Consider the following 57,671-nt stretch of genomic DNA (forward strand, 5'->3'; position numbering starts at 1 on the left):
CAGCAGTAAAACAAGCCAGAGAAGTGAGTCCGTTTTTAGCACGCCTAGCAACCATTACCCAAAACTTAGGTGAATTAAAACCCCGTGCGCCAGAACAATTAGATAAAGCTTTAGATGCTTTTGCACGGCGCTTACCTAGGGGTGCGTTAGCCGTTGTAATCAGTGATTGGGTGGGCTGGGCTAATCCAACTAGCCTAAAGCGTTTAGCCCAGCGTGGGTCACTATTGCTAGTGCATTTAACTGACCCTTTAGACCAAAATCTGCCCGCTAATGCTGGTCCTGTGGTTTTGCAAGGAAAAATACAGCCAGTCACTTCTGCTTTGCAAGAAGCTTGGCAGGCCGCTTTTTTACAGCGGGTTGCTAATCTTAAAAAGGCAGTAGGCCAGCAGGCTGGTTATTTACAATTAAGCACAACCAACCAAGATAATTGGTTGAAGCCCCTGCTACCAACGTCTAGTTACGCGGATACAACAGGAATTAATCTTTAAAAAGAGTAGAATAGCGCGCTTAACTTTAGGGATAGTAATAGAAACCACCTATGAATCTTGAAGAACTTAAACAATTAGTTAAACCTTTAATGCCGCCTTCAGCCGCTGATGCTTGGCCACCTGCACCTTGGGTTTGGTGGTTGGTCGGTGGTTTGGCAGCACTAGTGCTACTGGTGGTTTTTATTCGCTGGTACCGTCGCACCCATGTTAGGCGTTATGCTTATGCTGAATTAGAAGCGATTCAAGCTAGATACCAGCAAAGCCAAGATGCAGCGCGTTATTTATACGAAGTAAACCTCTTGCTTAGGCGAATAGCGGTACGTAATTTTAGTCGCGCTAAGGTTGCCGCTTTAACGGGTGAAGACTGGTTAGAATTTTTAGATTGGAGCCGTGGTCGTAAACGAGGCGATGATCCAGGCTTTATGGAAGGTAGCGGTAAAATTCTTGCTTGGGGTGCTTACAAAGCACAGCCAGAAAGCTTTGAAGTTGAACGCCTGCAAAAACTGGTTCGTGCATGGATACGCCGACAAACCTAAGCCTTGTCTGGCCTTGGGCAGTGGTTTTATTACCTCTGCCTTGGCTGGTTGCTAGGCTGCTAAAAAAACTGCCCAGCGTTTTTTTTAGTTCTAATTCAACGGCTGCTAAAGGTGCGCTTAAATTACCTCACCTAGCTAGCCCGCTTTTACCTGCAACAGCACCTTCAACTTCAATTAAACCCAGTTTTCTCGCCCAGCTAGGTTGGCGGGGTGGGTTATGGTGTTTATTGGTTTTAGCTTTAATGCGCCCTGAATGGCAGCAGGCAGAAATAGAAGTTACTTATAAAAGTCGACAACTGCTTTTGTTAGTGGATATTTCTGGCAGCATGAAAGAGTTAATGCAGGGTAGAACCCGCTTAGATCAGGTTAAAGAAGTAGTAAGAGGTTTTATTCAACAGCGTCCTAGAGATCATATTGGTTTGGTTGTGTTTGGTGGTGAAGCCTACCTTTATGTGCCTAGAACACTCGACCATAATTTACTTACTCAACAGTTACAAAGCTTACAGCCGGGTATGGCCGGTTCAGGCACGGCCATAGGTGATGCTTTAGGGGTAGGCGTACAAAACTTACGCTCAGCTTTAGGTCAGCCAGCCATGTTGCTCTTAACCGATGGTGCAAATAATGCAGGGCAACTTAAGCCTGAAGAAGCCTTAGCTATGGCAACTGCTGCGGCTATTCCTACGCATCTAGTGGTGGTTGACCAAGAACTAGAACCCCAGCTTTCTAATGCTATTAAGCAAACGGGTGGTGAAGTATTTAGTGCTTATTCGCAAGAAGAACTGGCTAGGGTTTATGAAAAAATTCATCAGCTAGAACCACAAACACAAGTGCGTTATCTGCGCCCATCCCTTTCTTTAGCCTTTATTCCTCTGCTACTAGCACTTATGTTAGCCGCTAGCCAAATCCAGCCTTTGCAGAATGTTATAGCTAAAGCCAAATCTTTAAGCCTTAGGTCAAGCAATGAGTGATTTTCTAGCTAGACCTTGGTTGCTTTTGGCAGCACCCGTTATTTATTGGGTATTAAAAGAAGTTTTGCGTGCTAAGCAAGAGGCAAGCTGGGAATATATTTTACCACCTGAATTAGCAAAACGCTTACTAACCAATGATGAAGCGGCTACTAGTAAGCCTGCCCTGATTAAACGCACTTGGGTGCTAGGCCTGTTAACCCTTTTATTTACCCTAGCTTTAGCGGGTGTAGGTTATGTTTTAAAAGCCGACCAACTCCCTAATGAGCAGCAGGAATTGGTGATTATTCAGTACCTTTCACCGCCAATACGTGGCAACACACTTCCGCAGCAGCAGTTAGAGGCTAGTCAGCGTACTTTAATTCCTTTATTAAATGCCCGTAAACAGGGAAAAACCGCTTTAATTTATTATGCAGGCAGTGCACATTTAGTTAGCCCTATGACAGATGACACTAATACTTTAAGGCAGTTATTAAGCCTCTCTCATCCTTCTGTTATGCCCTTGGGTGGTCATCAACCCCTTGCTGCTTTTCGCTTGGCTGCTAATTTAGGCAAGCTAGCTAAGCAAGACAAACAAGGGCGCTTAGATTGGTTGTGGTTAACGGATCAACTGCCCAATAAAGCAATGAGAGAACAACTAATACAAATTAAGCCACCTAAGGCTAATTTATACTTAGTTTGGTTAGCGGCTAACCCTGTAGAAATAACCAAACAACAAGCAGTTTTTGCTGATTTAGGTATTAAGTTGCTGCACCCTGAACAACTAGCCAGTAATTTTCAACAATTTAATCGTTCAGCCGCAAGCCTAGCTGAAGAAAACCAGCAAGGAATCCGATTTTTTCAGGAATTAAGCCACTGGCCTTTATTAGCTGCCTTATTACTTTTACTTTGGCAGTATTTTGAACAGCCTAGAGTCAAATTGCCTTTTAAAACAAGCCTAGGGTTGCTGGTGTTTTTTGTAGGTTTAACCAGCCATCAACCCTTGCAAGCCGCTGGCTGGCAAAATTTAGACTATCAAGCTTGGCAAGCCCTTAAAGCGGGTGAGGCTGAACAAGCACAAAAGTTAGCTAAACGAACCGACTTAAAAGCTCATGCTGAGTTTTTGCTGGGCAACTATGCCAAGGCAGCAGAGTTATTTACCCTATGGCAGGCAGAGAACCTAACCCAAGATAAAAAACGCCAAGCTGAAGATTTATATAACAGAGGTACGGCTTGGTTGTTAGCAGGGCAGCCAAAATTGGCATTAGATGATTTTAAACAGGCTAAAGACTTGCACCCAGACTGGCCAGAAAGTTGTTTTAATCGTGAACTAGCCAAGGCTCAGTTAGCTAAGCAAGCTACACCAACGGAACAAAGCTTATTAAAAAAATGTGCTTCTGTTAGCCAGGAATCAGCAGCCAGTGAGCCAGAAGAAGCAACGAATGAAGCGCAAGAAAAAGAACAAGACTGGCAGCCAAAAGAAAATTCAAGCTGTATTGATTGCCCGCCCTTGGATGCCACCCAAGAAAAACAGCTTCAACAATTACAAGAAGACCCTTGGCGCTTATTAAAACACCGTTTTAAAAGCGAACTAAGAGAACAGCGCCCATGAGGTTATTTTACTTACTTTCTTGTTGCTGCTTGCTGTTAGCAACCAACCCAGCCCAAGCCGTGTTATTAACGTTAGGGCAATCTAAACTTATAGCTGGCGAGCAGTTAGAAATTTTGGTTGAAGCCCCAAGCAGCCAAGTAAATGCGCCTGTTATAGAGCTACCGGTAAGCTGGCAAACGCATTTTAAACTGGTTGATCAAATGCATCAGGTTGAAGCTAGGCCAAGAGGTGATTACATGCACCGCTGGTCTTTAGTTTTACAGCACCAGCAAGCCGACAGTATTAGTCGGCGTTTGCAACTAGAACCCCTAAAAGTTAATGGCAGAAGCTCTCAACCTTTACGAGTGAGCATTGAAGCAGCCAGAAAAAAAACACTGCCAACCAAGCAGCCTTTAAGTCAGCCTTTGCAAATGCAGCAGCAGATTGATTTTAGTGATGCTTATATTGGTCAAACACTGGTGTATGAATTATTAATTCGTTATCAAGGTTTTCCTATTGAACCACGGCTTAGCCCTCTTGAAGTTAAAGGTGCAACGGCAAGGCAGCTAGGGGAAGGACGAGAGCAGGGGTTTAATCATCGTGGGGTTAAGGTGCAAGAAGCACGTTGGCAGGAGTTGCTTCAGCTGCATGAAACAGAAGTGGTTATTGCACCGCGTTTTTTTTCTAGCCGCTTAGTTTTTACAGGGCAATCAACAGGGCAGCTATATGAAACCCAAACATCAGAGTTAAAGGTTAAGGTGCGCCCCATTCCTACTAGCTGGCCTGCTGAACAGCCTTGGTTGCCCGCTTTGGGCGTAAACCTAGAAGCTGCTTTTTTACCTCACCCTAGGCAGGTTAAACAGGATGAGCCTTTAGAATTAACCATTCATTTAGATGTTGTTGGTCAGCAAGCACGTAACCTGCCACAGTTTAAAGCTTTGACATCTGAAAACTGGCGTATAGAACCCCTAACAGAAGAATTGGCTGATAAAATTGTGGATGGGCTTCTGGTGGGACAGTTAAAACAACGCTTGTTGTTCTACCCTAAAAAGGCAGGTGATTTAAAACTACCCAATTTAACCCTGCATTGGTGGGATGTAAGGCAAGATAAAGCAGCAAAAAGCCAAGTAAACTTAGGTCAGCTAACTGTTTTACCTAGGGGCAATTTAAACCCACCGACTCTTAACAAGGCAGATACAACCTTAACTGAGCCTAGTAATAAAAAAATAGAGACTCAAACAGACAAGGGGTGGTTCGGTTGGTTGTTAATAATTTTGGGTTCTTTAGCGATTATTGTTGCTTGCTTAGGGTGGCTAAAAAAACAGCCTAAAAGTTTAGACTTGCCGCCTTTAAACCCTCAGCTTTAAATTTTTAATAAAAAAAGAGCGACCTCATAAAGCATGAGATCGCTCAACACCTTCCTTAGTTCGACTAACCTAGTTTTTTTACTGCGCTTGCTTGCTAGGTTTGTGGATGAAAACACCATGAAATACTTGCCAACTAACTGCTAATGCACCAACAATAAATACCACATCACCAATCGTTCTTATCCAGCGTAGCAGATGCAAAAAGTCTTGCTGCATAAAGGCTTCACTACGTGCATACCAAAGCCCTTCTGTAGCACTGGCATAGAACTGAATTAAGCCAATCGGTAATAGGCTAGTAAACAGCATGAGCACTAAACCTATATTCAGCCACCAAAAAGCCGTGCTCATTAGCTTCTCATTGAAGTGCAAGTTAGGTCTGATATAGCGCAAAATTAATAGGCAGAAGCCCAATGCTAAGAAGCCATAGACACCAAACAAGGCGGCATGAGCATGCGTTGGTGTGGTGTTTAGCCCCTGAATATAATAAAGCGCTATGGGTGGGTTAATCATAAAGCCGAGTACACCAGCCCCTAACATATTCCAAAAAGCGACAGCGACAAAAAACATAAGCGGCCACTTTAAACGCTGCATCCAGGGTGCAGAATGCTGTAATCGCCAGTTACTCCAAGCTTCATAACCTAAGACAATAAGCGGCACAACTTCTAAAGCGCTAAAAGTAGCACCCACTGCCATTACAGGCGTGGTGGTTCCAGAGAAATAAAGGTGGTGGAAAGTTCCAGGTACACCACCCACTAGAAAGAGCGAAGCAGCAACTAGGCTAGCAGCGGTTGCCGTGGTACGGGTTACTAATCCTAGGTTATAGAAAATAACCGACAAGGAAACCGTGGCAAAGACTTCAAAGAAACCTTCTACCCAAAGGTGAACTACCCACCAGCGCCAATATTCCATAATGGAAAGGTTGGTACGCTCGCCATAAAAGAAACCCGCACCATAGAACAAACCTACTGCAACAACCGAAGCAGTAAAGAGGGCGAGGAGGTTTTTATCACCTTCACCTTTTAAAGCAGGTGTCATGCCGCGCAGCATAAGCACTAGCCACAACAGAATGCCGACAAACTTAAGAATCTGCCAGAAGCGGCCTAGGTCTAGGTATTCATAACCTTGATGACCAAACCAGAAACTTAGCTCTTGGGGTATTAAATGGGCTATGGCTAGCCAGTTACCAATAAAAGTACCGGCAGTAACTAAAACTAAAGCCCAGAAGAGTAGATCGACACCCAGCTTTTGAAAGCGTGGGTCTTTACCACCATTAATAATGGGCGCTAAGAATAAACCGGCAGCTAAAAAGGCGGTGGCTATCCAGAACATAGCGGCTTGCAAGTGCCAAGTTCTAACCAGGGAGTAGGGAAGCCAATCAGAGGTATTGATGCCGTAAAAGCCTTGGCCTTCAATAGTATAGTGGGCAGTAAAACCACCCAAGAAAACCTGTAAGCTAAACAAAGCAACAACTACAAAAATGTATTTACCCAAAGACTTTTGAGAAGGTGTTAGCTTCACTAAAGATAAAGGGTCTTGTGCTGGCGCTTTAGGCTCAACTTCATCTTTTTTACGTAAGAAAGCCCAGCCCCAAACTAAACCACCAACGCCTGCAACCAAAAGAATAATACTGATTAAAGACCAAACTAGGTTTTCAGCCGTAGGGCGGTTATCAATCAAAGGTTCATGTGGCCAGTTGTTAGTGTAGGTCACTTCTTTATCAGGGCGGTTGGTTGCTGCTGCCCAAGCTGTCCAAAAGAAGAACTGAGTCATCTCTTCGCGTCTTAGTTGTGAAGGTAAGGTATTGTTCTTCATGGCAAAATTACCGCGAGTTTCATTAAACTCAGGGTCATCACCAAATAGGCGCTGGTAATAGTCGGCGGTTAGCGCTATTGCTTCGGCACGGGTAGCACTAACGATAAGTTGCTTGCTGCTAGGGTTATAACGGTTGTAGCGGTATTCTTCTTTTAGCGCAAACTCTAAGCCATTTTTTTCAGCCCGACTAAGTGAAGCAAAGCTTTGGCCGTATTCTGCTTGAGCAGTTAACTCTAACCAGTGTTCTAATTCACGGTGCAGCCAGTCGGCTGTCCAGTCAGGTGCTTGGTAAGCACCATGCCCCCAAATAGAGCCGAGTTGCATACCGCCTACTGATTGCCAAGCGGTTTGTCCATTAAGAATGGTTTCTTCAGTCATCAGTAGTTCACCTGAAGTGGTGACAACTTCTGCTGGTATGGGTGGTGCTTGGCGGTAAATTTCTGTACCAAAATAGCCAAGCAAGGCAAAAGTTAGCATAAGAATGCTAATCAGCGACCACCAAAGTTTTTTATAGTTCGCCATGTGTAGCTCCTGATGGGTTGTTGTTTTTTATCCCATAAAGAGTGAAGCAATAAGCTTGCCAATTTATATTTAATTGATAAATTGACCTTTAAATAGCTTGTTGGGTAGTAATTACCTAGAGTTAAAGGGTTCTAGTTACCCTAAGGGTTTAAATGACCTAGCTTGTTGCTACGAAGGTTGGCTAATATTCGATTCAGATGCAGGTTAACTTTGGCATTGGCATCTTCCATCTGCTGCAACTTAATAAGTGCTTGGGTGTAATCACCCTGTTCACCCGCTAAAAGTGTTTGCTGTGCAAATTCATGTACTTGGGCATGGGGTTCAGCCATGGCTTTAAAGTCATCTTCTTGCTGTATTCCTTTGCTAGCACCTTCTTTATACCAGCGTCCTAAGCGGCAGGTAGAATCATCGGGTACTTGGTTGGCTGCTAGATGAATTTGACCTAGTAGCGCACGATAAATGGTTAAACGAACATTGATTTCATCTAGGTTTGCTAGTTCCACATCGGCTAGAGTGGCAGCTAAAGCACTGGACATTGATAAGTCTAAAGCTGATTTGCCAAGATCAATGACTTGTAGTTGGCTAGCATTAAATGCAGTTTTTAATTTACCTACTTGCTGCGTTTGGTCTTGCATTTTTTGCTGAGTAGAGCGGCTAGTTGTTTTAATGTTTTTAACCAATGCATTGATAGCGATGGTTGCACTATGAGTATCAAGCGCTAAGTGCCTTACCTCATCTGCTACCACGGCAAAGCCACGACCACTAGCGCCTGCACGGGCGGCTTCTATGGCTGCATTCAGTGATAAAAGATTGGTTTGTTCAGCTATGCCTTGTATTTGATTAGAAATGCCATCTATTTTTTCTACCTGCTGAGTTAGTTCGGTTAGGGTTATTTCAGTATCTTGAATATTGTCTTTCAGGTTACTTAACTGTTGGGCAAGTAGCGTGGATTCTTGGTTATGAATTAAGGTTATATCATGCATAGCTTGTGCTTTATTGCTGTTTTTAGCCACTAGGTTATTAAGGTATTCAAATGAATTAATAATGCCTTCCAAAGATAAAGCAAAGCTTTGCCAGTGTACGGCTATACCCGCTTGTAGCTCGCTGTGTTTTTTCTCTTTTTGTAGCTTGGTGGTCGCTAGCTGAAGTTGCTTTTGTAGTTGTTCTTTTTCTTGCTGCAAGGCTAGGTTTTCTTGTTCTAGCCTTTCTAAACGCTCGGTTAACGCTTGGGTGGGTTTGTTCCAGCGGGAGAAAAAAGAAACTTTAGTTTGTGATATAGCTGAGTTTTTCATAGCTAAGCCTTTAAGAAAATAATAAATAAAATAACTGATTAGTTAGTGCAAGTATTAAGCCAAGATTTCTAACCCGCTAGTTACAAGGGTTGGTGTTAGCTTGTAGATCTGTTATGGTTTTATTTACCCAGTTGAACTGGGTTTTTATTACCCTTAAAGGTTTTTTTGCCATGATTGATGCACTGCTGTTAGCCGACCTAACAACCGATTTAACACCAGCGATACGTTTTCAACGCTTGGTTTATGCTCTAAAAGAAATTTTTAACTGTGGTGCGGTGGTTTTGCTAAAAAAGGAAGCAGAACAGTTGCGCCCTATTGCTTTAGAGGGGTTGGTTAAAGAAGCCTTGGGTCGTCGTTTTAAGGTGGCTGAACACCCGCGTTTAACAACCATTCTTGCTAGCCGTGAACCGATTATTTTTGACCCAAACAGTCAGGTGCCTGACCCTTACGATGGCCTGTTAGATGCTTTGGTGGGCGAGCCTTTACCTGTGCATGATTGCATGGGTGTAAGTCTTTATGTAGAAGGGGTTTTGTGGGGTGCTTTAACCTTAGATTCCTTAAATGCAGGAACCTTTACTTGTGAGTCCGCTTTAGTATTGAAACGCTATGCCTTGTTAGCAGAAACTTTTATACGGGTAACGCAACTAGAACAAGAACGTTTAGGTTGGCGGAGTCTTTCTTTAGAAGCACGAGGTTTGCCGCTTGTTTCAGAAAGCTCAGAGATTATTGCCCAGAGTGAAGCCATTACTCAGCTACTGCATGAACTAAAGTTAGTGGCGCAGTCTGATTTACCACTTTTACTCTTAGGTGAAACAGGCGTAGGTAAAGAGTTGTTTGCGCGTTTTATCCACCAACATTCTCAGCGTAGCAGCAAGCCTATGCTGCATATTAACTGTGCGGCCTTGCCTGAATCCTTAGCGGAAAGTGAACTCTTTGGTCATGTGAAAGGTGCTTTTTCAGGTGCTACACAAGATCGCCCAGGGCGTTTTGAAGCAGCAGATGGTGGTACTTTGTTTTTAGATGAAGTTGGCGAGTTGCCTTTAAGCGTTCAGGCTAAGTTATTGCGTGTATTGCAAAGTGGTGAAATACAGCGCTTAGGTTCTGATGCCACTAAAAAAGTTGATGTGCGTATAGTAGCAGCCACTAATCGGCATTTGCAGGAAGGCATAAAAAATGGTGCTTTTCGAGCTGATTTATACCACCGTTTATCTGTTTATCCTGTCCCTATTCCGCCCTTAAGAGAACGCCCAGATGATATTTTATTACTCGCTGGGCATTTTTTAGAGTTGAACCGTAGTCGTTTGGGCTTACGTTGTTTGCGCCTTTCTGCAGCGGCTGAATATGCCTTATTGCAGTATCCTTGGCCGGGTAATGTGCGTGAGTTAGAGCATGTGATTAGTCGAGCTGCGCTTAAAACCTTGGCACGACAAACGGCTGCCAATGATTGGGTTTCGCTAGAGCCTGAAGAATTAGACTTAGCCCGCCCGGCTATGACCAAGGTTTTAGAAGGTAATAGTTTGCAAGCAGAAGCTAGCCCGCTGCCTTTAAAAAGCCAGGTCGATTTATGTCAAAGGCAAGCAATACAACAGGCGTTAGAAAGGACAGAAGGGAACTGGTCTTTAGCGGCTAAGCAGCTAGAGGTGGATTCAAGCAACCTGCATAAACTAGCCAAGCGTTTACAACTAAAATAATGGTTTTAACTAACGGGTTTAACTAGGTGGGCAGCTAACTACCCACCGATTAAAGCTTTTTTAAAGGCGCACTAGGTTTAGTAAAGTGCTTTGCTTTCTTCGATCACTTCTTTCAGTAATTCTAAAAACAGTTTATCAGCTTCGGTACGCTCAGCTGGGTCTTCAGGAATTTTGATTAGTGTTTCAGAGGTAATCTCGTCTGCTACTTTATCCATCATTTTATGGTCACCATAGTGACGCTGGGCAATTTCTAATGTTTTTTCTAAAGTGCCAGGTTCTAATAGCAGCTTTTTTAGAAACTGGCGTAGTTCGGTAAGGGCGCGTGCCTTAGATATTTCAGATGAACTGCTCATGAACAGACTCCTTAATCGGTAATAGGCAGCCTAGTGCCTAGCCTTAAATGTTAATAATTTTTAGCGGGTTAAGTAAAGCAGCTACTAGGCCTCAGTTTCTGCTTCTAACTCTGCCCAACGTTCAATTTTTGCTTCTAGCTGGTGTTGTAAATCTTCCAACTTTTTAAGTTCTTTAGTAATAACATCAGCAGCAGATTGGTAGAAGTCAGGATCACCAACCTTACCTTCTTGGCTAGCTATTGCTTTTTCTAGCTGCTCAATTTCACTTGGAAGCAATTCTAGTTCACGCTGTAACTTATAGCTCAGTTTTTTGGCTGGCTTTTTAGGTGTTTCAGCAGGTTTAGCTTGTTCAGCTGTTGGTGTATTAGAAGCTGCCTTACCCGAAGTTTTTAAACTGCCCGGCGAGACTAAATCTGGAAATTTACCGCCTTGGCGTAACCAGTCTTCATAGCCACCTATGTATTCTTTTACTTTACCTTCACCTTCAAAAGCAAGAATGCTAGTAACCACGCTGTCTAAGAAAGCACGGTCATGGCTTACTAATAGCAGAGTGCCATCAAAGTTAAGTAGCAGTTCTTCTAGTAGCTCTAGCGTTTCTAAGTCTAGGTCGTTGGTTGGCTCATCCATTACCAAAAGGTTAGCTGGCTTGGCAAATAACTTAGCTAGAAGTAAACGGTTTTGTTCACCGCCTGATAAAGCACGAACAGGTTGACGCGCTCGCTCTGGTGAGAATAAAAAGTCTTGCAAGTAACCAATAACGTGTTTGTCACGGCCATTAATAGTAATGCTGGTACGGCCTTCGGCTAGGTTGTCTAAAACGGTTTTTTCTGGGTCTAGCTGACCACGTAGCTGATCAAAATAGGCAACTTCAATTTTAGTGCCAATTTTAACTTCGCCTGACTGGGGCTGAAGGTCACCTAAAAGCATTTTAAGCAGGGTGGTTTTACCTGCCCCATTACGACCCAACAAACCAATTTTATCGCCACGTTGAACACGGGTAGTAACATTCTTTAGAATGGGTTTGCCTTCATAACTGAAGCTGGCATTGGTTAGCTCGGCTACTAGCTTGCCTGACTGGTCGGCAGTTTCTAGTTGAATATCTGCCTTACCTTGGCGTTGTAAACGCTCTGAACGCTGTTTGCGCAAGTCTTGCAAGGCACGAACACGGCCTTCGTTACGAGTACGGCGGGCTTTAATGCCTTGGCGTATCCAAACTTCTTCTTGGGCTAGCTTTTTATCAAAGGCGGCTTGGTGGCGGGCTTCAACTTCTAGCTGGTGGGCTTTAAAGTCTAGGAATTCTAGGTAGCGGCCTTCCCAGCTAATAATCTCACCCAAATCTAGCTCTAGCATACGAGTAGCAATGTTTTGCATAAATGCCCGGTCGTGGGTAATTAGCAAGACAGCGCCGGGGAAGCTTTTAATTTGCTCTTCTAACCACTGAATAGTTTCTATGTCTAGGTGGTTAGTTGGTTCATCGAGCAGGAGTAAATCTGGCTCACTCACCAAAGCTTGTGCTAAGGCAACGCGGCGACGCCAACCACCAGAAAGCTCTGACATTTTGCTAGCACCATCTAGGTGTAAGCGTTTAAGCAGTTGTTCAACATTTTGGGTTAATGCCCAACCGTTACAAGCATCGAGTTGATGTTGTAATTCATCCATGCGCTTTAGATCAACTTGATCGGGTGGCATCTGAGTGATTTGGTCGAACTCAGCCAACAGGCTAGCGGCTTCAGCTAAACCAAGAGCAACAACATCAAAAACTTTTCGCTCATCAGCGGCAGGTAATACCTGAGGCAGAACACCAATTTTTAAGCCTGGCTTGCGCCATAGGCTGCCACCATCGGGTTGAACTTCACCAGAAACAATTTTCATAAGCGAAGATTTTCCAGCACCGTTACGGCCTAGAATAGCAACCCGCTCACCCTCTTCAAGGGTGAGACCGGCATCATTTAATAAGGGAGTGTGGCCATAGGCCAGGTGCATATTTTCAAAACGCAGAAGTGTCATGTAGTTTCGGGTAGACCTGCTTTAATACGAACGCGGTTTTCAACCAGCTCGGCCAGCAACTTAGGCTGGAATTTAGAAAGGAAATCATCACAACCCACTTTTTCAACCATTGCCTTGTTGAAGTTGCCCGACATAGATGTATGTAACACAACAAATAAGTCTTTGAGGCGAGGGTCTTCACGAACAGCACTGGTTAAACTGTAGCCATCCATTTCAGGCATTTCAGCATCGGTAATGAGCATTAACAGTTTTTTAGGTACGTCTTCACCAGCATCGGCCCAACCCTTAAGCATGGCTAAGCCTTCTTTACCATTGGTGGCGGTGTGTACGGTAATACCTATAGGCATCAGGGTTTGTTTAACTTGTGAAATAGCCGTAGGCGAGTCATCAACCATTAATACTTCCATATCTTTAGCCGCAGCTAAAATGCCTTCTTCTAGCTGTGAAGGGTCTAAAGCGATGGTGTAGGGGTTAATTTCAGCCAGTACTTTTTCTACGTCGATGATTTCAATAATTTTATCATCTAAACGTGTAATGGCAGTTAAGTAATGCTGACGGCCCGTGGTACGCGGTGGTGGCATAATATCTTCCCAGTTAAGGTTGATAATACGATCGACCCCGCCAACTAAGAAAGCTTGAATAGACGAGTTGTACTCTGTCACTATGAGGTTGCTTTCAGGCTTAGGCACAAGTGGAGGCATACCCACGGCTTGCGCTAGGTTAATTACGGGCACTGTTTGGCCGCGTAAATGAGCAACACCCACAACGTGGGGGTGATGGCCTGGCAAATTAGTGAGTTTTGGAAGACGTAGTACCTCCTGTACTTTAAACACATTGATGGCAAAAAGCTGATTGGAATGCAGCTTGAACATTAGTAGTTCAAGGCGGTTTGCTCCAACTAAGCGAGTTCTTGAATCAACACTGGCTAATACCCCACCCATGGGCTCTATCCTCGTTTCATGTAGTATCATTACTGTCTTGGCTAAAAAACTACTAACATACTAGTGAATATTTTGTTAATTGACTAGCTTTCTAGGTAGTTTGAGCAGCCTTTAATCTAGGTTTTTCACTAAAAGGGTAAAACATTTGCAAGTTAAACTTCCTTTCTCTGAAGCGGTTTTTCCTTTAGTCGATATAGGTGTTAATTTTTTTGACCCTGCCTTTGCTGAAGATTTAGATGAGGTTTTGCTTCGTGCTCAGTTGGCTGGCGTTACTGGAATGCTGTTAACCGGTACAGATTTAGCTATTTCAGAAAGCTCACTTAAATTAGCAAAGGAACACCCTAACTTATTGTGCTCGACTGCTGGAATACATCCACACCAAGCGTCTGAATGGACTAAAAACTCAGCAGATACCTTGCGTGGTTTACTTGCCGAGCCTGCTTGTGTAGCAGTGGGGGAAACGGGCTTAGATTTTAATCGCAACTTTTCAACCCCTGCTCAGCAGCAAAAAGCTTTTGAAGAACAATTAGGACTGGCTGCCGAAACAGGTAAACCCTTGTTTATTCATGAACGTGATGCCGGTGTTAGAATGCTTGAAATACTACGCACTTGGCGAGATTCAATCAGCGGTGCTGTGGTGCATTGCTTTACAGGTGAAAAAAGCACCTTATTTGGTTATTTAGATTTGGATTTATATATTGGTATTACGGGTTGGGTTTGTGATGAACGGCGAGGAATTCACCTTTGGCCTTTGCTCCCTTCTATTCCGCAAAATCGTTTAATGATTGAAACCGATTCACCTTGGTTATTGCCGCGTAACCTAAAACCTAGACCTAAAAAATACCGCAATGAACCCGCTTATTTGCCTTGGGTCTTACAGCAGGTTGCAGATCTGTATCAATTGCCTGTACAAAGGGTTGCTGAATTCACCAGTGCTAATGCGCAGCAACTATTTAATTTACCTGCTGCGCTGCTTTTACCAGAAAGCCAGCCAGAGCAAAAGTAACGGGAGAAAAAATAACCATGAGTTTACCCAGTTTTATGGCAGTTGAGGCGGCTGCATCGGAAGAGGATAGTTTTCCCGTTAGTATTGCTTGGTCTTTACCCGATGGCAGTATTAAACAGGCACTTATTCAACCCGATGAAGCCTGGCTAGAAGATGACACCAGTTTAGCCAGTGTTAGAGATTTAGATTTAAGTATAGAGGCTTATTCTGCCGCTGAGGTAGTAAGAGAATTGCTCTATGATCAGCTAGATGATGTATATTATGTATCCTTAATACATCCGCAAGAAGGCTGGTTACTTAAGTTATTCGCTTCAGCAGGACAAGAAATTGGTTTTGAGCTGAGTGAAGCAAGTGGTTTGTGTGCTGATGCCGATGAGTGGTCGGAAATTTATCAGGACAACATTCATTTGCATGGGCTAGATCCTGAACGAGCCGAAGACCAGGTTCGTGCCTTATTAGAAACACATGTGTTATTAACAGGTGATCAGCCGGATGAATGAAGCCGGTTTTTTTAATGAATTTTATTGGTAGTTATTGGAGTAAAGTATGAGTGAACAAGTAGATTTTTATTACGACCTAGTAAGCCCTTATAGTTTTTTAGCCGCTACACAGATTGCAGAGCTAGAAGCAAAAACTGGAGCTAAAGTTAATTGGAAGCCTATTTCTTTAGGTGGCTTATTTAAAAAGCTAGGCAATGGTGCACCTTTAGCCAATATGCCTAAAATTAACCACATGTTTCAGCAAGATTTACCCCGCTTAGCTAACTATTTTAAAGTGGATTACAAAAAGCCAGAAGTTTTCCCTACTGATACACGCTTAGTTCAAGCGGCTTTAGCTGTTTTACCTGCTGAAAAAAGAGCTGATTTGACCCGAGCACTTTACCAGGTGTATTGGGGAGAAGGTCGTGATATTGCACCTCTTGAAGTTGCTGAAGAGGTACTAGGTAAAGAATTGACTGCCTTGGGTGGTTCAGAAGATGCAAGAGCCGCTTTAAAAGGTTTTACTGATGAGTTGATAGAGCGTGGTGGCTTTGGTGCACCCATTTTCTTCTGGAAAGATCAGATGTATTTTGGTTCTGATCGTCTCCCTGTTTTAACTGATGATTTACTAGCCGCTAAAGGATAAAACTATGTTCACCGGAATAGTGCAGGGTGTAGCTAAGTTGCAGCACCTAGAACGAAAAACTAACCTCAGCACCTTCGGTGTGCATTTGCCCACAGCTGCCAGGGAAGGTATGCAGGTGGGTGCTAGCGTGGCACTTAATGGGGTTTGTTTAACCATTACCCATTGGGATGAACAAGCCGTTTATTTTGATGCCATGATAGAAACCCTACGTTTAACCAACCTAGGTGCTTTAGAAGCAGGCGATTTAGTTAATTTTGAACGTGCAGCACGTTTTCAAGATGAAATAGGCGGCCATTTGATGTCGGGTCATGTAATTGACCAAGTTACCCTGACTGCTCACCAAGAGTTAGACGAAGAAAATCTGCGCTTAGAGTTTACCGTGCCAGAACAGTGGATGAAGTATATTTTTGCTAAGGGTTATATTGGTTTAAATGGCTGTAGCCTTACAGTGGGTGAGGTAGAAGGAAATGGCTTTAGTGTCTATTTAATTCCTGAAACACGCCGCGCAACCACCTTTGGTGCAATGCCTGAAGGTACGCAAGTGAACTTAGAGATAGACCCGCAAACCCAAGTAATAGTAGATACTGTAGAAAGAGTGATGGCGGCTCGTGAGCAATAACCCTCTACCAGATGACTGGATGCAGTATTTAGCTGCTGAATTTGAACAGCCTTACATGCAACAGTTAAAGGCTTTTTTACAGCAAGAAAAAGCCGCGGGTAAGGTGATTTATCCGCATTCAAGCCATTGGTTTAATGCTTTTGTGCAAACGCCCTTGGCTAAAGTTAAGGTGGTGGTGTTAGGGCAAGACCCTTACCACGGTGCTAAACAAGCGCATGGCTTAAGCTTTTCTGTGTTGCCGGGTATCAAGGTTCCCCCCTCCTTACAAAATATTTATAAAGCTCAGGCACAAGATTTAGGAATTATTCAGCCTAATCACGGCTGTTTACTTGCTTGGGCGCAACAGGGGGTTTTATTGCTAAATGCAGTGTTAACCGTTGAAGCTGCAAAAGCTAATTCCCATCAAGGCAAAGGCTGGGAGCAGTTTACCGATAAGGCAATAAGCGTTATTAACGAGCAAACTAGGGGTGTAGTATTTATGCTCTGGGGGAGTTACGCTCAGAAAAAAGCGGCGTTGATTGATGCCAATAAACACCTAGTGTTAACCGCGCCTCATCCTTCACCCTTGTCTGCCTACCGTGGTTTTTTTGACTGCCAGCACTTTTCAAAAGCCAATGCTTGGTTAGCAAAACAAGGCAAAGCACCCATTAACTGGCAGTTACCCGCCAGTTAATTGAGTTAGCGCATATTTACTTCGCCATCACGCAAGAAGAAGGTGACCTTACCCAAGTCATTGCGAGGTGAGAAGCTACCTTCTTCTATTTCTATTTGGCTGCCCGGGTGACAGGTTTTACGAATTTGCACCCTAGCCGTTTGTAACTCTTTCAGCTGCTCGTCAAGTTTCTTTAGCTCATCATAAGCTTGATCCTCTTTAACCTTGAGGGTGTCGCGAGCGGTAAGAATCTGCTGTTTTTTCTCTTCAGTAATGGGTTTGCGGTTTTTCTTGATTTTGGCAACGATTTCTTTTAATTGCTGTTTTTGTATTTCTAGCTGCTTTAGTTGGTTATTAATAATCGTGGATTGGGCTTTTATTTCTGAAGCATCGCCAACAATTAACTTGGTTGGCATATTGGCTGGCGCACCACTGACGGCAATATCAATAAGCTGCTGTGCTTGAGTAACACCACCCACAATAGCGCCACGCCCAGGTAGGTGTACCTTAATGCCCGCTTTAACTTTTGAATGCAGAATTTGTTTTTGTACCACCACTTCTTGCCCTGCAACTACCTCTGCTTCTTGAATAAAACGTGCTTTAACTATGCTGCCGGCTTCTAGGTAGGCATCATCAATTTTTTCTTTACCATCTTTGGCTTCGGCTTCTTTTTCAGAGCGTTTGCGGCCTATAACGCCACCACCAACTTCAATCATGCCGCCTGCTTTAATGTAAGCCGCTTCTACTAGTCCGCCCACTTTTACATCACCTGTAACCTCAACTTTCATGCCAGGATTAACATTGCCTTTAATGTGCACGCTGCCATCAAAGCGTATATGCCCTGTTTTTAAGCCGACTTCATCTAGTTTAAGAATCTGTTCAATGTGTGCACCTTTTTCATGCACAACTGGCATACCAGAAACAGCAGAAAGTAATAGGTCATTATCGCCTGGCGCTAACTTAACTGTGTCATCAACGGCTTTAAGGTTAAGGTCTTTACCGTTACGACCTTTTATGGTTTTACCCGTTACTGTCCAGCCAGATTTACCATCGGTGGGTGGGTGACGGCGGACTAAAACTTGATCTGCATCAACGTGAGGAAAATCACCTAACTCAAGAAAGTCGACACTGCCTTCTTCATCCATTTGAGGGCGGCGGTCTGCAATTTCGTCGAGCAGGGTTTCTAGCCAAGCATCGTCACCATCGTAGGCTGACTCACCATAAGCAACAATCATGCACATGGGCTTGCCTGAGGAACGAAGTTTTTTCTGAGTGGCTGGATCGGTTAGTTCGGCTAAGCTTTCATCTAGTAAGCCGCGAACAATTCTAGAATGTTTAAGTGCTGCGTCTAGGGTTTCAGGGGTTAGGTCTTTACCACGACCTTGGGCTGGGTAAACTACAACACCAGCTAACATTTGATTAACACTGGTATAAACTTCTACTCGGGCATTAACCGGGCCGCCCAAGCGCATATCTGTGCCTTGGCCACGGCGTATGGCTTCCAAAAGAGTCGCTAAAGCTGCAGAATCTATGGGGTGCTCATCAACAGAATAGCCAGCAAGTAGCATCACCTGAGGAAATTGCTCTGCTTCTATAGGAAGGGCTAAACCAGAAGGTTGATAGGTAACCCAAAAGTCACCGTCTTCTTCTCTGAAAGTCAGCCCAAGCTCTTCTGGCGTTGGTGTGCTTAACATTAGCTCTTCGTCTGATAAGGGTACCATTGTGTGTCCTTTTGCCTGCGATACTAGATTTTAGTATTTTTATAATAGTTTTTTACTGCTAGTAAGTTAAGGATATACTAACCTGCTTAAGAAACTTCTCCTATCCTTGCGGATAAAAGGTTTTGTGAAACTTTGTTGCAATTGTAAAAAAATAATTTGCTACTGGCTGTAATTTTTTGAAGGTTTATCATAGCCATAAAGAATTTAATGGGGTACTGCTTAAAATGACTAGCACTAATTTAGCAAAAATTCGCCGTGCCAAGCAGTTAATAGCGCTTACACTGCTAGCAGAGCTTAAAACCAATCAACGCAACCTTTTAAGTTTAATACTAGATAAAGCAACCTTTTGGACTGAAGATCGCAAAGCACTGCGTTTGCCACCCTTACCTAAGGCTGTAGAATTACAATTAGCCCGTAGCCAAGGTGCACGTTTATTTAAGCTGCGTGAAGCGGTATTTAACTTAGCACCACAGCAGTCAATAGAGGCGCGTCGACTCATTTATCGTGATGATGTTTATCAGCCAGGCTTACCTAATAAACAACGCAAACACTAGGTTTTTAAGTTATTTAATTGGAGTTAAAAGAAATGGAAGCTACCGCTCTTTCTCTTGAGCAGTTAGGTATTTTGCTAGTTGAACCCTCTGCTATGCAGCGCAAGGTTATTCGTGAGCTACTTAGCGAGCAAGGAATTCACACCTTAGAGGCAGTTGCTAGTGCGCGTGAAGCTATTAACCGAATGCGCAGTTTTGTACCCGATTTAATTATTACCAGCCTCTATTTACCCGATGCTGATGCCCACGAGCTTTTTGCTTTAATGTCTAAAAGCCCTAGTCTAGCCAATGTTGCAAAAATGGTTGTTTCTAGTGAGCAAAAGCGCGAAAACCTTGAGGCAGTCCGACAAGCCGGTGTTCTAGCACTTTTGCCCAAGCCTTTTGATCGTAAAGATTTAGAACGTGCTTTAGCAGCAACCCTAGAGTTCTTAACACATGAAGAAGTTGAGCTAGAGCTTTACGATGTTTCAACTCTAAGGGTGTTGGTGGTTGATGATTCCAGCATGGCTAGAAATCACCTTAGGCGGGTTTTACAGCAAATTGGTGTGGTTAACATCGATTTAGCCGTTGATGGGCAGGAAGGCATTAAGTGCCTAGAAAACGCAGCCTATGATTTAGTTGTTACTGATTACAATATGCCTGTGATGGATGGTGAAGCGATGATTAATCACATTCGTCAATCTGCCGATTATTCACACATTCCTATTATGATGGTTACTTCGGAAGATGAGTCTCGCCTTGCTTCAGTTCGCCAAGCGGGTGTGTCTGCCATTTGTGATAAGCCTTTTGAGGTGAATCAGGTGCGCCAGTTATTAGTGTCTTTGCTAGAAGATTAAGTCGGTTAACTTTTCTCTTGCAACTAGGGAGCTTTAATTGAAAGAATTTATTAACCTTGAGCCTGAAGTCGTAATGCAGTTAGGTGATGACCCACAAGTTGGCGCACTTGTTAGCGGTGGCTTGTTAACCTGTTCACCTAATTTACCACTTAAGGAAGTTGCACGGCGCATGAGTCGTGCCAAGGTGAGTTGTATTCTTGTTACCCAGAAGGAAGAGATTTTAGGTATCTGGACTGAAGGCGATACCCGTAAGCTAGATTTCACTGATCAAGATTTAAGCACTACCCTTATTAGCAGTTTAATGAGTTCGCCTGTTATTAGTGTTGATTCAACGGCTCGGTTAAGTGAAACCGCTGCTTATATGAAAGAGCAGGGGTTACGGCGCTTGCTAGTCACCAGCCAAGAAGGCAAACCCTTGGGTATGCTAACTCAGTCAGACTTAGTTAGGCATCAGGGTGTAGAAAACTATCTGTTAATGCGCAATGTTGGTTCTAGCATTCGCCGTCCACCTTTGCGCCTTTATGCCAGTTTAACCATAGCTGAAGCAGTTGTTAGGTTACGCGAAGCAGGGGCTGAAGCTGCAATTGTAGAGCAGGGTAAAGGCCAACCTGCCAGCATTATTACAGAGCGTGACTTAATTGCTTTGTTGGCAGAAGAAGTCACGGCCTTAACTTTACAAGACCTAGCAACTCACGAATTATTTTGTGTTCCCAAAGATATGAGCCTGCTTCATGCCGTTGATTTGCTAAGAGAAAAAGGCTTCCGACATTTGGGTGTTGTTGATTGTGATGCGGAAGGTAACCCAACCGATTTACTCTGTGGTTTGCTTTCTTTTACCGATATTCTTTCAAGCATTGAATATGAATACGTTAACCAATTACGTGCTGCTTTAGAAGCACGTGACCTTGCTCTAAAAACCTCTACAGAACACCTGATCTTAGCTCAAAAAGTAATTGAAGCCTCTCTAGATGGCATTATTATTACTGATAACAAAGGCATTATTCAGGCAGTTAACCCTAGTTTTACTACCCTAACTGGCTATAGCCCAGAAGAGGTTTTAGGGAAAACTCCTGCTGTACTGAGCTCTGGCCGCCATGATAAAAACTTTTATAAATCCATGTGGAACAGCATGTTAACCCAGGGTTATTGGCAGGGTGAGGTTTGGAATAAACGCAAAAATGGTGAGATTTATGCTGAATGGCTAACCATTACAGGCATACGCAATAGCAAGGGCTCCATTCGTCAATTTGCAGCTATTTTTAGTGACATAACGGACCGCAAGCTTAAAGAAGAGCAAATTCATAGTATGGCCTACTATGATGAGCTAACTGGCTTAGCTAATCGTCGTTTATTACTCGACAGACTTAAACAAGCCTTAGCCAATGCTCACTACCATAAGCATAAAATGGGTTTGCTGTTTTTAGATTTAGATTTTTTTAAGCGTATAAACGATAGCTTAGGCCATCAAGCTGGCGATGAGGTACTACAACAAATTGCACGTCGGTTAGAACAGAGTGTAAGGGAAGGTGACTCAGTTGCACGCTTAGGTGGCGACGAGTTTTTAGTTTTAGTGCCAGAGGTAGAGTCTCTACATTTACTAGAGGCCTTAGCAGCACGTCTAATTAGTGTGCTAACCAAGCCTTTGAATGTGCAGCAAAACCATCTAGTGGTTTCAACTAGTATAGGTATTAGTGTTTTTCCTGGTGATGGTGAAACACCAGAAATGCTTTTAAAACATGCTGATACAGCCATGTACCGTGCTAAAGAAACAGGGCGCAATAGCTACTGTTTTTATGATGCGCAAATGGGTGAGCGGAGTTATGCCGATCTAGCCATAGAACATGGTTTACGTACTGCTTTAGAAAACCGAATTTTACATCTGGTTTACCAGCCTAAAATTGATGTAGGAAGCCGCCGCTGGATAGGTATGGAAGCCCTGCTGCGCTGGGATGACGAGCACCTAGGTAGTGTGTCACCCGGTGAGTTTATTCCTTTAGCAGAAAAACTAGGGTTAATAGAAGAGCTAGGCGATAGAGTTATAGAACAGGTATGTAGAGATTTACAAGCTTGGCTAGCAGCTGGCTATAAGCCTCCGCCTGTTTCAATTAATGTTTCAGCCAGACAATTAGTAGACTACAGCTTTGCTCAGCGTGTATTTAACTACCTTGAAAGCTATGCTATTCCCGCTAATTTAATTGAGTTGGAATTAACCGAAAGCTGCTTAGTAATAGGCGATGAAAGTGACCAATACCATTTGCTTAAAGAGTTTGAAGCAAGGGGGATAAAGCTTTCTATTGATGATTTTGGTACAGGTTATTCTTCTTTGTCTTACCTGCGCAAACTGCCTATATCCACTATTAAAATAGATCAAAGCTTTATATTAGAATTACCCGCTAGCCATGAAGATGCACAGCTAGTTAAAGCCATTATTGGTATGGCATCTGCCTTGGGTATGAATATAGTTGCAGAGGGCGTAGAAACCAGTGCACAAGCTATGTTGCTGCATGGGCTAGGTTGCTCTGTTTGCCAAGGCTTTTGGCTAGCCAGACCCGCAAAGGTTGAGAAGGTAACTGGCTGGTTAGCTGCCATGACTCAAGATGAGTGGCCTGAATTTCCTAAAAATTGGCAACCCATAGTTTTTAGGGATTAGCTTATTCTATAAGGGCTACAGCAAGGGTTTTTATAACAAAACCTACAACCCCTAAGCCTAGTGCTAAGAAAAGAATGCTAGTTCCAAACCCACCTGCTTTAGATTTTCTGGCTAGGTCCCAAACAATAAAACCCATAAATAGCACTAAACCACTAATTAAAACGGGCATAGCAACGGCTTCTAATTTCATGTAATCCATGGTTTTTCCTCTGTGTTAGCATGACCTACTAAATTACTAGGGTTTAAGCTTTTTGCCTAGTAAGCTTAGCTTATCTTTATTTAGAATTTATAAGGAGTTAATAGTGACAGATTTGGTTATTTTAGTTGGTAGTGTTTACGGTGGCTCTGTTGAAGTCGCTGAAGCCGTTGCCGAAGCTGTAGAAGCGACAGGTTTAAGTGTTGAAATTAACGAGGAACCGAACCTAGCCAGCTTAGAAGGTAATTCGGTAGTGCTTTTAGTATCTTCAACAACGGGTAGTGGCGAGCTACCAGAAAATATTCAGCCTTTTTATACAGAATTGCAACAGCAGCCAAGGGCGCTTAGTGGTCGAGGTTATGCCGTTATTGCTTTGGGTGATTCATCTTACGGTGATAGCTACTGTGCAGGTGGCTTGTTGTTGGATGCGCAGTTTGCTGATTTGGGTGCTAAGGCACTTATGCCTTTATTAAAAATTGATGCTTTAGAGTTTTTTCAGCCAGCTGAGGGTATTTCAGACTGGCTAACAGCTTGGTTGGATGCACTAAAAAAGTTTAGCGAAAAGGGTTAAACATAATGACAACAACAATTAAAGCACCAAGAAAGAGCAGGATATCTAGCACCCAGCGACTAACTGAGCGCTTGCGTTTTTTTGGCTGAGGGCGTTTAGCCGCCAAGGCACGTTGTGCAGAGGGGTTGCGTGCACCACCTTTTGCTGTGCTAGTGCGTGAAGCAGGGGGTCGCCTAGCAGGTCTCTTGCTACGAGAAACCTGTTTTCTTAACTCCTTTTCTTCATGTTGGCGTTTGCGCTGAAGGGCATCTTCCTTCAGCTTTGCCATATCAACCATGCTAACTATCTCCAAAATAATACAAAGCAGAGAAGCTCTCTGCATTGACTGGTCTAGTGCCAGTTGGGGGCAAGTTTACCCCTTAGAATAAAAAAGTACTGCAACCAGTCGTGTCTTTTCTGTCGGCATTTCGTAGCCGAGCTAGCTAATAAGCTGGTAGCAGGGGTTATAAGTCTTGCCTGCTAGCTTCATTCGCCCCTGCTGGGCAAAAGTGCTAAGTAGTTTATCTAATAACTTAAGAAGTTCTGGGTCACCATGCAACTGAAAGGGGCCTTGTTCTTTAATTGCACGAACACCAGACTCTTTAACATTGCCAGCTACTATGCCTGAAAAGGCTCTTCTTAAATTTGCAGCTAGTAGGTGTATCGGCTGATCGCGGTGTAACTGGAGTTCAGCCATAGCTTGGTGCGTAGGATGAAAGGGTTGTTGAAACACTTCATCTATTTTTAGTCGCCAATTAAAATAGAAGGCATCCTTGTGCTTTATACGGTGCAGTTTAACATCTTGCATCGCCTGTTTCATACTGCGGGCGACTTCAACCGGATTGTTAATAATAATACGGTAGTAATCACGCATTTGCTCGCCTAGGGTATTCACAATAAAGGTATCAATTTGCTCAAAGTAGGCGCGAGAACATTCTGGACCAGTAAAAACAACAGGAAAAGATAGGTTTTGGTTTTCTGGGTTGCTTAGTACACCTAAAAGGTAAAGAATTTCTTCAGCAGTACCAACACCGCCAGGAAAAACGATAATACCGTGCCCCAAACGTACAAAAGCTTCTAAGCGTTTTTCTATGTCTGGCATAATCACCAGTTCATTCACTATAGGGTTAGGTGCTTCGGCAGCAATAATTCCAGGCTCAGAAATACCTATATAACGCCTTAATTTAGTACGCTGTTTAGCATGGGCAACGTTAGCACCTTTCATAGGGCCTTTCATTGCGCCTGGCCCACAACCTGTACAAATATCTAATTCGCGTAATCCTAGGTGGTAACCAACATCTTTACTGTATTCATACTCTTCTCTTGGAATGGCGTGCCCGCCCCAGCAAACAATTAAGTTGGGCGGTAAATTAGTGCGTAGTACACGTGCATTTCTAAGAATATGAAAGACTGCATCAGTAATGCCATCACTGCTGGTTAAGTCGTGGTTGAGGCTGCGTTTTATTTCATTACTGACATAAACTAAGTCTCTTAGTACGGCAAACAGGTGTTCGCGCATTCCGCGTATCATTTCACCATCAACAAAAGCATCAGCGGGGGCTTGGGTGAGTTTTAAAAGAATGCCTCTATCGCGCTGCATTACTTCTATATCAAAGTTGGGGTATTGCTCTAGCATAGCAGCACTATCATCAATAGGGCTGCCACAAGAAAGCACTGCCAAGGCACAATGACGTAAAATTTCATGGTGACCATCACTGGAAGTTTTTCTTAGCCGATTAACTTCATGTTGTGAAAGCACTTCTAAACTGCCTTCAGGTGAAACCAAAGCATTAATAGCACTAGTGTTGGGTGATTGCATTTAGGGGATCGCTCCTAGCGAAAATATTTATACCTTGCTTTACTCATGATAAAACATTCGCTTACTTTTTGCGGCTAGTTTTAGCCTTGCTAACAATTGATAACAAAACCTAGGGTGCTGCCTGTTTTTAATTGCATAATTATTGAATACTAGCAAAATAAGCTAAATAATCATGCTAGCCTAGTGGCTATTAGGTTAACAAAATTAAGTCAAGCTAGCAGTTGCTAGTTATATGGTCGAATTGGCATCTAGGTTAATTCAGCGTAAAAAGCACCTGCCTGAACGATCACACTTATAAAAACAGTAAAGTGGCGTCGGTTCCCAAAATTACTAAATGCCATTGTTGGCTTTAGTTATAAAGATAAATTTAGCTAAGGAACTAGACTGTGCTTTTAAAACGCAAATACGGTGAAGAACAACCCTACTGGCCAGCCGGCCCCTTCAAAATTCGCCTACCTTTTATTCATTACCGCTGGGAATTGGCTGAAACCATTCAAGCCTTGGTAATGTTTGTTATTGCTATGGGTATGATTCCACTCTTAGAGAAGTACTTAGGTCTTCCCTACGATGTAGCGCTTGCCTATGTGGTTGTTGGTGGTATTGGCTTTATGCTACCTACCTTGCTGGGTGTGCCTTTTGTACCGGGTTGGATCACGCCTGCTATTCCTGTAGTGCTGCTTTTTGTAGGTGATTTTGAGCCTGGCCCAGAAGCCATTAAATCTTTGGTTGCTTTGCAATTAATGGTTACCTTTATTTTCTTTTTTATGGGTATCACGCGTTTAGGCAGTAAGCTAATTGAAAATATACCTAAATCGTTAACCGCTGGTATTTTGTTAGGTGCAGGTATTGCTGCCATTTCTGGTGAAATTTCTCCCGGTGGTCGTTTATTTAATACACCCATTTCTTTAAGTATTGGTGGTTTAGTAACCGTCTATGTGCTGTTTTCTTTGTCTTTCCGTGATTGGACAGAAAGATTTCGCTGGGCAAAGATGATAGCTGGTTATGGCATGGTACCAGGTATGTTGGTTACCATGGCAATAGGCTGGGGCGTAAAGGAATACCCTTTACCAAGCATTGAGTGGGGTATTAACGTACCTGCTTTTAGTAAAATTTGGGCCTACTTACCTTTTTCAATTGGCTTCCCTGATGTGAAGTTAATGCTAGCGGCTATTCCCACGGCAATTATTGCTTACATTATTGCTTTTGGTGACATAATTGTTGGCCAAAGCTTAATTAAGCGTGTTGACCACCTGCGCCCAGATGAAAAAATAGAAGTAAACATTGACCGAGTTCACCTAGTAACCGGTTTGCGTAACCTTATTCACTCCTTATTCGCACCCTACCCAGGTTTAGCTGGCCCCTTGTTTACAGGTGCTATGGCAACCATTGCAGAACGCTATCGTTATGGTCGTAGTGCTATGGATACTATCTATTCTGGTGCTTCAGTATTCTGGATTGTAGGTTTTATTGCACTCTTTATGCTGCCTTTAGTAACCCTGTTTAAGCCAGTGCTACCTATTGCCTTATCCATTACTCTACTGATTACTGGTTACCTATGTATTGCAGTAGCAGTAGAGAATATTAACAATGCTACGTCTATGGGTATTGCTGGAATTATGGGTGTGGTACTAGCTACTCATGGTGCGGCTTGGGGGTTAGGTGTAGGTACGGTGCTTTACTTTATTATTGAGTTTCGTGGCTTTGGTAAGTCTGCCGCAGAAAATGAAGACGAGCCTATTCAAGTGGTTGATAATATGGCGGTTGAAGAAGATGAACCACCTAAAAGTTAACTAGACTGATTTATTGAACGGTTTCGCTTAAACTATAAAGCCCTCAACTACTGGTTGGGGGCTTTTTCCTTTTATAGGTACTTTTTTTGGGTGCTTTTTTTTAGGTGCAAGGGTACTAGCTACTATGTTTAATGCGCTTTATTTTAGAACTTTTATTTCACTGGTTGAAACGGGTAGTTTTACCCAAACTGCACGTCAGTTAGACATGACCCAGCCAGGTGTTAGTCAGCATGTGCGTAAACTAGAAGAATACTTTAGCTTGCCGCTCTTAACCCGTAAGGGGAAGCGTTTTGAATTAACAGAGGCGGGTCGACAAGTTTATGACTATGCCTTGCGTCTTTTTTCTGAGCATGAACAGTTTCGTCACAGTTTAGAGCAGGACTTATTAGAAGGGGGTGAATGCCGTATTGCCAGCATTGAAGTGCTAGGCGTGCTGCTTTATCCCTTTGCTTTGGGTTTTATGAAAAACCACCCACGTTTACGTTTGCACCTACGTTTTGCAGATAACAGTGAAGCAATACAAGAAGTACTGAACCATAGGGTAGACATGGCTTTAGTGAGTGAAATGCAGCGCCATGCCGATTTAAGCTACGTTGAATACCTGCAAGAACCCCTTATTGTGGTAGTACCCGCTGAATACCAAGGCAATAATCTTCAAGAATTATTAGGTTTAGGTTTTATTAATCATCAGCAAGGGCAACAGCAAGCAGGTGAACTACTCAAAGCTAACTTTCCAGAAGAATACCGAGGCTCTAGGCAGTTAATACAGCGTAGCTATGTTAACCGGGTGCACCTAGCTTTAGATGCTGTCGCCCGAGGCTTAGGGTTTAGCGTTGTACCCCGCAGCGTATGGGAAGCATCAACCTGGCAACAACAAATACGTGAATGGCGTTTGCCTATTGAAACCTGTTGGCCCATTTACCGGGTTAGCTTAAAAGAGAAAACCCTACCAGAGCGTTATTTGCAGCTATTAGATGACTACCTTTCTTGGCGGCAAGGCACAGACATACGCTAATTTAACTGCTAAAAACACAAAAAGCTTCTAAAGACCTAAGTTAGTCTTTAGAAGCTTTAAAAGTAGGCTAACTACTGGGCTTTAAAATCTGCTTCAGATTTTAGGATAGCTTCGTGAGCATCCGCTTTAGTGCCCCAGTTTTCTACTTTTACCCACTTGCCTTCTTCTAAATCTTTGTAGTTTTCAAAGAAATGAGCGATCTGCTTGCGTAGCAGCTCAGGCACATCGTTGATGTCTTGAACATCGTTATAGATAGTGGTGAGTGACTGGTGAGGTACAGCAATCAGTTTAGCGTCAGAACCTGACTCATCAACCATATTCAGTACACCAACAGCGCGGCAGCGAATAACACTACCAGGCTCAACTGGATGGGGAGTAATCACTAGTACATCTAGTGCATCGCCATCTTGACCCAAAGTATTGGGAATATAACCATAGTTAGCTGGGTAAAACATCGGTGTTGCCATAAAACGGTCAACAACCAGTGCATCCATTTCTTCGTCAATTTCATATTTAACAGGTGAATGATTGGCTGGAATTTCAATCACCACGTTAATGTCTTCTGGAAGAGATTTACCAGCAGGAATCTTGTTGTAGCTCATCAGCTTTAGACCCTAGTAAGAAGTGAGAATTTTTAAGCCTGTGAATTATACGTTCCTTAAGCCCATAACTCCAACCTGTTAGCGGTCTTTCAGACCAAGGGATAAGAGTAATCTACTTGAGAAGCAGGGTGTACAAGGGGGATACTACTCATATTAAAGCAGTATTCACGGTGTTTAAGGCATTTGCGCATGCAGTTGGATGAATTAAAAGTTAGTTATGGTCAATCTTATTTAGCCCAAGATACCCAAAGTGCGCGTGCGTCTATGGCAGTGGCTAGCCCTAAAGACTCGCAGCTAGCTATAAAAGGCGTTGCAGCAGTAATTGCAGACTCTACTTGGCGTAATGCATTAGCTAAACAGGCAGGTGAAACCAGTGTTAAAGGGTTTATTGCCGATTATTACTCAACACCCGATAACTGGGATGTAAAAACTTCGGCAAACCGAGTTTTATCTGCTTTAAACAGTTGGCTTTTTGCGCAAAACCGTAACCTCACCCGTGGTAGCTATATTAGCTCAATGAGTGCCTTATTAATTAGAGGCCGCCAAGCGCATTTGTTCCATATGGGCGACACCTTGGTTTACCGTTTGCGTGGTGCAGACTGCCAGCTACTTAACCGTGAGCACACCACCTTTTTAGGCGGTTATCGCTACCCGTCACGAGCGATGGGTATGGACCCTAGTTTAGATATAGATTATTTAACTTTTACAGCCAAACAAGGTGATTTGTTTTTATTTACGACTCAAGCGGTAAAAGGCACTTTAGTACCCTCAGACTTTGTTCAGCTTATAGGTGAATATTCAGAAGACCTTAATTTAACCTGTGATCAAATCTTAAAAAGAGCCATGGAAAAAGCCAGTCGGCGTGGCTACTCCAGCTACAATTTCTGCTTTCAGCTTTTAAGAATTGATCAAGTGCCTCAAGAAGTTGTTGAAGGGCTAGGAGAGGCTTATACCAGCTTGCCTATGCCTGTAGAGCTTAACCCAGGTGATGAAGTTGATGGCTACCGAGTAACCAAGGTTTTATCGCGCAGTGCAACCAGTCGTATTTATCGAGTTTATGATGTTGCAACCAATCGTAACCTAGTACTAAAAGCCCCTTCACCCCAAATAGCACGTAAAAAAGAATTTATTGCCCACTTTATAATGCAGCAATGGGTAGTAGAGAGGGTTTCTTCACCCTATGTTGCCAAGGTTGTTGATTTATCTAAGCCACGTACGCAGTTATATTATTTAATGGAGTACATTGAAGGGCGAACCTTAGAAGAATGGTTAAAAGATAATCCAGCTGCCGATATCAAGGTAAGGGTCGATTTAATTGAACAGCTAACCAAAGCGGTTAGAGCTATGCATAGGCGGGAAGTATTACACCAAAACCTTAACCCACAAAACATTATGGTTGATACCAACGGAATATTAAAGCTAGTTGATTTTGCTGCTTGTGGTGTAGCCAAGATGGTCGATTTACCTCCTGTATCTACCCTAGCAAGGCGTGTTGGTTTAACAGCCTACTCTGCACCTGAGTACCGTTTAGGAAAAGAGCCTAATGAAAGGTCGGATCAATTTTCAGTAGCGGCTATAGCCTATGAAATTTTAACTGGGCAGCAACCCTATGTTGGTCAGCTAGAAAGCCTTAACTCTAAAGTCGATTTTGCCCGCTTAGATTACCTTTCTGCCTTTCAACTTAATCCTAAGCTGCCCGAATGGATAGATCTGCCCTTGCATAAAGCCCTACAGCCTAACCCTGAGTTACGTTACCGTCGTTTGTCAGAGTTTATTTATGATTTAAAAAAGCCATCTGCTAGCCAGTTGAATCAGCAAGCAGGTGAGAGCAAACCCCTTAATTTTTGGAAGGGTTTAGCCGGTTTTCTGTTATTGTTGTTGTTATTGAGTTTATTTTATTAAGTAAGAGCCGTGTTTTGGAGAAACAAATGACAGATCAAACATCACGCCTAGTTGAGTTGTACGACAACTTGGTTGAGCGTTTATATGAAACAAAACTAGAGCTAGAAAAGTCGAGCCAAGCGCTAGACTTAGAAAAAGAAATAGAACGCCTAGTTGAAGCAGAGCAAGATATAGAGCGTTTAACACGAGAAGAAGCTGATTTATTAACCACTTGGCTAAAACGTGATTTACAAGACTTACGTTCGTATTTAGTAGAAACAGGCAAGGGCGTAAGAAATTGGCTGGCACAAGAAAGCCAGCTATTGAGCGAGCAGTTTGTTCATTGGTTAAAGCAGGTAGCCGACCCTTCTTTGCTTGATGCTCGCACCTTGCAAGAAGACTTGGCTAGTCGTGAAGACCCCACCCTTTACCATACAGGTGAGCTAGCAATGGCGGGCACGTTCAACTGCTCTAGCTGCGAAAAGAAAATTGAATTAACCGCCACGCATAGGTTAGATGCTTGTCACCGTTGCGATGGCCGTGTTTTTATTCGCAGCCCTGAATAACAAGCAAAAACTTAAACTAGTTAAACGCCTGAATAGTCGATTCTAGCTCGCGGCTCTGAGCATTAAGTTCTTCTAGTGCATCGCAGGCTAGTTTTGCACCTTCCAAGGTTGTTGTTGCTTGTTGGTTGATCGAGCTAATACGCAGATCAATTTCTTCTGCAACATTACGCTGCTGACTAACGGCTGTAGCAACCTGTATTTCTCTATCTGCAATACCAGAAAAAGCTTGTTCAATGCTAGTAAAGCTAGTCATGGCATCTAATACCTGGCTACGACTGCCACTAATGCTTGATTCATTTTGAGTCATTCGCTCTACAACGCGTTTAACGGTTAGGCGTATCTGTTCAAGAGTAGTGTGGGTGTCTTCTGTTGAAGCATGGGTACGGGCAGCCAGTTCACGTACTTCATCTGCAACCACCGCAAAACCACGCCCAGCCTCACCCGCACGCGCTGCTTCTATAGCCGCATTCAGTGCAAGTAAATTGGTTTGCTCAGAAATGCCAGCAATTTGCTGCATAATGTGGTCAACTTCTTGGCTAGCTTGGCTAAGCTTATTCACTTCTTCTGAAGTTTCATGCAGCTCAGTACAAACCTGCTGAATCGATTCTGCAGTGCTAGCTATGTTTTTATAGGCGCTAGTACAAACTTCACTAGAAGCATCTAAGTGCTTAGAGTTAGTGGTAATGTTATGGTCTATTTCTCGAATACTAGCCGACATTTCGTGAATGGCTGTGGCTATTAGCTCTAAGTCTTGTTCTTGCTTATTTAAAGATTCAGTGTTGTTGGCTATTTGTGTGGTCAGCTTATCCATTACATTACGAATAGCATTATGGGTATCTGACATGCGACCTAAAATAGTACGTGTTTGCGCACGGTAGGCATAAAAACTTAGTTCTATGGATGCAGTTTCATCACGGCGTTGCGTAAAGATTTTTTGAGCAGTGGGGTTGTTTATAACTTTTAAGCTTAGCTGTTGCAGTTGGCGTAAGGGTGACAAGCTAAACCAAGTAAAGGCTAGAGCCAATAAAGGAAAAATGCTTAACCAAAGCCAGCTATATTGCGGTAGCAGATAACTAGCTAAACCACTTATAAAAGGAGCAACTAAAGCTAGGGTTAGTAATTTAGTGTGAATAACAGGCTGACTAGTAACGGCTGGGTTTTTACCAGCATTAATTTTTTTGTAAACCGCCTCTGCTTTTAATTTTCTAGCATCAGAAGGGCTAGTGCGTACAGACTGGTAGCCAACAATTTTGTTGTCTTGGAAGATAGGCGTGACATAGGCATCAACCCAATAGTAATCACCATTTTTACAACGGTTTTTTACTACGCCGTACCAAGATTTTCCTTGCTTTAATGCTGCCCAAAGCTCTTTAAATGCTAGAGGTGGTATGTCTGGATGACGAACAAGGTTGTGGTTTTTACCTACTAATTCCTCAAGACTAAAGCCACTAACCTCACAAAAGGCAGGGTTGGCGTAGGTAATTATGCCTTTTAAGTCAGTGGTTGAAACGAGTCGAGTCTCTTGATCAAACTTACGTTCTTGCTGAGTGATCGGCAGGTTGGTTTTCATTTAGTGAGTCTCAAGCGTTATATTTTTTTATGAGCACTCACTAAACCAAATATTAAAGAGCGCTAATTAAGCGCGCTATTATGATGCAAGTCAAAAAAAACTCAATCCTACTAAGGTGTATTTTATAAGTAGCTAGGTTTACGTTTAGGACGTTTTCGATACTGGAGGTATCTTTGCCACTCTAAAAGCAATAAACAAAAAATCCATAAAGGTAAGCTACCCGTTAGCATAAAGGGGGTGTTACCTTCACGGGGCTGTAACTCACCTTTTAGGCTTGCGGTAACAAACTGGGGTAATTCTTTAATAACCTGACCTTGATGGTCTATAAGTGCGGTAACACCATTGTTGGTAGCACGAGCCATAGGGCGTGCTGTTTCTAAGGCACGAAAACGCGCCATTTCAAAATGCTGCAAGGGACCAATAGAAGAACCAAACCAAGCATCGTTAGAAACAGTTAATAACCAATGGGAATTGAATGCTTGTCTAGCAACAAAGTCTGGGTAGGCTACTTCGTAGCAAATTAAAGGTGCAAGGGTGGTTTCAGCCAGTTGCAGCTTAGCTGGGTGTTCTTCACCAGGCACAAAGCTAGACATGGGTAAATCAAAGAAATCAGTAATGCCGCGTAGTTGTGCTTCAAAAGGAAGAAACTCACCAAAGGGTACTAGCTTTACTTTGTGGTAAGTACCTTCAGCCTTACCTGCGGTGTACAAGCTATTGTGATAATTATTTTGTTTAGGCGCTAAGGAAGTTAGCCCAGAAATTAAACCTGCCTCTTCACCTGCTTCTTTCAAAGCTAGGTTAAAAAAAGGTTGTGCTTGGCGAGGTAATAAAGGAAGCGCTGTTTCTGGCCAGACAACTAGGTCTAGTTCACCTAGTTGATGACTCAGGTTTAGGTAAGTTCGAATAATTTCTTTTTGTTTAGATGGCTGCCATTTATCTTCTTGAGCAATATTGCCCTGGACTAATCCTAGCGTGATTGGCTCGCCATAGGCTTGTGTCCATTCTTTTTGTTTTAGGTTAATGCCTGCAAAAAATAAAATGGTTAAAAGGCTAAGCGTAAACCCTCTTTGCCAGTGAGGCGTTGAAGGTTTAAGGCTGCTGTAAATAAGCATACCAGACAACACACTAAGCGCTGTTAAGCCATAAACGCCAACAATAGGAACCCAGCCACTAAAAGGTGTGTTGAGGTGAGCTGTACCCAAGAGCAGCCAAGGGAAGCCAGTAAATAGCCAACTACGTAAAGCTTCCATTAGTACCCATAAGGCAGGCCAACTAACTAAAGCATTGGTTTTACTTAACCAGCGTTGCCAAAGCCAAGCATGTAAAGCAAATAGGCAGGCTAAACCAGCAACAAAAGCCCAAGTAAGGGTAAGGGCTATAAAAGTGGGGGTATCACTATGCTCTTGAATACTGACATAAACCCAAGAAGCACCAGTACCAAAAACACCCAAACCAAAGAGCCAGCCGCGAAAAATGGCTTGTTTGCTGGTTAGGTTTTTAAGCACTAGCCAAAAGGCAAGCGGTGCCAAAAAGCTAACCGGCCAAAGGTTGAAAGGCGCAAAAGCGAGCGTAAGCGTTCCACCCGCTAATAATGCGGCTAGGTGACCAACTAGGGAGGCGTTTAAACGTTTCAACAAAAAGTTAATCCTGCTCTGGAAGTTCAGCAATTTCTTCGCTGGTTAAACGGCGCACTTGCAAAAGGCGAATACGGCGATTATCAGCATTGATAACGGTAAATTCAAAGCCGGAGATAACCACACTTTCACCGCGCCTAGGCAGGTGGCCAAACTTCTGCATTAAAATGCCACTGAGGGTATCAAACTCCTCATCATTAAAGTCGACATTAAAATAGTCGTTAAAGTCTTCAATGGGTGTGAGTGCCCTTATTAGGTAGTTGCCTGCTTCAACCTGACGAATATCGGCTTCTTCTTCAATGTCGTGCTCATCTTCAATATCACCAACTATTTCTTCTAAAACGTCTTCAATGGTAACTAAGCCAGCCGTGCCACCGTATTCATCAACCACTATTGCCATGTGATTGTGCGTTTCACGAAACTCACGCAACATGGAATAAAGCCCTTTGTATTCAGGCACAAAAGCAACTTGACGTAAAACCTGGCGAATATCAAAGGCTTCCATTGCTTGGTGATCAACTATGAGAGGTAAGAGGTCTTTAGCTAAAAGAATGCCTAAGACTTCATCTGAAGTTTCACCAATTACTGGAAAGCGTGAATGAGCAGATTCAATTAGCTTAGGTAAGAAGTCCCTTGGGTGTTGATCAATTTTTACCACTGTCATGTGCGAGCGAGGAATCATTACATCGCCAACTTGCATATCGCTTAACTGCAAGGCACCTTCAATAATGGTTAGTGCTTCGTTATCTATTAGTTGACGATCTGAAGCATCTTTAAGGAATTCAAGTAGCTCTACACGGTTACTTGGCTCTGCAGAAAAAGCACCTAAAAGTTTATCAAACCAGCTTTTCGAGGGTTGCCCCTTACTCGATCGGTCTTCGTTCATGATATTTGTTGATCAACCTGCATTGTTGTTGCTGATATAAGGATTGTTAATGCCTAATTTAGCGAGCAAATCAATTTCCAAGCCTTCCATTAACTCGGCTTCTGAGTCGGTTTCATGGTCATAACCTTGTAAGTGCAACAGGCCGTGAATAACCAAGTGAGCCCAGTGATCTAGCACAGGCTTTTGTTGTTCAGCAGCTTCTGCAATTACTTTAGGTAAACAGATAACCAAATCACCCAGTAAACTTAACTCAGCTTCAGCAGGTAAATCAATGGGGGCTTCAAAGGGAAAAGATAAGACATTCGTTGGCTTGTTTTTGCCACGGTAGTCATTATTTAACTGCTGGCTTTCTGCTTCATCAACGATTCTTAGGGTTAGTTCAGTTCCGGGAGGCAGGTGGGTTGGTAAAGCAAGTAGGCACCAAGCTAAAATTGCTTCTTCAGAAGGGCAAAGTTCAGGTTGATTGGTGGCTAGCTGTAGGTCTAGCCACAGGGGAGGTTTATCAGTTTCCATGCTTGTAAGATCGCTTATTTTGTTGTTCGATTTCTGCGGCTGACTCAGCAAGGTCGTAGGCTTGTACTATGCGTTGCACTAGTGGATGACGTACCACATCACGGTTTTCAAAACGTGTAATGCCTATACCCTGCACATTTTGTAGCACAGTCATTACATGGGTTAAGCCTGAATGAGTGCCACGGGGTAAGTCTATTTGGGTGATATCACCTGTAATAACGGCGGTAGTACCAAAGCCAATGCGCGTTAAAAACATCTTCATTTGTTCGCGGGTGGTGTTTTGGCTTTCATCTAAAATAACATAGGCATTGTTTAAAGTACGCCCACGCATAAAGGCAAGGGGCGCAACTTCAATCACATTCTTTTCTATCATTTTGCCTACCTGCTCAAAGCCCAGCATTTCATACAGAGCATCGTAAAGGGGGCGTAGGTAGGGATCAATTTTTTGCGATAAATCGCCAGGCAAAAAGCCAAGTTTCTCGCCTGCTTCAACAGCGGGTCGAACTAATAAAATACGGCGTATTTCATCTTTCATTAAAGCTTCTACCGCACAGGCAACGGCTAAATAGGTTTTTCCTGTACCGGCAGGGCCAATACCAAAGTTAATATCGTGTTGGCGAATGGAATGCACGTAACCCTGCTGATTTGCACCCCGAGGCCGAACGTTCACTTTAGGCGTGCGAATAGAGGTGGGAGTGAAATTATCTTTAACCCCTTCTTCTTCTAGCGCTTCTAAGCCAGCTTCTTGCAAATGCAGGTGAATTGTTTCTAGCTGCAAGTCTTCGGTGGCCGTTTCCTTGTAAAGCTGCTCAAGAATGGCCGCAGCAACATTGGCACGCCTAGCTTCACCACTAATTTCAAAGTCATGGCCACGATTACGTAGATCTACACCCAAACGCTGTTCAATCAGTTTTAAGTGGTCGTTTTGTAGCCCACATAAATTAGCCAAGCGTTTGCTATTTAAAGGCTGCAAAGAAAGCTGAATAATACGCTGTCCAGGCAGAGGGTCTTCAAGGGCAAGGGAGTTTTGTTGATTGTTCAAAAGTAAAAAAATCCTTAGTCCGCTAAGCGGCCACGCAGAGAGTTGGTGTAGGTGTCTTCAATAATAACATCGACAAACTGACCTATGTAATCGGTTGGGTTGTCGCAGCTTACATTAACAATGCGGTTGTTTTCGGTGCGACCAGTGAATTGACCTGGGTCTTTGGTTGCCAAACCTGTGACTAAAATACGCTGTTTACTGCCCACCATGCGGCGACTAATTTGCATTGCCTGCTGAGTAATGCGTGCTTGCAGAATATGGAGACGTTGTTTTTTTATTGCTTCAGGTAGTTCATCGACTAGGTCTGCTGCAGGTGTACCAGGGCGAGCGCTGTAAATAAACGAAAAAGAAATATCGAAGCCAATTTCGTCGATTAAATCCATGGTTTGGGCAAAATCTTCATCGGTTTCGCCAGGAAAGCCAACAATAAAATCAGAAGAAAAACAAATATCGGGGCGGCTTTCACGAATGCGTTTCATCTTGTCGATGTATTCAGCCCGATTATGCCCACGTTTCATGGCGGTTAAAATAGCGTCTGAACCTGACTGCACCGGTAGGTGCAGGTGGCTAACCAGCTCTGGTACGTGTTTATAGACTTCAATTAAACTGTCTGAAAACTCAACTGGGTGTGAAGTGGTAAAACGAATACGGTCTATACCTTCCACTGCTGCAACGCAGGTGATTAGCTCGGCTAAATCAATTTCATCGCCTTCAGCATCTAAACCACGGTAGGCATTAACATTTTGACCTAAAAGGTTAATTTCTCTTACACCCTGATCTGCAAGTTGCTGAACCTCTAGCATTACGTCTTCAAATGGACGCGAAACCTCTTCACCTCGGGTGTAGGGCACAACACAAAAAGTACAGTATTTAGAGCAGCCTTCCATTACCGACAAATAAGCGGTAACACCATCAATTTGCGGTGCAGGTAAATTATCGAATTTTTCAATTTCAGGGAAGGTAACATCAATAACAGGTATTTTGGTGGCGCGGGTAGCATCAATCATTTCTGGTACGCGGTGCAGTGTTTGTGGCCCAAACACTAAATCTACCACAGGCGCACGTTTACGAATGTTTTCACCTTCTTGACTAGCCACACAACCACCCACCCCTATGAGTAGGTTAGGGTTTTGTTCCTTTAAGTGTTTCCAGCGGCCTAGCTGATGAAAAACCCTTTCTTGCGCTTTTTCACGGATAGAGCAGGTATTTAGCAGAATGACATCTGCTTCATTTTCATCATCTGTTAGTTCTAACTGGTGAGAAACCCCCAGCAAGTCAGCCATGCGTGATGAATCGTATTCATTCATCTGGCAACCGTGGGTTTTTATAAAGAGTTTTTTAGTAATAGTTGGATTGCTAGCTTCAGACATGAGACAAAACAAGACCTTTAAGAATTGATTAAGGAATTATACAGAGGGAAGGCACCTAAGTGCTAGTGAACAAAATTTCGTCAGTTTGTTATATTGGCTAGTGTATCAGCTGTTGGGCTAGTTGCCCTTAGGATGTGCCCAGGTTTATCCACAGGTTATGTGGATAGTTACTAGCAAAGTAAAAGCTAATGGAGGAAGTGTGGATAAAGACTATTGGGAAGACGTTTGGCGTAACGAAGACTTGGGTTTTCATCAGCCCCAAGTCAATCGGCATTTGCAACGTTTTTGGCAAAGATTACAGCTAGTGCCAACTAGCCGCGTGTTTGTACCCCTTTGTGGAAAAAGTCTTGATATGGACTGGTTGCTTTCAGAAGGGCATGAAGTGATAGGCGCTGATATTGTTGAAAAAGCCCAAGAAGAATACCTAGTAACCCACGATGAACCTGTGCGCTATACCGAAGAAAATAAACTAAAACTGGCTTGGCAAGGGCGTATGCTTTTTGTGGCAGGCGATATAATGCACCTAGAACCAGATATGCTCCGTTCTGTGGATGCAGTTTATGACCGAGCGGCACTCATAGCCTTACCCCGTGCAGCTAGGCAAAACTATGCTTTGTTCTTGGCACGCTGCCTAAAACCGGGCGCAAAGATGTTGTTAATAACTCGCCAAGCGCCAGAAGAACAGTTAGCGCCACCTTTTAATGTAAGCGCAGCGGAAGTTGAAGAGCTTTACGCTACTAACTTTTTATTAGAGCTTTTGCTAAAAGAGAAACGCCAAGACGGGGTGGTAGAAGAAGTATTTTTGCTTAAACGCAAACAGCCAGCAGGTTGGGGTCGTTTGCCAAGAGAAGCAGGCGAAGCACAAAACTAAAAAAGCCTGCCATTGGGCAGGCTTTAGTGACTTAGCGCTGGCTAGTTTGAATTTGTGAGTAGTCTAATAAAATTCGCCCAGCTTCTTCAAGAATAGCCGTGTCTACCGGTGTTACCTTCTTGTTGGTAGAGTCTTTATCTGCTTCTTCATCTAACTTAGTAAGCAGAGGTAACCCTAAACCTTTACGGCGACGGTTTTCCATAGCAAGGTGTTCTGCTTCATCTTTTTCTTGCTCTAGCTTACGCTGCTCTCGGTTCAAGCTTATACCCGGAGAGCCTTCATGGCGGCTTAACCAATCTGACTGCTCGGTAAGGAATAAAAAGTTAGGGTCTTTTTTAGTGCGTTCCTCATGGCTAGCAATTAGCTTAGCTAGCGCACTTTTTATTAACGATTGGCGCGGTGGCAGAATAGCTTTTACCTGATCCCAAGGTAGGGCGTTGGGAGAAGAGCTTTCACCGATTTCTTTTGCATCAAACAAGGGTGGAAAAAGAATGTCTGGCACTATGCCACGGTGCTGAGTGCTATCACCAGAAACACGGTAAAATTTGGCGCGGGTAATTTTTAACTGACCGTAGCTTAAATCCATAATGGTTTGCACAGTTCCCTTACCAAAGGATTGCTCGCCCACAACTAATCCACGACCATAATCTTGAATAGCGCCTGCAAAAATCTCTGAAGCCGAAGCAGATAAACGGTTAATAACCACTGCTAAAGGGCCAGAGTAATGAGTTGTTCCACCGCTATCACCCAGAATATTAACACGACCATCTGAGTCACGAATTTGCACAGTTGGGCCACGAGAAATAAACAAACCCACTAGGCTGTTGGCTTCTTGCAAAGCACCGCCACCGTTATTGCGTAAATCGATAACCAGGCCGTCTATACCCTCTTCTTCTAACTCATCAATTAAACGTGCTACATCACGTGTGGTGCTGCGAAAGTCTTTTTTGTTGGTTCGTTGGCCTTCAAAATCTAGGTAAAAGGTGGGTATTTCAATAACACCGATGCGGCGAGTTTCACCGTTAAGTGTTGTTTCTATAAGCTTTTTGCTAGCTGCTTGATCTTCTAACTGAACGGCATTGCTCTCAATTTCAACGATACGATGATTAGTGCTGTCGGCTGCCTGAACCTCTAAACGAACAATGGAACCACGCGGGCCACGAATTAAATCGACCACTTCATCTAAACGCCAACCTATGACGTTTTCAATTTCCTCATTACCTTGACCCACACCCAAAATTTGATCGGTAGGTTTTAATTCACCCTGTTTATCTGCAGGGCCGCCTGGTACTAGGCTAACTACCTTGGTGAACTCATTTTCAATTTGCAGCATGGCACCGATACCATCTAAGGAAAGCTTCATTTGAATATTAAAGCTTTCGCTGCGGCGGGGAGAAAAATAATTGGTGTGAGGGTCTACGCTAGTTGTAAAGGCATTCATAAAGCCTTGAAAAATATCATCACTGTTAGTTTGGCGAATACGGTTAAGCTGATTTTCGTAACGGCGTACTAATAAATCACGGGCTTCCTCGGTGCTTTTATTGGCTGCCATTAGGTTTAATAGCTCATGCGTCATACGCTGCTGCCAATAGGTATCTAGTTCTGCCGTTGTTTCTGGCCAATCCATTTCACGGCGATCAGCATAAAAGCGTTGGTCTTGCTGAAAATTAAAACTAGCTAGGTTATTTTTAAGCTGATTTAGGTTGTTTTCTAAACGCTGAATTTGTTTTTGGGTAACTTCTACAAAAAGCGCAAAGGGGTAGTCTAAATCACCTTTAACTAGAGCGTTTTCTATAGCACTAGTATTTTTAAGAATGGACTTAGCTTGTTTGGCTGTTAGTAAAGATTTGCTATGATCTAGCTGCTTTAAATAATTTTCTAAGGTTTGTTTTTCTAGTGCTTTATTTAAAGTGACATCAGCAAAGTGCTGGCGTGTCATGGTGCGCGTAATTTCGCGGGCAACTTGGCGGTGAGCAGCAGAGGGCTGCAACTCTTCAAGCGGTGTATACTGGCGTGTGGAAGACTCTGCAGCACTAACTAAAGGCGAAAGGCCAAGCGTCAGCAAACAAATCATCAAACCACGCATTAGGTGCGTGCGCATCGGGTCGTACTCCTAAAACAGTTTTAAAGCTATCAGGTATAGATTGCAAAGTTTAAAATAAGTTTAATGTCTTGGCTTAAGCATACCGCATCAAGCCAGCGATGACACAAAAAAAGCACCCCAAAAGCGTGCTTAAATAGTAGCTATTAAATACAGGTAATAACCAAGTGACTCAACAGCAAGCAGTGTTTAATCAGGGTTTAATCAGTTTTTTACAATCCTCACCTAGCCCCGCTCATGCGGTAGTAACTATGGTTCGTCAGTTAGAAGAGGCTGGCTACCAAGCTTTAAATGAAGGCGATGAATGGCATTTGCAAGCAGGGCAAGGTTATTGGTTAACCCGTGGTGGTCGCTCGTTGATCGCTTTTCGTTTAGGTGAACAAGGCGTTGCTGAAACGGGTGTACGCATGATGGGCGCACATACCGACAGCCCCTGCTTAAAAGTAAAACCAAAAGCAGAGATTTTACGCCAGGGTTGTTTGCAGTTAGGTGTTGAAGTTTATGGCGGTGTGCTAATGCACCCCTGGTTTGACCGAGATCTTTCTTTAGCAGGCCAGGTGCATTTTCGTAATGATGCCGGAAAATTGCAGGCGGCACTTATTAATGTAGAAAAGCCATTAGCTGTTATTCCATCGTTAGCCATTCATTTAAACCGTGATGCAAATAAAAATTCAGAAATTAATGCTCAACTGCATTTACCACCAGTTGTAGGGCTAAAGTCATCGGATAATCCCAGTTTGGTTTTTCGTAAGCTGCTGGCAAGTTGGCTAGGCCGTGAAGGCTATTCAGTTGATGAAGTGATTGACTATGACCTTTGTTTTTACGATACCCAGCCACCAGCTTTAGTGGGCTTAAATGAAGAGTTTATTAGCTCGGCTCGGTTAGACAACCTGCTTTCTTGCTATACCGGTTTACAAGCCATGTTAGCAGTAGATACGCCACAAGCTGCTACTGCTTTATTGGTTTGTAATGACCATGAAGAAGTAGGCAGTGCTTCTGCTATAGGTGCTGAAGGGCCTTTTTTAGAAAGTGTGTTGCGCCGTTTAGCTGGCGAAGAACAAAAATACCAACGCATGATGGCGCGTTCTTTATTGATTTCTTGTGACAATGCCCACGCTATTCACCCTAACTATGCTGATAAACACGATGAAAACCACGGCCCTAAAATTAATGCTGGCCCAGTAATTAAAGTGAATGCTAATCAACGCTATGCCACAACCAGCGAAACCAGTGCACTATTCAGTAGCTTTTGTGACCTAGCAGGAGTGCCTTATCAACACTTTGTGGTTAGGTCAGATATGGGTTGTGGTAGTACCATTGGACCTATAGCGGCAACTAAGCTGGGCGTAAGAGTGGTGGATGTGGGTGCGCCTCAGTGGGCAATGCACTCCATACGTGAAACAGCCGGTAGCAAAGATGCTTGGTATTTAGGGCAGGCTTTACAAGCATTTATAAGTCGTTGGGATGGTAGTTGAAACTGGCTAGCAACCAATGACTTGCCCCACCCAAGCCAAAAGCTAGGTGGGGTTTTTTTAGGTTGGCAAATAAAGAAGCCTATATTTTGGAAAATATAGCAATTTGGTGTTTGGAAGAGGTGAAGCAGAAATTAAAGAAAAGAAGCTGTAAGTGGCTCCCGAAGCAGGACTTGAACCTGCGACCAATAGATTAACAGTCTACTGCTCTACCGACTGAGCTATTCGGGAACATACTTAAACCTTACAGTGTTATTGAGTTGGCTCCCGAAACAGGACTTGAACCTGTGACCAATAGATTAACAGTCTACTGCTCTACCGACTGAGCTATTCGGGAACATCTTTTGCCTAAAAGGCTTTACTCAACAACGGCCTATATTCTAGTTTAAAAATTCCTAAGGTCAAGCCTTAAGCTGTTTTAACTTCAACCTTTTTAAGAGAGCTGGCAATGCAAATAAAGTTTGTTCTGGGCATCAACCTCGTTACAGTCTTTCGCAATGAGTATATATTTGGTCTTTTCAAGACTTTGAGTATCAGCACTTAGCTACTACAAGCAGCACCTAGTTCTTAAGGTGTTATTTTGCTAATCTTGTGGCTAATTTTAATTAGTACTAGAGGGTTAGCCACCCCTAATTACAAGGGAATGAAGATGACCAGCAGTGAAGAACAAGCCTTTCTAAATGATCTAGAGAAAAAACTCTGGACCAGCGCCAACAAGCTTTTACCCTCCTTAGATGCCAGCCAATATAAACACGTAGTTCTAGGTCTAGTATTTTTAAAATACGTATCCGATGCCTTTGATATTCGTCGTAAGCAACTCATCGAAAACTTCAAAAACCCTGAGCATATCTATTTTCTAGACCCAGAAGATTTTGAAGCTGGTGCTGAAGGTGAAGACTACCAAGCAGAAATAAAAGAAGAATTAGAACAACGCGACTACTACACCGAAAAAAACGTGTTTTGGGTGCCGCAAGCCGCCCGTTGGGAGTTTTTACAAAACCAAAATAAAGTCGTTATTACCGGCGAAATTAAAATTGGCGATAAAACCATTCGCAGCGTTGGCCAGTTAATTGATAACGCGTTGGATTGCATAGAAGTAGACAACCCAAAACTAAAAGGCGTACTCAACAAACGCTATACCCAGTTGCAAATAGACCAAGCCAAACTGGGTGAGCTAATCGACCTTATCGCTACTATTCCTTTTACCCACGCCACGCTTAGCAGCAAAGATATTTTAGGCCATGTGTACGAATACTTTTTAGGCCAATTTGCCCTTGCCGAAGGTAAAAAAGGCGGCCAGTTCTACACGCCCAAATCCATTGTTACCTTAATAGTACAAATGCTCGAACCCTTTAAAGGGCGCGTGTACGACCCCGCCATGGGCAGCGGTGGCTTCTTTGTGCAATCAGAAAAATTTATTAGCGAACATCAAGGCAAAATAGGTGATGTAAGCATTTACGGCCAAGAAGCCAACCACACCACCTGGCAACTAGCCGCCATGAACATGGTGATTCGTGGCATAGACTTCAACTTTGGCAAACAACCCGCCAGCACCTATACCCACAACCAACACCCTGACTTACGCGCCGACTTTGTAATGGCAAACCCGCCTTTTAATATGAAAGAGTGGGACACAGGCGTAGACGAAAACGACCCACGCTGGCAATACGGCAAACCACCATCAGGCAACGCCAACTTTGCATGGCTACAACACATGCTTTACCACACCGCCCCCAACGGCAGCCTAGGTTTATTGTTAGCGAATGGCTCCATGAGCTCTAACACCTCGGGCGAGGGCGATATACGCAAAGCATTAATTGAAGCCGACTTAGTAGAATGCATGGTCGCCTTACCCGGCCAACTATTTACCAACACCCAAATTCCCGCCTGTATTTGGTTTTTAACCAAAAATAAAGGCGCACGTACCTCTGCATCGGGTAAAAAACTACGCGACAGAAGCGGCGAAGTATTATTCATAGACGCCCGCCAACTAGGCTTTATGAAAGACCGCGTACTGCGAGACTTTAGCGACGACGACTTAAAACAAATCAGCGATACCTTTCATAACTGGCAAACTGTAGGTCGGGATTTATCCCAACAAGACGCAACCTACGAAAATATCGCAGGCTTCTGTTACAGCGCCAAATTAGAAGAAATAGCCAAGCACGATTTTGTACTCACCCCAGGCCGCTATGTAGGCGCTGCCGAAGAGGAAGACGACGGCGAACCCTTTGCTGAAAAAATGGAACGCCTAACCAGCACCCTAAAAGAACAGTTTGCAGAATCTAATCGACTAGAAACTGAGATTAAAAAGAACTTAGCGGGGCTTGGGTATGACCTTTGACAGCCCGCTTTGGCAAGAAATACAGCAAGGTGAAAGCAAAACGCTCGAATTCAAGCAACAACTACCCAAAGGCGAGCAACTAGCTAAAACACTGATTGCCTTCGCCAATACGAGCGGTGGCAAGCTCATTGTTGGTGTAGATGACGAGCGCCAGATTATTGGTATTAAAACCGATGAATTTGAGCTGATGGATCAAATAGCCTCCATCGTGCACGAAAACTGCTTACCTACCTTATTACCCAGCATTTATTTAGAAACACTGGATAATAAAACGCTAGTGATTGTGCAGGTGCATCGCGGCAGTCAACTGCCCTATTACTTAAAGTCTAAAGGGCGCGAACAAGGCACTTATGTGCGTATTGGCGCAAGCAATCGCCCAGCCAGCTTAGACATGATTCATGAGTTAGAGCGCCAACGCTTAAACCAAAGTTTTGATGAACAAGCCGCTTGGGATATACAACTAGAAGATCTAGACCTAACACCCTTGCTGCAAGCCTTTCAACAACAAGGCAAAGCGTTGAACCAGCAACGGCTGCACAGCCTAAAACTGATAAAAACCGAACACGGCGTTACCCATCCAACGCACGGTTTAATTATATTGCTAGGCTTATACGAGCATGTGGAAATAAAATGCAGCCGTTTTAAGGGCACGGATATGACGGTATTTTTGGATAAAAAAGAATACAGAGGCAATCTTTTTTACCAGCTTGAACAAACTGAATTGTTTATAAAAAACCATCTGCATTTAAAGGCTGAAATTCTTGGCCTGCAGCGTACCGAAACGTATGAAATTCCTATGGCCGCCATTCGTGAAGCCTTAATCAACGCAATTATCCACCGCGACTACAGCAACTTTGGCCGTGATATAAAAGTGGGCATTTATGATGATGCGCTGAACATTGTATCCCCAGGCGGTTTGCCGCATGGGATTACGCTAAACGAAGCCCTGCAAGGCCGCTCTGAAATTCGTAATAAAGTATTAGCCCGAGTGTTTAAAGCGCTGGGTTATATTGAACAATGGGGCAGCGGCATTGCTCGTATTCAGCAACTATGCCGCGAAGCCGATTGCCAGCCACCCATTTTTAAAGAAACGGGTGATTTTTTTGATATTGAATTCTTACGTGATGTGCAAGAAGCCCCAGATTCTGAAGGTGGTCAAATAGGTGGTCAAATAGGTGGTCAAATAACTGAGAGCCAACGCAGTGTGCTGCTGCTTATTCAAAATAAACCACAGATAACACGCCAAGAGCTAGCTAAAGAACTTCAAATAAACCCCTCAGCCGTGCAGAAGCACATAGAGAACCTGAAAGAACAGGGCGTTATTGAACGCATCGGCGGCACACGGGGTTATTGGCAGGTGAAAATATGAAGCAGCAGATTTTACGGCTTATGCAGCCATTACCAGAACAGTTTGCCGAGTCCGACTGTCTAGAAGCCGAGATTAAAAAGAACTTAGCGGGGTTGAGTTATGAGTGCTGAGTGGCCTGTAGTATTAATAGATAATATTAAATCAGGTATAAAAGGTGCAATCGCAATTGGGCCTTTTGGCTCGAGAATGAAAAGTGATTGTTATGTCGATAAGGGTGTGCCAGTTATCCGAGGAACAAATATAACAGGAGGTCCTAAATTTGAAGGTAACTTTGTCTACATTAGTGAAGAAAAAGCTCAAACATTAGGCTCTAGTAATGTATTCAAAAATGATTTGGTATTCCCGCATAGAGGTTCAATTGGAGAAGTAGGTATCATCCAAGATAATGAGCAATATGTTATTTCATCAAGTTTAATGAAATTGACTTGTGATACTAAAATAGCAAACCCTAAGTTTATTTATTACTTTTTTAAAAGTTACTTAGGAAGGCATCAGTTACTAAAAAATGCTTCACAAGTCGGGACGCCAGGAATAGGACAGCCTTTAACTTCATTAAAAAGTATTGAGATTAAGCTACCACCAATTGAAGTGCAGGATCGTATTGACTGTGTTTTAAGCTCTATCGATGAAAAAATCGAACTTAACCGTCAAACCAACCAAACCCTAGTGCAAATCGCCCAAGCCATTTTCAAAAGCTGGTTTGTCGATTTTGAACCCACCCGCGCCAAAATCATCGCCAAAGAACAAGGCGCAAATTCAGCCACCCAAGAACTCGCTGCCCAAGCCATCATCTGCGGCGCAATCACACTAGAACAACTCGCCGAGGTGGAACAAAACCTAGAAACCACCCTGCAACAAGCCATTGATGAAAAACTAAACCAACACAAGCAAACAAACCCAACCGCCCTAAACGCACAACAACTCAAAACCACCGCCGCCTTATTCCCTAATGAACTGGTGGAATCCGAGCTGGGGGACGTGCCGAAGGGGTGGGAAGTGAAAGCGTTAGACGAGATAGCCCACTATCAAAACGGACTTGCTCTTCAAAAGTTTCGGCCAGAAGGCGACGAGGAATCATTACCTGTTTTAAAAATAGCTCAACTTCGAAAGGGTTTTGCAGATGGTGAAGAGCGAGCATCTGCAAATATCAAACCAGAATGTATTGTTGATAATGGAGACGTGGTGTTTTCTTGGTCAGGATCTCTCATTGTTGATATCTGGTGTGGTGGAAAAGTTGCGCTAAATCAGCACCTATTTAAAGTGACATCTCAGAACTACCCTAAATGGTTTTACTACTACTGGACTAAGCGTCACCTAGAAGTTTTTCAACAGATAGCTGCTGATAAAGCAGTAACCATGGGGCATATAAAACGTGAGCACCTATCGCAAGCTAAGTGCTTAGTTCCTGCAGATAATTTACTCGAACTAGGAGTAATAAGTAACCTACTTAAAAAGCAAGTGTTATTAAACCTTGAAAACTTTAGCCTTGAAAATATACGTGATGCTTTATTGCCGAAATTGCTTTCAGGTGAGCTACGAGTTAATAGTGGAAGTCATATAACATGATACAAGCAAACCAAAAACCTAAAAGTGTTTTAGACTTAAACTGCACGGAAGCTCAAGCATTTTTCTTAAAGCATGAAAGCTACTTTAATGCAGATTTACCGCCATACTTCAACTTTGAAACAATACTTTCCGATGTCGCTAGTGAATTGGAAGATAAGCCTTTAAAGAGTGTGCTTAGTGCAAAAAAGCCAAGAGACTATGACGACGTTAACCATGTCATTATCGCTAATAAAGATGGGCAGCTATCTTGGCGACCTTTTCAGCTTATACATCCAGTTTTGTATGTTGATTTGGTAAGAGAAATAACCAAACAAGAGAACTGGGATAAGTTAAAAGCTAGACTTTTAATTTTGCATAGCTGCGACAACATTAAATGTTTGAGTATGCCACTCGAGGCTCCTGAAAACATAAAAGATCGAGCCGAGCAGGTTAGCCAATGGTGGCAAGAGGTTGAGTTAAAGTCAGTCGAGTATTCATTGGATTATGAGTACTTATACGAAGCCGATATTGCCGATTGTTACGGCTCATTTTATACGCATTCAATTGCTTGGGCGGTTGAGAGTAAATCAGTTGCAAAGATAGAGAGATCTAGAAACAATCTTGGTAATTACATAGATAAGGCTATTCAAAACATGCAGCATGGCCAAACCAATGGAATCCCGCAGGGTTCGGTTCTTATGGATTTCATTGCGGAGCTTGTTTTAGGTTATGTTGACTTGAAGGTTGCAAATAAAATTGATGATAGCAACATAAATGACTTCAAAATTTTACGTTACAGAGATGACTATAGAATATTTGTGAATAGTTCAGAAGACGGAGAAAAAATTCTTAAAGTTCTTTCAGAAGTTCTTACTGAGTTGGGCTTAAGGCTTAACTCAAATAAAACAAAATTTAGCTCTGATGTCGTAGGGGCCTCGATTAAGGAAGATAAAAAAGCTTGGATAGTTAGTAAAGGCTTCCATCGAAGCTTATTTAAGCATGCTATGTTGATAAAGCAGCATGCTGATTTTTTTCCGAACTCAGGTAGTCTGACTGTAGCTCTTAGTAAATTCCATAAACGTACTCTTAAGCTAGAAGAGGTCGATACTACCTCGAAAGCAATTGTCAGTGTTATTGTCGATATTGCGTATAAAAACCCAAGAACCTACCCTGTTTGTTTTGCAATACTAAGCAAGTTTATTTCATTACTTGATGACCGTAGTCAAAATACATTAATTCGAAAAATACAGAATAAGTTCACCAAGTTGAATAATGTTGGCTATATGGAAGTCTGGTTTCAGCGGGCGATTAAAAATAAGCTGAAAGATGTCGTGCTGAATGAGCCCCTTTGTAAGCTAGTAAAAGGTGAGAAAGTTAACATTTGGAACTCAGAATGGATCAGTAGTTGTAAGTTAACAAAACTAATGGACTCAGCGGACTTTATTGATAAGGATAAGTTAGATGAGGCAGAGCCAATTATCAACTCTCTCGAGTTCAACCTATTTTCCCAAGCTTCTGGATAAGACACCAGCTTCGTGCTGATCATAAGTGTCGAATCACTGTTCAATAACTAAATAATCGTGTCCGCCTGTGAATGCACAGTCATAAACTGGCAGTCAGCAAACCGAATCGTTAGCGAAAGTGCCGACTTTCATCGCTTTATGGAGCAGTTGGGAATCTACGGCCAAACGGGGCGTATGATTAAAGGTGTGCGGAATAAGTAAGAATGAAACTGGAAAACTAAATATAAGCCATGTGAAATCTACCACCAAGATGGTAAGTACTGTCAACCAAGTGTTTGATTTTAAGCATTATTCTGTATTTGTGTTAACTAACAGCGTAGTAGCTGCAAGGACATAACAGAGAGTAAACCCCGCTCGATAGCCTTAATATAATCAACAAACAATAATTAAAATTTACCTGTCAGGTAAATAATGATAAAGTCTATTCGATATGGAAATCCTTTTTGCCAACAAAAACATACGTAAGCTTTGCGAAAACCAGCGAGAAGCCGAGAAAAAACTCGGCTCTCAATGTGCACGTAAGTTACGTGCTCGGCTGAGTGATATTGAAGCTGTAAACCGAGTGACAGAACTTGTTGTAGGGAACCCGCATCCGCTAAAGGGAAATCGCCATGGTCAGTTTGCGCTTAATTTAGCGGGTGGCTGGCGATTAGTTTTTAGCCCAGCTAATGAGCCTTGTCCAATAAAAGATGATGGTGGTATTGACTGGGCGCAAGTCACCATCGTGTGTATTGAATTTATAGGTGATTATCATGACTGAGTTAACTGCTGATTTTGCACCGGATTGGGTGTCTCCGCCGGGAGAGACTATTTTGGATATGGCTGAAGAGCGTGGTTGGGCGCAAACCGAGTTGGCGCAACGCTTGGGCTTTACCGAAAAACATACCAGCCAGCTAATTAATGGCAAAGTACCGCTAAGCCTTGATGCTGCCCAACGTTTAGAGCGTGTTGTGGGTGGAACGGTTGAGTTTTGGTTAACCCGTGAGGCGAATTATCAAAACCATAAAGCACGCATAGACGCAGCAGAAAAGCATGCCAGCTGGATCCCATGGCTTGATGAACTACCAGTAAAAGAGCTGATGAATGCTGGCGCCATTAGTAAACAACGCCTAGTAGCTAAAAATAAAGTCAGCATTGTTAAAGCCTGTTTACGGTTTTTTAGCGTTGCTTCGCCAACGCAATGGCGTGCGTATTACGGTGGTATGGAGGTAGCATTTCGTCGTAGCCAAGCGGAGCAATCCGACGTGGGCGCTATTGCTGCTTGGCTAAGGTTGGGTGAACAAAAAGCCGAACAACTGTATGTACCCAAGTACAACAAAGCCCGTTTTGAAAAAGTATTAAAAGAAATACGCAGGTTAACACGCGAGCCTGTAGAAGTTTTTGAACCGAAAATTCGCAGTATGCTTGCAGAAGCAGGGGTAAAATTTGTACTGGTTCCAGCAATACCAAAATCACGCGTGAGCGGTGTTGCGCGTTGGTTAAGCCCAACTCAACCATTAATTCAGTTATCTTTATATGGCAAAAGTAACGATAAGTTTTGGTTTACCTTCTTCCATGAAGCTGCGCATATTTTGTTGCACTCTGCGAATGCAGAAGAAAAAAAGTCTGTTTTTTTAGATGACCCTAACGCCGCACATACCGACGACCCACAAGAGCATGAAGCCAACCAGTGGGCTGGTAATTGGTTGATCCCTGAGCAATACGGTACTCGTTTAGCCGAGCTGAAAAGTAAAGCAAGTATTCAAGCATTTGCAGAAGAAATCGGTGTTCACCCTGGCATTGTTGTAGGGCGCTTACAGCATGATGGATTTATTCACTATTCAGCGATGAATTACTTAAAGCAAAAACTAGATTTTATGCGTGGATAGTTGGTTTAGCTAAAGAGAAATACAGTAAGGACGTGCTAAATGATTGAAGTGTATCCAAGTCTTTTTGTAGGTAACGAAGCCGATGCCAGAACTGTGCTACATACGCCCGGTTGGTATGTTGTTCACGCCTGTAAAGAACCCTTTCATCGCCAAGCCTTGGGATATACAGGCAGGGGCGCACCTAAAGACCATCCTGAATATTTGGTTGCTGAGCGTGATGGACGGCTGGCTCTCAACTTAGTTGATGCACCGAATCCCGCTTATATTCCTAAAGAGGTGATTGATGCGGCACTTGCAGCAATTCATCAGAATATTTCGCAAAGTAAAGTGCTGGTTCACTGCAATCAAGGGATGTCGCGCTCACCAACAATAGCTTTGCTGTACCTAGCCGGTTATACCAGTGCTTTAGGAAAAAAAGATTTTGAGCAAACACTGGTGGATTTCAAAAAGCTTTACCCTGCTTACGCACCGGCAGGTGGTATGCACCACTTTGCACAGCAAAACTGGCATAGCTATACCAAGGATATTAAGCAATGAACAAAACCCGCGTGGAAATGATTATCGAAACTCTGCGATAATCCGCACAAAAAATTCACCGCGCGTGATTTGGCCGCTGAGTTTTTAAAACGCTATCCCAATGAAATGGCAGAGAAGCAAAGCAACCCACGCTATGACACGCCAGAAAAGTTATTAGCGCAATTAGCCGCAGAGATAGGTGGTGAACGTACAGAAGCAGCCAAACAACGCTGCGCGAATGTAGTAACGCAAGATAAACCCAGACCGAGACTTTATTACTGGGACGCCAACCCAGAAAAAACAGCGGAAGAAAACAGCCTAGAAGATACAGAGCCGCTTGTTACTGTACCCAATTACAGCGAGCAAGAGTTATACCCGCTGTTAATTGAATTCTTACATAAAGAGCTCAAGCTTTATTGCCAACGCATTGATGAAAAAACCTCAAGAAATAGCCATGGCAGCGGCGGCAATCATTGGCTGCACCCTGATATAGTGGCGCTTGAACCGCTAGACCAGCACTGGGATGCCGTGGTTAAAGACTGCGTTCGTCATGGTAATGATAGCGCCATACGGCTGTGGTCGTTTGAAGTAAAAAAACAGCTCACCAAAAGCAATGTGCGCCAATACTTCTTCCAAGCAGTTTCTAACTCTACTTGGGCGAACTTTGGCTACTTAGTTGCTACAGGGCTTAACAACGACGTAGAAAGCGAACTGCAGATGCTTGATAGCCTATAACCACTGCTTGAACTTCTAAGCTTTAAAGCTTGCAGTCTATAGCTTAAGCTTTGCTTAGATAATAATTGATTAAATAGGTAACGGAGCCACCATGATTACGGAAGACCAACTAGAACAGCTTTGCCTTAGCTGGTTTAAAGAAACCGGCTATGAAGTTGTGTGTGGCTACGACATTGCGCCAGGTGAGCCTGCTGCAGAGCGAACGGATTATCGGCAGGTGGTTTTGCATAACCGCCTAGTGCAACAGCTAATAAAAATTAACCCTAACATTCCTGTAGCTACTTTAGAGCAGGTAGCTTTACAAATAGCCCAGCCAGAAACCCCCGTTTTAATTCTCAATAACAAGCGTTTTCATCAGCAGTTATTGCAAGGCGTTAAGGTCGATTTTAAAAACAAAAAGGGCGAAGAAGTAACTGATTATGTCTACCTAGTTGATTTCACTACTACCGCCAACAATCAGTTCTTAGTGGTTAACCAATTCACCATTACTGGCACTAAGGGCAACCGACGACCTGATTTAATTGTTTTTATTAATGGCCTACCTTTAGCGGTTATCGAGCTTAAAAACCCAGCAGACACTCATGCCGATATTTGGCAGGCATACCAACAGCTACAAACCTATAAAGAAGAAATTTCTGACTTATTTATATTTAACGAAGCATTAGTAGTCAGTGATGGGCTGAATGCTCGGGTAGGTTCTTTAACGGCTAACAAAGAGCGATTTATGCCTTGGCGGGTGGTCGATAATGAGCAGGACAAACCTTATTTTGAATACTTTTTAGAAACCATGGTAAGAGGCTTTTTTAAGCCGGATTTATTTTTAGATTACCTACGCCACTTTATTATGTTTGAGCAAGAAGGTAGCTCTTCAAGCAATCCTGCCGCAGGCGCAACCATTAAAAAGATTGCTGGCTACCATCAGTTCCATGCCGTGCGTGAAGCAGTGAAAGCAACTTTAATCGCTGCTTACCGCCCACAGCTAACAGCAGCAGCCGAGCCACGTGCTAACTATGCCAATAAGGTTAAAGCTGGTTCAGGTAAAGCAGGGGTGGTTTGGCATACGCAAGGTTCGGGCAAGTCAATTTCTATGGTGTGTTATGCAGGTAAATTATTAGCCCAGCCAGAAATGAACAACCCTACCTTAGTGATAGTGACTGATCGCAATGATTTAGACGGTCAATTATTTAATACCTTTGCAATGGCTGCAGAAACTTTGAACCAAACCCCGGTGCAGGCTGAAGATAGGGATGACTTACGTGAAATTCTCGCTTCACGCCAAGCCGGTGGCATTATTTTTACGACCATTCAAAAGTTTGCCTTGCTTAAAGATGAGCTAGCTCACCCTGTACTCAGTGAACGTCCTAATGTGGTGGTGGTGAGTGATGAGGCACACCGTAGCCAATACGGGGATAAGGCTAAGTTAAACAAAGATACCGGCCAATATACTTTTGGTTATTCCAAACATTTGCGTGACGCTTTACCCGAAGCTTCTTTTATTGGTTTTACGGGCACACCGATTGATAGTGCTGATAAAGATACCCGTGCTGTATTTGGTGATTATTTATCTATTTATGATATTCAAGATGCAGTGGATGATGGTGCCACCGTGCCGATTTATTACGAATCGCGCCTTGCCAAGCTAGATATTAATGCTGCTGATATTGAAGAGCTAAACGAAGACGTTGACGAGGTAATTGAAGATGAAGAAGACCTTGCTGTTCGTGAAAGCACTAAATCTAAATGGGCAGCCTTAGAAAAGCTAGTTGGTAGTAAGCCAAGGGTAGAACAGATAGCTGAAGATTTAGTTTTACACTTTGAAAATCGCTTACGCAGCATGGATGGTAAAGCGCTGGTGGTGTGTATGAGCCGTGAAATTTGTGTTGATATGTATGATGCGCTTACTAAAATAAGACCAGAATGGCACGACAGTGACCCCACCAAGGGTGTTATCAAAATAGTGATGACAGGCACCGCTTCTGATAAAAACAAAATGCAGCCGCACATTTACAACAAAGAAACCAAAAAGCTATATGAAAAGCGCTTTAAAGACGTTAACGACCCGCTTAAGTTAGTGATAGTGCGTGATATGTGGCTAACTGGTTTTGATGCACCTAATTGCCATACCATGTATATCGACAAGCCTATGAAGGGCCACAACTTAATGCAGGCAATTGCCCGTGTTAACCGTGTATTTAAAGATAAACCCGGCGGTTTGGTGGTGGATTACCTAGGTATAGCCAACGAGTTAAAAGCAGCGCTAAAAACTTACACCAACTCGCAAGGTAAAGGAAAGCCCGCCCTAGACGTAAACGAAGCACTGGCACTATTAGAAGAGCAGATGGATAAGCTGCGCGGCTTAATGCATGGTTTTGATTACAGTGCTTATGAAACAGACGCTCTAGCGCTGTTGCCTAAAGTGATGAACCATATTATGAGCTTGCCGAATAAAGCTACCGGTGAGTTAGACGGTAAAAAGCGTTTTTTAGATATTATGGCCAGTGTTCGAGCGGCCTTTACTTTGTGTGGCACTTTAGATGAAGCCCAGGCGTACTCTAAAGAAATTGCTTTTTTTGGTGCAGTTAAAAATGCCATTACCAAATTCACCACTATCGACAAACGTCGCGATGATGAAGCTAAAAACACCGCTTTAAAGCAAATTATTGACAATGCTGTTGTTGCCCAAGGTGTAGACGATATTTTTTCTTTAGTAGGGTTAGAAAAACCTAATGTTGGGCTACTTTCACCAGAGTTTTTAGATGATGTGGCCAACCTTAAAGAGAAAAACCTAGCGGTTGATTTGCTAGAACGCTTACTGCGTGATGAAGTCAAGCACCGGATGAAAACGGATGTGGTGTCTGAGAAGAAATATTCAGACCGTATTATGGAAACTTTACGCAAATACCATAACCGCGCAATAGAAACAGCCCAAGTAATTGAAGAACTAATTCAAATGGCCAAAGACATGGCCGAAGATGCGGAAATGGCAGAAAAATCGGGTCTTAACCCCGATGAAATCGCTTTTTATCGTGCCTTAATACAAAACGAATCGGCAGTAAGAGAGCTAGGCGACGATAACCTACGTGAGCTAGCCAAGTATGTAACAGCCCAGCTAAGAAAAAGTACCACGGTTGACTGGCAGGTTAGGGAAAATGTAAGAGCAAGGCTGCGAAACCTAGTTAGACGCGCCCTACGCCGCTGGAAATACCCACCAGACAAAGCCGACGAAGCCGTAGAGCTGTGCTTACAGCAAGCAGAGGCACTAAGCCAAAGTTGGGTTTAGCGGTATCGGAATGTGTCAAACAGGTGTGACTTGACCACTTAAGTCATGCCAGCTTCGCTTTGTAAAATTGATTCAGCAAAATTTTGCATAGCTGCGGTAAGTTCAGCTTCTAAGCTTACAGCGTCTGAGGCCTGTAGGATTTCTAATCCGCGCAGTAGCTCATTAGCTACTCGAAGCTGATCTTCTAAATTACCTTGTTTTCGGTTCGCTTTTTTAGCACTAGTTTTAGCTGCTGTATTAATTTTTTCATCCCAAGTGGATAGCTTGAGCCTATCCATACCAGTTGCTGGCCCACCTGTGGCTAAGGTATGGGCTATATCTTTATGGGCATAGGTACCGCCATAGCGTCCGGCTTTTACGTAGATACCAATAGCTGAGGTTTTTTCTATCCATTGTTTTGCACTAATTTAATATAACTTAGCGGCGTTGTGTAGTGGCATAGTTAATCTGGCAAACATAACCAACACGCTCAAGCTTTAGACTCAGCGTGCTGCTCCACTTAGCTTGGCGTTAGGCATTTAAGTATTAGAGTTACCAAGCAAAATTATTATTGCTTGGTGTTGCGCACTACGCTACGGTTTGGGGTGTGATTAAATCATTCAAACACAAAGGCCTGAAACAGTTCTTCGAAACAGGTAAAAAAGTGGGTATTCAGGCTAAGCACGCAAAGAAACTGAGATTGCAGTTAGCTGCTATTGATACCGCTCAAATGCTTGATGATATCGACCTTCCTAGCTTTTTTCTTCATCCATTAAAAGGTAATCGTTCAGGTATTTGGTCTATCTTAGTAAGTGGTAGCTGGCGTGTTACTTTTGAGTTTCGGGATGGTAATGCGTACATTCTTAATTATGAGGATTTTCACTGATGTCTATGCACAATCCACCGCATCCGGGCGAATTTATTGAGTCCATTTATATGGAGCCTCATGGTATTAGCTGTAGATACCTTGCAGAACAACTTGGTGTTGCTGCTTCTACTCTTAATCGAGTGTTAAAAGGTAAAAGTGCAGTTTCTACTGAAATGGCGTTAAGACTGTCTAAGGTTTTAGGCCGCACTCCTCAGAGCTGGCTTGCTATGCAGGATAATTATGAGATTTGGCAAACAGAGAAAAAAATCAACCTTTCACAGCTTCAGCCTCTTACTTTTCTTAACGCCTAATGGTGCTAGGTTTTAGCCTAAGAAGGCGTTTAGCTTGGACAATTTGATATTTTGAATGCTGCACATCGACCTAGCAACTTTTTGGAGTTTTAAAAACTGGCTGTTTTTAGAGGGCAAATAAATACTATTTTTAGGCGTTAGTTGGCTTAAAAAAGTAGCTGTTGGTAGGTGTTTTTTTGGGGAGTTTTTTAGCTTGAATTAAGCTGTTTTGGCTCCCGAGGCAGGGGTCGAACCTGCGACCAATAGATTAACAGTCTACTGCTCTACCACTGAGCTACTCGGGAATACAGGGGTTTTGGTAACTAGCATTGGCTCCCGAAACAGGACTTGAACCTGTGACCAATAGATTAACAGTCTACTGCTCTACCGACTGAGCTATTCGGGAACATCTAGTGCTACTTGCTTAGCAAGATTTAGGTGGTGGCTATGCCCTGATTTGAACAGGGGACCCCATCATTATGAGTGATGTGCTCTAACCAACTGAGCTACATAGCCAACGGCTGCGCATTATAAAGACCTTAGTGGTTTTAGCAAGGGGTTTTCTGAAAAAGATGTTTAATTTTTCTTTTTCTACTTGTTGCACCTGCTAAGTCATGCCACAGTTATAGCCAAGATCAACTCGCATTTTAAGTTAATAGGAGTACAGCATGGCTAACCTTGATGCATCGCTCAGAGAGCAGGTGCGTATTTTAGGTGAGGGTCTGGGACGCACCATGAGTGCTGCACGTGGTGAAGATTTTTTAGCTTTGGT

Annotated in this window: 51 protein-coding genes and 5 tRNA genes (2 of these 56 running past the window's edge); 33 read left to right on the forward strand and 23 right to left on the reverse strand. The window is 43.2% G+C overall.

Features of this window, described 5'->3' with window-relative positions:
• The 5 genes in view from H571_RS0111325 to H571_RS0111345 are tightly spaced (at most 50 nt apart) and all read left to right on the forward strand, a layout consistent with a single transcriptional unit that may run on beyond the window.
• A protein-coding gene (locus tag H571_RS0111325; RefSeq protein ID WP_027849410.1) for a DUF58 domain-containing protein crosses the window boundary here: on the forward strand, nucleotides 1–488 show its 3' portion. 430 nt of this gene lie to the left of the window's left edge; 488 of the gene's 918 nt are visible here — the last part of the coding sequence; the start codon falls outside the window, past its left edge; the stop codon is at nucleotides 486–488.
• A gap of 50 nt (nucleotides 489–538) precedes the next feature.
• Entirely contained in the window at nucleotides 539–1,024 is a 486-nt protein-coding gene (locus H571_RS15010) for a DUF4381 domain-containing protein (protein ID WP_051168300.1), read from the forward strand.
• Complete coding sequence (locus tag H571_RS0111335) at nucleotides 1,003–1,992, forward strand: vWA domain-containing protein (RefSeq protein ID WP_027849411.1); 990 nt, start codon at nucleotides 1,003–1,005, stop codon at nucleotides 1,990–1,992. Before H571_RS15010 ends, H571_RS0111335 begins: the two co-directional genes overlap by 22 nt.
• Complete coding sequence (locus H571_RS0111340; RefSeq protein ID WP_027849412.1) at nucleotides 1,985–3,580, forward strand: hypothetical protein; 1,596 nt, start codon at nucleotides 1,985–1,987, stop codon at nucleotides 3,578–3,580. Before H571_RS0111335 ends, H571_RS0111340 begins: the two co-directional genes overlap by 8 nt.
• Entirely contained in the window at nucleotides 3,577–4,926 is a 1,350-nt protein-coding gene (locus H571_RS0111345; protein ID WP_027849413.1) for a BatD family protein, read from the forward strand. Before H571_RS0111340 ends, H571_RS0111345 begins: the two co-directional genes overlap by 4 nt.
• A 78-nt stretch (nucleotides 4,927–5,004) precedes the next feature.
• On the opposite strand, the gene H571_RS0111350 is transcribed toward H571_RS0111345, so the two are convergent.
• Nucleotides 5,005–7,260: a nitric-oxide reductase large subunit gene (locus H571_RS0111350; RefSeq protein ID WP_027849414.1), complete on the reverse strand. Its 2,256-nt coding sequence runs from the start codon at nucleotides 7,258–7,260 to the stop codon at nucleotides 5,005–5,007.
• 140 nt (nucleotides 7,261–7,400) lie between these two features.
• Nucleotides 7,401–8,552, reverse strand: coding sequence for a methyl-accepting chemotaxis protein (locus tag H571_RS15585; protein WP_051168301.1), 1,152 nt, complete (start codon nucleotides 8,550–8,552; stop codon nucleotides 7,401–7,403).
• A gap of 113 nt (nucleotides 8,553–8,665) precedes the next feature.
• Here H571_RS15585 and norR point away from each other — a divergent pair, with 113 nt between their 5' ends.
• Entirely contained in the window at nucleotides 8,666–10,243 is a 1,578-nt protein-coding gene (norR, locus tag H571_RS0111360) for a nitric oxide reductase transcriptional regulator NorR (protein WP_245562347.1), read from the forward strand.
• A 77-nt stretch (nucleotides 10,244–10,320) separates the two neighbouring features.
• Here norR and H571_RS0111365 read toward each other — a convergent pair whose 3' ends face one another.
• From H571_RS0111365 to H571_RS0111375, 3 genes are all read right to left on the reverse strand, one after another.
• Nucleotides 10,321–10,596, reverse strand: a complete 276-nt coding sequence (locus H571_RS0111365; protein ID WP_027849416.1) for a hypothetical protein — start codon at nucleotides 10,594–10,596, stop codon at nucleotides 10,321–10,323.
• An 84-nt stretch (nucleotides 10,597–10,680) separates the two neighbouring features.
• A complete protein-coding gene (locus H571_RS0111370) occupies nucleotides 10,681–12,603 on the reverse strand; it encodes an ATP-binding cassette domain-containing protein (protein WP_027849417.1) in 1,923 nt (640 codons plus the stop codon).
• A complete protein-coding gene (locus H571_RS0111375; RefSeq protein WP_027849418.1) occupies nucleotides 12,600–13,544 on the reverse strand; it encodes a chemotaxis protein CheV in 945 nt (314 codons plus the stop codon). The genes H571_RS0111370 and H571_RS0111375 overlap by 4 nt, the downstream gene beginning before the upstream one ends.
• A gap of 145 nt (nucleotides 13,545–13,689) precedes the next feature.
• Here H571_RS0111375 and H571_RS15020 point away from each other — a divergent pair, with 145 nt between their 5' ends.
• The 5 genes from H571_RS15020 to ung are packed head-to-tail and all read left to right on the forward strand — an operon-like array spanning nucleotide 13,690 to nucleotide 16,967.
• A complete protein-coding gene (locus H571_RS15020; protein WP_051168302.1) occupies nucleotides 13,690–14,550 on the forward strand; it encodes a TatD family hydrolase in 861 nt (286 codons plus the stop codon).
• A 17-nt stretch (nucleotides 14,551–14,567) separates the two neighbouring features.
• Nucleotides 14,568–15,050, forward strand: a complete 483-nt coding sequence (locus H571_RS15590) for a hypothetical protein (RefSeq protein ID WP_051168303.1) — start codon at nucleotides 14,568–14,570, stop codon at nucleotides 15,048–15,050.
• Nucleotides 15,051–15,096: 46 nt separating this feature from the next.
• Nucleotides 15,097–15,675, forward strand: coding sequence for a 2-hydroxychromene-2-carboxylate isomerase (locus H571_RS0111390; protein ID WP_027849419.1), 579 nt, complete (start codon nucleotides 15,097–15,099; stop codon nucleotides 15,673–15,675).
• A gap of 4 nt (nucleotides 15,676–15,679) precedes the next feature.
• Nucleotides 15,680–16,294: a riboflavin synthase gene (locus tag H571_RS0111395; RefSeq protein WP_027849420.1), complete on the forward strand. Its 615-nt coding sequence runs from the start codon at nucleotides 15,680–15,682 to the stop codon at nucleotides 16,292–16,294.
• Complete coding sequence (ung, locus tag H571_RS0111400) at nucleotides 16,284–16,967, forward strand: uracil-DNA glycosylase (protein WP_027849421.1); 684 nt, start codon at nucleotides 16,284–16,286, stop codon at nucleotides 16,965–16,967. Before H571_RS0111395 ends, ung begins: the two co-directional genes overlap by 11 nt.
• Before the next feature lie 5 nt (nucleotides 16,968–16,972).
• On the opposite strand, the gene H571_RS0111405 is transcribed toward ung, so the two are convergent.
• A complete protein-coding gene (locus H571_RS0111405; RefSeq protein ID WP_027849422.1) occupies nucleotides 16,973–18,667 on the reverse strand; it encodes a FapA family protein in 1,695 nt (564 codons plus the stop codon).
• Between the two features lie 224 nt (nucleotides 18,668–18,891).
• Here H571_RS0111405 and H571_RS0111410 point away from each other — a divergent pair, with 224 nt between their 5' ends.
• The 3 genes from H571_RS0111410 to H571_RS15030 are packed head-to-tail and all read left to right on the forward strand — an operon-like array spanning nucleotide 18,892 to nucleotide 22,704.
• A complete protein-coding gene (locus H571_RS0111410; RefSeq protein WP_027849423.1) occupies nucleotides 18,892–19,221 on the forward strand; it encodes a hypothetical protein in 330 nt (109 codons plus the stop codon).
• Nucleotides 19,222–19,253: 32 nt separating this feature from the next.
• Complete coding sequence (locus H571_RS0111415; RefSeq protein ID WP_036218166.1) at nucleotides 19,254–20,054, forward strand: response regulator; 801 nt, start codon at nucleotides 19,254–19,256, stop codon at nucleotides 20,052–20,054.
• Nucleotides 20,055–20,091: 37 nt separating this feature from the next.
• Nucleotides 20,092–22,704, forward strand: a complete 2,613-nt coding sequence (locus H571_RS15030) for an EAL domain-containing protein (protein WP_156887870.1) — start codon at nucleotides 20,092–20,094, stop codon at nucleotides 22,702–22,704.
• Between the two features lies 1 nt (nucleotide 22,705).
• On the opposite strand, the gene H571_RS0111425 is transcribed toward H571_RS15030, so the two are convergent.
• Nucleotides 22,706–22,903, reverse strand: coding sequence for a DUF2788 domain-containing protein (locus H571_RS0111425; RefSeq protein WP_027849425.1), 198 nt, complete (start codon nucleotides 22,901–22,903; stop codon nucleotides 22,706–22,708).
• Nucleotides 22,904–23,006: 103 nt separating this feature from the next.
• Between H571_RS0111425 and H571_RS0111430 the strand changes: the two genes are divergently transcribed.
• Nucleotides 23,007–23,471: a flavodoxin domain-containing protein gene (locus tag H571_RS0111430; RefSeq protein ID WP_027849426.1), complete on the forward strand. Its 465-nt coding sequence runs from the start codon at nucleotides 23,007–23,009 to the stop codon at nucleotides 23,469–23,471.
• Here the strand turns inward: H571_RS0111430 and H571_RS0111435 are convergent.
• On the reverse strand, nucleotides 23,455–23,748 hold the full coding sequence (locus H571_RS0111435) for a hypothetical protein (RefSeq protein WP_027849427.1): 294 nt from the start codon (nucleotides 23,746–23,748) through the stop codon (nucleotides 23,455–23,457). The two genes, H571_RS0111430 and H571_RS0111435, sit on opposite strands and share 17 nt — an antisense overlap.
• Nucleotides 23,749–23,889: 141 nt before the next feature.
• The gene (gene ppnN, locus H571_RS0111440; RefSeq protein WP_027849428.1) at nucleotides 23,890–25,269 is read right to left on the reverse strand and encodes a nucleotide 5'-monophosphate nucleosidase PpnN; all 1,380 of its coding nucleotides are present in this window, start codon (nucleotides 25,267–25,269) and stop codon (nucleotides 23,890–23,892) included.
• A 386-nt stretch (nucleotides 25,270–25,655) separates the two neighbouring features.
• Here ppnN and H571_RS0111445 point away from each other — a divergent pair, with 386 nt between their 5' ends.
• Both H571_RS0111445 and H571_RS0111450 read left to right on the forward strand, forming a co-directional pair.
• Complete coding sequence (locus H571_RS0111445; RefSeq protein ID WP_027849429.1) at nucleotides 25,656–27,059, forward strand: solute carrier family 23 protein; 1,404 nt, start codon at nucleotides 25,656–25,658, stop codon at nucleotides 27,057–27,059.
• A 124-nt stretch (nucleotides 27,060–27,183) separates the two neighbouring features.
• Entirely contained in the window at nucleotides 27,184–28,074 is an 891-nt protein-coding gene (locus H571_RS0111450) for a LysR family transcriptional regulator (protein ID WP_027849430.1), read from the forward strand.
• Between the two features lie 71 nt (nucleotides 28,075–28,145).
• On the opposite strand, the gene ppa is transcribed toward H571_RS0111450, so the two are convergent.
• Nucleotides 28,146–28,676, reverse strand: a complete 531-nt coding sequence (ppa, locus tag H571_RS0111455; protein ID WP_027849431.1) for an inorganic diphosphatase — start codon at nucleotides 28,674–28,676, stop codon at nucleotides 28,146–28,148.
• A 189-nt stretch (nucleotides 28,677–28,865) separates the two neighbouring features.
• Here ppa and H571_RS0111460 point away from each other — a divergent pair, with 189 nt between their 5' ends.
• Entirely contained in the window at nucleotides 28,866–30,578 is a 1,713-nt protein-coding gene (locus tag H571_RS0111460) for a serine/threonine-protein kinase (protein ID WP_027849432.1), read from the forward strand.
• A 26-nt stretch (nucleotides 30,579–30,604) separates the two neighbouring features.
• Entirely contained in the window at nucleotides 30,605–31,123 is a 519-nt protein-coding gene (locus H571_RS15035; RefSeq protein ID WP_051168304.1) for a zinc ribbon-containing protein, read from the forward strand.
• A 16-nt stretch (nucleotides 31,124–31,139) separates the two neighbouring features.
• On the opposite strand, the gene H571_RS15040 is transcribed toward H571_RS15035, so the two are convergent.
• From H571_RS15040 to miaB, 6 genes are all read right to left on the reverse strand, one after another.
• Nucleotides 31,140–32,693 (reverse strand): methyl-accepting chemotaxis protein, encoded by a 1,554-nt coding sequence (locus tag H571_RS15040; protein WP_051168305.1) that lies wholly within the window; start codon nucleotides 32,691–32,693, stop codon nucleotides 31,140–31,142.
• Nucleotides 32,694–32,815: 122 nt separating this feature from the next.
• On the reverse strand, nucleotides 32,816–34,330 hold the full coding sequence (lnt, locus tag H571_RS0111475; RefSeq protein WP_051168306.1) for an apolipoprotein N-acyltransferase: 1,515 nt from the start codon (nucleotides 34,328–34,330) through the stop codon (nucleotides 32,816–32,818).
• A 4-nt stretch (nucleotides 34,331–34,334) separates the two neighbouring features.
• Nucleotides 34,335–35,213, reverse strand: a complete 879-nt coding sequence (locus tag H571_RS0111480) for a CorC family transporter (protein WP_027849434.1) — start codon at nucleotides 35,211–35,213, stop codon at nucleotides 34,335–34,337.
• Nucleotides 35,214–35,225: 12 nt separating this feature from the next.
• Entirely contained in the window at nucleotides 35,226–35,726 is a 501-nt protein-coding gene (gene ybeY, locus H571_RS0111485) for an rRNA maturation RNase YbeY (protein ID WP_027849435.1), read from the reverse strand.
• Entirely contained in the window at nucleotides 35,716–36,768 is a 1,053-nt protein-coding gene (locus H571_RS15045; RefSeq protein WP_245562348.1) for a PhoH family protein, read from the reverse strand. The genes ybeY and H571_RS15045 overlap by 11 nt, the downstream gene beginning before the upstream one ends.
• Before the next feature lie 14 nt (nucleotides 36,769–36,782).
• Nucleotides 36,783–38,114 carry a tRNA (N6-isopentenyl adenosine(37)-C2)-methylthiotransferase MiaB gene (miaB, locus tag H571_RS0111495; protein ID WP_027849436.1) on the reverse strand — a complete coding sequence of 444 codons (1,332 nt, stop codon included), beginning with the start codon at nucleotides 38,112–38,114 and terminating at the stop codon, nucleotides 36,783–36,785.
• A 223-nt stretch (nucleotides 38,115–38,337) separates the two neighbouring features.
• Between miaB and H571_RS15050 the strand changes: the two genes are divergently transcribed.
• Nucleotides 38,338–39,009: a class I SAM-dependent methyltransferase gene (locus tag H571_RS15050; protein WP_036218170.1), complete on the forward strand. Its 672-nt coding sequence runs from the start codon at nucleotides 38,338–38,340 to the stop codon at nucleotides 39,007–39,009.
• Nucleotides 39,010–39,040: 31 nt separating this feature from the next.
• Here H571_RS15050 and H571_RS0111505 read toward each other — a convergent pair whose 3' ends face one another.
• Entirely contained in the window at nucleotides 39,041–41,110 is a 2,070-nt protein-coding gene (locus tag H571_RS0111505; protein ID WP_084482812.1) for a carboxy terminal-processing peptidase, read from the reverse strand.
• Nucleotides 41,111–41,277: 167 nt separating this feature from the next.
• On the opposite strand from H571_RS0111505, the gene H571_RS0111510 reads away from it, so the two are divergent.
• Nucleotides 41,278–42,585, forward strand: a complete 1,308-nt coding sequence (locus H571_RS0111510) for a M18 family aminopeptidase (RefSeq protein WP_027849438.1) — start codon at nucleotides 41,278–41,280, stop codon at nucleotides 42,583–42,585.
• Between the two features lie 152 nt (nucleotides 42,586–42,737).
• On the opposite strand, the gene H571_RS0111515 is transcribed toward H571_RS0111510, so the two are convergent.
• Together H571_RS0111515 and H571_RS0111520 are read right to left on the reverse strand one after the other, a co-directional pair.
• Nucleotides 42,738–42,813: transfer RNA gene (locus tag H571_RS0111515), tRNA-Asn, on the reverse strand.
• 30 nt (nucleotides 42,814–42,843) lie between these two features.
• Nucleotides 42,844–42,919 (reverse strand) — tRNA-Asn (locus H571_RS0111520).
• 312 nt (nucleotides 42,920–43,231) lie between these two features.
• On the opposite strand from H571_RS0111520, the gene H571_RS0111525 reads away from it, so the two are divergent.
• The 9 genes from H571_RS0111525 to H571_RS0111570 all read left to right on the forward strand — a co-directional run bounded on the left by H571_RS0111525 (nucleotide 43,232) and on the right by H571_RS0111570 (nucleotide 55,762).
• The gene (locus tag H571_RS0111525) at nucleotides 43,232–44,926 is read left to right on the forward strand and encodes a class I SAM-dependent DNA methyltransferase (RefSeq protein WP_027849439.1); all 1,695 of its coding nucleotides are present in this window, start codon (nucleotides 43,232–43,234) and stop codon (nucleotides 44,924–44,926) included.
• A complete protein-coding gene (locus H571_RS0111530; protein WP_027849440.1) occupies nucleotides 44,916–46,295 on the forward strand; it encodes an AlbA family DNA-binding domain-containing protein in 1,380 nt (459 codons plus the stop codon). The genes H571_RS0111525 and H571_RS0111530 overlap by 11 nt, the downstream gene beginning before the upstream one ends.
• Nucleotides 46,296–46,394: 99 nt before the next feature.
• Complete coding sequence (locus H571_RS0111540) at nucleotides 46,395–47,861, forward strand: restriction endonuclease subunit S (RefSeq protein ID WP_027849441.1); 1,467 nt, start codon at nucleotides 46,395–46,397, stop codon at nucleotides 47,859–47,861.
• On the forward strand, nucleotides 47,858–49,363 hold the full coding sequence (locus H571_RS0111545; RefSeq protein ID WP_027849442.1) for an RNA-directed DNA polymerase: 1,506 nt from the start codon (nucleotides 47,858–47,860) through the stop codon (nucleotides 49,361–49,363). The genes H571_RS0111540 and H571_RS0111545 overlap by 4 nt, the downstream gene beginning before the upstream one ends.
• A 430-nt stretch (nucleotides 49,364–49,793) precedes the next feature.
• A complete protein-coding gene (locus H571_RS0111550; protein WP_027849443.1) occupies nucleotides 49,794–50,123 on the forward strand; it encodes a type II toxin-antitoxin system RelE/ParE family toxin in 330 nt (109 codons plus the stop codon).
• Nucleotides 50,116–51,231, forward strand: a complete 1,116-nt coding sequence (locus H571_RS0111555; protein ID WP_027849444.1) for an ImmA/IrrE family metallo-endopeptidase — start codon at nucleotides 50,116–50,118, stop codon at nucleotides 51,229–51,231. Before H571_RS0111550 ends, H571_RS0111555 begins: the two co-directional genes overlap by 8 nt.
• Nucleotides 51,232–51,270: 39 nt before the next feature.
• Entirely contained in the window at nucleotides 51,271–51,768 is a 498-nt protein-coding gene (locus H571_RS0111560) for a dual specificity protein phosphatase family protein (RefSeq protein ID WP_027849445.1), read from the forward strand.
• 69 nt (nucleotides 51,769–51,837) lie between these two features.
• Entirely contained in the window at nucleotides 51,838–52,482 is a 645-nt protein-coding gene (locus H571_RS15055; protein ID WP_051168307.1) for a hypothetical protein, read from the forward strand.
• A gap of 91 nt (nucleotides 52,483–52,573) precedes the next feature.
• Entirely contained in the window at nucleotides 52,574–55,762 is a 3,189-nt protein-coding gene (locus tag H571_RS0111570; protein WP_027849446.1) for a type I restriction endonuclease subunit R, read from the forward strand.
• Nucleotides 55,763–55,800: 38 nt separating this feature from the next.
• Here H571_RS0111570 and H571_RS0111575 read toward each other — a convergent pair whose 3' ends face one another.
• Complete coding sequence (locus H571_RS0111575; protein ID WP_027849447.1) at nucleotides 55,801–56,040, reverse strand: hypothetical protein; 240 nt, start codon at nucleotides 56,038–56,040, stop codon at nucleotides 55,801–55,803.
• 308 nt (nucleotides 56,041–56,348) lie between these two features.
• On the opposite strand from H571_RS0111575, the gene H571_RS0111580 reads away from it, so the two are divergent.
• Together H571_RS0111580 and H571_RS0111585 are read left to right on the forward strand one after the other, a co-directional pair.
• The gene (locus H571_RS0111580) at nucleotides 56,349–56,627 is read left to right on the forward strand and encodes a type II toxin-antitoxin system RelE/ParE family toxin (RefSeq protein WP_027849448.1); all 279 of its coding nucleotides are present in this window, start codon (nucleotides 56,349–56,351) and stop codon (nucleotides 56,625–56,627) included.
• Entirely contained in the window at nucleotides 56,627–56,920 is a 294-nt protein-coding gene (locus tag H571_RS0111585) for a HigA family addiction module antitoxin (RefSeq protein ID WP_027849449.1), read from the forward strand. The genes H571_RS0111580 and H571_RS0111585 overlap by 1 nt, the downstream gene beginning before the upstream one ends.
• A gap of 209 nt (nucleotides 56,921–57,129) precedes the next feature.
• Here the strand turns inward: H571_RS0111585 and H571_RS0111590 are convergent.
• The 3 genes from H571_RS0111590 to H571_RS0111600 form a co-directional block, all read right to left on the reverse strand.
• Nucleotides 57,130–57,204 (reverse strand) — tRNA-Asn (locus tag H571_RS0111590).
• 25 nt (nucleotides 57,205–57,229) lie between these two features.
• A tRNA-Asn gene (locus tag H571_RS0111595) sits at nucleotides 57,230–57,305 on the reverse strand.
• 33 nt (nucleotides 57,306–57,338) lie between these two features.
• Nucleotides 57,339–57,415, reverse strand: a tRNA-Met gene (locus tag H571_RS0111600).
• 152 nt (nucleotides 57,416–57,567) lie between these two features.
• On the opposite strand from H571_RS0111600, the gene ppc reads away from it, so the two are divergent.
• Nucleotides 57,568–57,671: the beginning of a phosphoenolpyruvate carboxylase gene (ppc, locus tag H571_RS0111605; protein ID WP_027849450.1), read on the forward strand. The gene runs 2,545 nt beyond the window's last position; only the first 104 of its 2,649 coding nucleotides appear in the window; the start codon lies at nucleotides 57,568–57,570; its stop codon lies off the right edge, out of view.

Origin of the sequence: Marinospirillum minutulum DSM 6287 (assembly GCF_000422325.1) — a bacterium.
Taxonomy (GTDB): Bacteria; Pseudomonadota; Gammaproteobacteria; order Pseudomonadales; family Halomonadaceae; genus Marinospirillum; species Marinospirillum minutulum.

What these genes read in the sequence shown, in the direction of transcription:
- H571_RS15590 (WP_051168303.1), top strand. Translation starts at nt 14,568, where the DNA reads ATGAGTTTACCCAGTTTTATGGCAGTTGAGGCGGCTGCATCGGAAGAG.
- H571_RS0111395 (WP_027849420.1), top strand. Translation starts at nt 15,680, where the DNA reads ATGTTCACCGGAATAGTGCAGGGTGTAGCTAAGTTGCAGCACCTAGAA.
- H571_RS0111415 (WP_036218166.1), top strand. Translation starts at nt 19,254, where the DNA reads ATGGAAGCTACCGCTCTTTCTCTTGAGCAGTTAGGTATTTTGCTAGTT.
- H571_RS15010 (WP_051168300.1), top strand. Translation starts at nt 539, where the DNA reads ATGAATCTTGAAGAACTTAAACAATTAGTTAAACCTTTAATGCCGCCT.
- H571_RS0111335 (WP_027849411.1), top strand. Translation starts at nt 1,003, where the DNA reads ATGGATACGCCGACAAACCTAAGCCTTGTCTGGCCTTGGGCAGTGGTT.
- H571_RS15035 (WP_051168304.1), top strand. Translation starts at nt 30,605, where the DNA reads ATGACAGATCAAACATCACGCCTAGTTGAGTTGTACGACAACTTGGTT.
- H571_RS0111480 (WP_027849434.1), bottom strand. Translation starts at nt 35,213, where the DNA reads ATGAACGAAGACCGATCGAGTAAGGGGCAACCCTCGAAAAGCTGGTTT.
- H571_RS0111585 (WP_027849449.1), top strand. Translation starts at nt 56,627, where the DNA reads ATGTCTATGCACAATCCACCGCATCCGGGCGAATTTATTGAGTCCATT.
- H571_RS0111450 (WP_027849430.1), top strand. Translation starts at nt 27,184, where the DNA reads ATGTTTAATGCGCTTTATTTTAGAACTTTTATTTCACTGGTTGAAACG.
- H571_RS0111525 (WP_027849439.1), top strand. Translation starts at nt 43,232, where the DNA reads ATGACCAGCAGTGAAGAACAAGCCTTTCTAAATGATCTAGAGAAAAAA.
- H571_RS0111540 (WP_027849441.1), top strand. Translation starts at nt 46,395, where the DNA reads ATGAGTGCTGAGTGGCCTGTAGTATTAATAGATAATATTAAATCAGGT.
- H571_RS0111365 (WP_027849416.1), bottom strand. Translation starts at nt 10,596, where the DNA reads ATGAGCAGTTCATCTGAAATATCTAAGGCACGCGCCCTTACCGAACTA.
- H571_RS0111545 (WP_027849442.1), top strand. Translation starts at nt 47,858, where the DNA reads ATGATACAAGCAAACCAAAAACCTAAAAGTGTTTTAGACTTAAACTGC.
- H571_RS0111375 (WP_027849418.1), bottom strand. Translation starts at nt 13,544, where the DNA reads ATGGGTGGGGTATTAGCCAGTGTTGATTCAAGAACTCGCTTAGTTGGA.
- H571_RS0111370 (WP_027849417.1), bottom strand. Translation starts at nt 12,603, where the DNA reads ATGACACTTCTGCGTTTTGAAAATATGCACCTGGCCTATGGCCACACT.
- norR (WP_245562347.1), top strand. Translation starts at nt 8,666, where the DNA reads ATGGTTTTATTTACCCAGTTGAACTGGGTTTTTATTACCCTTAAAGGT.
- ppnN (WP_027849428.1), bottom strand. Translation starts at nt 25,269, where the DNA reads ATGCAATCACCCAACACTAGTGCTATTAATGCTTTGGTTTCACCTGAA.
- H571_RS0111435 (WP_027849427.1), bottom strand. Translation starts at nt 23,748, where the DNA reads ATGGTTGATATGGCAAAGCTGAAGGAAGATGCCCTTCAGCGCAAACGC.
- H571_RS15585 (WP_051168301.1), bottom strand. Translation starts at nt 8,552, where the DNA reads ATGAAAAACTCAGCTATATCACAAACTAAAGTTTCTTTTTTCTCCCGC.
- ybeY (WP_027849435.1), bottom strand. Translation starts at nt 35,726, where the DNA reads ATGGAAACTGATAAACCTCCCCTGTGGCTAGACCTACAGCTAGCCACC.
- H571_RS0111505 (WP_084482812.1), bottom strand. Translation starts at nt 41,110, where the DNA reads ATGCGCACGCACCTAATGCGTGGTTTGATGATTTGTTTGCTGACGCTT.
- H571_RS0111390 (WP_027849419.1), top strand. Translation starts at nt 15,097, where the DNA reads ATGAGTGAACAAGTAGATTTTTATTACGACCTAGTAAGCCCTTATAGT.
- ppa (WP_027849431.1), bottom strand. Translation starts at nt 28,676, where the DNA reads ATGAGCTACAACAAGATTCCTGCTGGTAAATCTCTTCCAGAAGACATT.
- H571_RS0111550 (WP_027849443.1), top strand. Translation starts at nt 49,794, where the DNA reads ATGGAAATCCTTTTTGCCAACAAAAACATACGTAAGCTTTGCGAAAAC.
- H571_RS0111575 (WP_027849447.1), bottom strand. Translation starts at nt 56,040, where the DNA reads ATGGATAGGCTCAAGCTATCCACTTGGGATGAAAAAATTAATACAGCA.
- H571_RS0111405 (WP_027849422.1), bottom strand. Translation starts at nt 18,667, where the DNA reads ATGGTACCCTTATCAGACGAAGAGCTAATGTTAAGCACACCAACGCCA.
- H571_RS0111410 (WP_027849423.1), top strand. Translation starts at nt 18,892, where the DNA reads ATGACTAGCACTAATTTAGCAAAAATTCGCCGTGCCAAGCAGTTAATA.
- H571_RS15040 (WP_051168305.1), bottom strand. Translation starts at nt 32,693, where the DNA reads ATGAAAACCAACCTGCCGATCACTCAGCAAGAACGTAAGTTTGATCAA.
- H571_RS0111340 (WP_027849412.1), top strand. Translation starts at nt 1,985, where the DNA reads ATGAGTGATTTTCTAGCTAGACCTTGGTTGCTTTTGGCAGCACCCGTT.
- H571_RS0111460 (WP_027849432.1), top strand. Translation starts at nt 28,866, where the DNA reads ATGCAGTTGGATGAATTAAAAGTTAGTTATGGTCAATCTTATTTAGCC.
- H571_RS0111530 (WP_027849440.1), top strand. Translation starts at nt 44,916, where the DNA reads ATGACCTTTGACAGCCCGCTTTGGCAAGAAATACAGCAAGGTGAAAGC.
- H571_RS0111560 (WP_027849445.1), top strand. Translation starts at nt 51,271, where the DNA reads ATGATTGAAGTGTATCCAAGTCTTTTTGTAGGTAACGAAGCCGATGCC.
- H571_RS0111555 (WP_027849444.1), top strand. Translation starts at nt 50,116, where the DNA reads ATGACTGAGTTAACTGCTGATTTTGCACCGGATTGGGTGTCTCCGCCG.
- H571_RS0111425 (WP_027849425.1), bottom strand. Translation starts at nt 22,903, where the DNA reads ATGGATTACATGAAATTAGAAGCCGTTGCTATGCCCGTTTTAATTAGT.
- H571_RS0111570 (WP_027849446.1), top strand. Translation starts at nt 52,574, where the DNA reads ATGATTACGGAAGACCAACTAGAACAGCTTTGCCTTAGCTGGTTTAAA.
- H571_RS0111350 (WP_027849414.1), bottom strand. Translation starts at nt 7,260, where the DNA reads ATGGCGAACTATAAAAAACTTTGGTGGTCGCTGATTAGCATTCTTATG.
- H571_RS0111345 (WP_027849413.1), top strand. Translation starts at nt 3,577, where the DNA reads ATGAGGTTATTTTACTTACTTTCTTGTTGCTGCTTGCTGTTAGCAACC.